Consider the following 54,283-nt stretch of genomic DNA (forward strand, 5'->3'; position numbering starts at 1 on the left):
GGTATCGACCGTGAAGGTGTTGAGCGTGGTCAGGTTTTGGCAGCGCCAAAATCAGTGAACCCACACACCAAATTCGAAGCAGAAGTTTACATTCTGACCAAAGATGAGGGTGGCCGTCACACGCCGTTCTTTGCCAACTACCGTCCACAGTTCTACTTCCGTACAACTGACGTAACGGGTACTGTTGAGCTTCCATCAGGTACAGAAATGGTGATGCCAGGCGACAACTTGAAGTTCGACGTAGAACTGATCGCGCCAATCGCCATGGAAGCAGGCCTACGCTTCGCGATCCGCGAAGGTGGCCGTACTGTTGGTTCTGGTGTGGTTTCTAAAATCCACGCGTAAGAATTAAAAATACCTTTGGGGCCTGCCAGATTTGGTGGGCCCCTTGGGGTTCGACGTAGGGTTCCGAGTGGTTCGGTTCTCTACCTATCAACTCTAACGCCTTGAAAGGCTCAAGAAATGCAAAGCCAAAATATTCGCATTCGGCTGAAAGCTTTCGACTACCGCGTGTTGGATGCGTCCACCGAGGAAATCGTTAACACAGCCAAACGGACTGGCGCCCAAGTACGCGGCCCAATCCCATTGCCAAACAAAATTGAGAAATTCACTGTTTTGCGTGGCCCACACGTAAACAAGAAATCTCGTGAACAATTCGAAATCCGCACGCACAAACGCCTGCTGGACATCGTTGACCCAACTCCACAAACAGTAGACGCGCTGATGAAGCTTGATCTTGCTGCTGGTGTGGATGTTGAGATCAAACTTTAAGGGAGTATTGAGATATGCGCTCTGGAGTAATTGCAAAAAAAATCGGCATGACTCGTTTGTTCATGGAAGACGGTAAACAGATCCCTGTAACCGTTTTGCAAATGGAAAACCTACAAGTTGTGTCACAACGCACAAACGAAACAGACGGTTACACCGCTGTTCAGTTGGGTGCGGGTGTTGCCAAAGCAAAACGCCAATCCGCAGCGATGCGCGGCCACTTTGCCAAAGCAAAAGTAGAACCAAAACGCAAAATCGCGGAATTCCGCGTTTCTGCTGACAACCTGATCGAAGTTGGTGAAGAAATCACTGCGAACCACTTCTTGGACGGTCAAAAAGTTGACGTTTCTGGTACATCAATCGGTAAAGGTTTTGCCGGTGCGATGAAACGTTGGAACTTTGGCGGTTTGCGTGCGACGCACGGTGTTTCAATTTCACACCGTTCACACGGTTCAACAGGTCAATGTCAAGAACCTGGTCGCGTTTTCAAAGGTAAGAAAATGGCCGGTCACATGGGCGCTGCACGTGTAACAACCCAAAACTTGGAAGTTGTACGTACAGACGTTGATCGTGGCTTGATCATGATCAAAGGCGCTGTTCCTGGCCACAAAGGTGGTTGGGTTACTGTGAAAGACGCTGTGAAAAAGAAAGCCCCAGAAGGTCTTCCTTTCCCAGCTGCTTTGCGCAGCCAACAAGCAGCAGCACAAGTAGAAGACGCAGCTGTTGAAACAGCCGCTGAAGGAGGCGCAGAATAATGAAAGCCGACGTAATCAAATTGGATTCAAAAGCTGCGGGTTCCATCGATCTTGACGATGCGATCTTCGGTCTTGAACCACGTGCAGACATTTTGCACCGTGTTGTGCGTTACCAATTGGCAAAACGCCAAGCGGGTACACACAAAGTAAAAACACGTTCAGAAGTGAGCTATTCAACCAAGAAGATTTATCGCCAAAAAGGTACTGGTGGCGCACGCCACGGTGCACGTTCGGCGCCGATCTTTCGCGGTGGTGGTGTTTACAAAGGTCCAAAAGTGCGCAGCCACGCGCATGATTTGACCAAAAAATTCCGCAAGCTGGGTCTGAAACACGCATTGTCTGCAAAAGCAACTGCTGGTGAATTGGTGATTGTCGATACTGTTGAATTGGCAAACGCAAAAACCAAAGATCTGGCAAAGACAGTTGCAAACTTGGGTTGGAAAAAAGCGTTGATTATCGACGGTGCAGATGTGAACGAAAACTTCGCAATGGCATCACGTAACATCGACGGTTTGAACATTTTGCCAAGCCAAGGTGCGAACGTCTATGACATTCTAAAAGCGAACACTTTGGTTTTGACCAAAGCAGGCGCCGAAGCATTGGAGGCTCGCTTAAAATGAGCACGAAAGCAGAACTATACGATGTGATCCGCAAGCCGATCATCACAGAGAAAGCAACAATGGCGTCTGAACATAACGCAGTTGTTTTCGAAGTAGCGATCGAAGCGAACAAACCACAGATCAAAGAAGCAGTGGAAACATTGTTCAACGTCAAGGTGAAGGCCGTGAACACGACCATCACCAAAGGTAAAGTGAAACGCTTCCGTGGCGCATTGGGTAAACGTAAAGACGTTAAAAAAGCCTATGTGACTTTGGAAGAAGGTAACACAATCGACGTATCAACTGGTCTGTAAACAGACCCGTTTTTGAAAAATGAAGAGCCCCTCGCAATTGCGGGGGGTTTTTTTGTTAGCGCTCATGTTAACCCTATCACGCGGTTACAAAAAATGAGGTTGCTTGCAACATCGCTCCCAGTAAACTTAACCCATATATTGATTGGGAAATCATATGCGTGCCTTGGCTTATTTTTTGATATTTTTAACAGGAGCGACAACTGAATGGTGGATTTCCCACTACGTAATGCGCCGTGTCGGGCTTCGCATAGAAGAGCAATACATTTTGGCTGAATTGCTCGGGTATAAATATCGCTAAATGCGTAACGATACATGGATTTTTTGAAACGCTCACATCCGTGAAATAAAGAGCCCCTCGCAAATGCGGGGGGCTTTTTTTATCGGATCACATGCACTGAACATTTCGCGTGGCGCACGACCTTGGCCGCGGTGGAGCCAAGGAAAATATCCGATAGCCCCAGTTGATGTGATGCCATGACAATACAATCGACGTGATTGTCATCTGCATAATTAACGATTGAACGCCCTGAATAGCCATCAATCAGCTCTGCCTTGGCACTTGGGATCGCCTTTGCAATGTCATTGAGCGAGTCGAGCGCATATTTGCGCGCCTCTGCCAATGTGGATGCGGGGATTTCAACATTCACGTAATTGGGGATGTTTTCCAACACATGCAAAATGGTATATTTAGCGGCCTTGCTGCCCAATGTTTTTGCCACTTCAAATGATTTGGCAGTGTCATGCCCATCATCAAAAATGACAGGGATAAGAATATGATCATACATCGTCGTCTCCTCTGAGATCAAAAGTGATAGGGACAGTATACACCATACGGGCAGGGCATGTGTTGATGTGGATCAAGGTTGGGGGTTATCGGCACAAGAGCGCCTGACCTTGGGGCGGCGATAGATTGCATTCAATCATCGTTGTCAGGCGCGGGACGCTTGTGCGACGTTGGATTGATCCCCTATAGTTAAACATCCCGCCAATCCCCAACAAAAACACCACCCAACCACTTGCCACCACCCCCCAACCCTGATACTCCCCACCAATCAGCCGGCTTCGGATTCGTTCCGAGGCCGTTTGGTTTTGGAATAATTGGGGTTTTCCCTGAATAACCGTGGACCTATGGCGTTATCGCATAAGGGGCCACATACACTTGCGGACCTACGGGGCCGCGCAAACTTTCGGCCCGAATTTTTCGGTGTCGAACACAAAACGGAAGACAGAAAGAATGGCACTTAAGTCGTATAAACCGACGACGCCAGGCCAACGTGGGTTGGTTCTGATTGACCGTTCCGAGCTTTGGAAAGGTCGCCCAGTTAAATCACTCGTAGAGGGTTTGACAAAAAACGGCGGTCGTAACAATACCGGACGGATCACTATGCGTCGCAAAGGCGGTGGGGCGAAACGCCTGTACCGTATCGTTGACTTTAAACGTAACAAATTTGACGTACCAGCGACAGTTGAGCGTATCGAATATGACCCTAACCGGACAGCATTCATCGCCTTGATCCGCTACGAAGATGGTCAACAATCCTACATCATCGCGCCACAACGTTTGGCAATTGGTGACAAGGTGATCTCTTCTGCTAAGGCTGACGTTAAGCCTGGCAACACAATGCCTTTTACTGGTTTGCCAATCGGTACAATCATTCACAACATCGAATTGAAACCAGGTAAGGGTGCACAGCTTGCACGTTCTGCTGGTACTTATGCTCAATTTGTTGGTCGTGATGGTTCCTATGCGCAGATCCGCCTGTCTTCTGGTGAATTGCGTTTGGTGCGCCAAGAATGCTTGGCCACTGTGGGCGCTGTATCAAACCCTGATCACAGCAACCAAAACCTTGGTAAAGCTGGCCGTAACCGCCACAAGGGCATCCGCCCGTCTGTGCGTGGTGTGGTTATGAACCCTGTCGATCACCCACATGGTGGTGGTGAGGGTCGTACATCCGGTGGTCGTCACCCAGTGACACCATGGGGTAAGCCAACCAAAGGTGCACGCACCCGTTCCAACAAGACCACGGATAAATACATTATCCGTTCGCGTCACGCCAAGAAGAAGGGTCGTTAATCGATGTCTCGTTCAGTATGGAAAGGCCCATTTGTCGATGCTTACGTGCTTAAAAAAGCCGCAGCAGTTCGCGAATCTGGCCGTAACAATGATGTAATTAAAATCTGGTCTCGTCGTTCGACGATTCTGCCACAATTTGTTGGTCTGACTTTCGGCGTTTATAACGGCCAAAAGCACATTCCGGTAAACGTATCAGAAGATATGATTGGCCAGAAATTTGGTGAATACAGCCCGACACGTACATATTACGGTCACGCGGCTGATAAAAAAGCGAAGCGGAAATAAGCCATGAGTAAGTCTAAGAACCCTCGTCGCGTAGCAGAGAACGAAGCGTATGCCGTTTCTCGTATGCTGAAAACCAGCCCGCAAAAGCTGAACTTGGTTGCGCAAATGATCCGCAACAAGCCAGTTGAAAAAGCGCTTGCTGATTTGACATTCTCGAAAAAGCGTATCGCAGAAGACGTAAAGAAAACGTTGCAATCTGCAATCGCGAATGCCGAAAATAACCATAATCTTGATGTTGACGAATTGATCGTTGCAGAAGCTTATGTTGGCAAAAACCTAACAATGAAACGTGGTCGTCCTCGGGCACGTGGTCGTTACGGTAAAATCCTGAAACCTTTCGCCCAAGTTACTATTCTTGTGCGTCAGCCATCAGAGGAGCAAGCATAATGGGTCAAAAGATCAATCCAATTGGCTTTCGTATGCAAGTCAACCGTACATGGGATAGCCGCTGGTACGCCGAAGGCGAAAACTATGGTAACCTGTTGTTGGAAGACATCAAAATCCGTGAATTCATCAAGAAAGAGTGCATGCAAGCCGGTGTTGCACGTGTGATCGTTGAACGCCCACACAAAAAATGCCGCGTGACAATCCACTCTGCACGTCCTGGTGTTATCATCGGTAAAAAAGGCGCGGATATCGAAACTTTGCGTAAAAAGGTTGCAGCCCTGACAGAGTCAGAATTGCACCTGAACATCGTCGAAGTGCGCAAACCAGAAATGGATGCGCAATTGGTTGCTGAATCAGTTGCACAACAGCTGGAACGCCGTGTGTCTTTCCGTCGTGCGATGAAACGTGCTGTGCAAAACGCAATGCGTATGGGCGCGCTTGGTATTCGTATCAACTGTGCTGGTCGTCTTGGTGGTGCTGAAATCGCGCGTACTGAATGGTACCGCGAAGGTCGTGTTCCGTTGCACACATTGCGTGCGGACATCGACTATGCACGTGCAGAAGGTCTGACAGCTTATGGTATCATCGGTATCAAAGTTTGGATATTTAAGGGTGAGATCATGGAACATGATCCAGCCGCGCGCGATCGCCGTGTAGAAGAAATGCAAAACAGCGGTGGGCCACGTCCACAAGGCGGCAATCGCCCGCCACGCCGTTAAGCGAAAGGGAGAGATATAATGCTTTCACCAAAACGTACTAAATTCCGCAAGGCGTTTAAAGGTCGTATCAAAGGCCAAGCCAAGGGCGGTTCTGATCTGAACTTTGGTTCATTCGGTTTGAAAACAATCGAGCCAGAGCGTATCACTGCACGTCAAATCGAGGCGGCTCGCCGCGCGATGACACGTCACATGAAACGTCAAGGCCGTGTTTGGATCCGTATTTTCCCAGATCTTCCTGTCACCAAAAAACCAACCGAAGTTCGGATGGGTAAAGGTAAAGGTTCTGTGGAATTTTGGGCAGCCAAAGTAAAACCAGGCCGTATCATGTTTGAAATCGACGGTGTGTCAGAGGCCGTTGCTGTTGAGGCGTTGCGCCTTGCTGCAATGAAATTGCCTGTAAAAACACGCGTCGTTCAACGCGAAGATTGGTAAGCAGCGAACTTCGTTCGTTAGCCTAATTTACGCGCAAGCGAAAATCTGGGGCTGCACACCAGTTTAAAAAATTTAAAACCCCTGACCATTTGGTTGGGGGTTTTTGCATTTTCATAATGGCGCTATCCTGTTCTAAAGGAGCCACTCATGACCCAACAAGACACTAACAAAGCCAATGCCATGGCGTTTTATGATATGATGTTTAATCAATGCAAACCCGCAGAGGCGATTGCGACATATGCGGGGGATGAATATATTCAACACAATCCCCATGTCGCCGATGGCAAACAGGCGTTTATCGATTATTTCGAACGTATGGCAGCGGAATATCCAGACAAGCATGTGATTTTTCACCGCGCCGTGGCTGAGGGCGATTTGGTCGTGCTCCATTGTGAACAAATCTGGCCCAATAGCGATAATTACGCAGGTATCGATATTTTTCGATTTGATGATGCGGGCAAGGTCGTGGAACATTGGGATGTATTGCAAACTATCATTGACGTATCGGCAAATGATAATGGGCTGTTCTAGCTGGCGTTTGGCATTTGCCTTGCGCTATGAAAGGGCATGACCCAGATCGAATCTCTCTTTGTGACCCGCCTATATCAATCCACGCTGAATGCGCATGGTGATGCCATTGATGCGGGGGAATTGGAAAACACTTGTCTGTCCATCGCCGAAGATGACGAGGCGGGGCAAGAATGGTGCGAGGAAAACGATTTTCCAGGCTACACCAGTTATGCATCGCTTGATGATTTGGCGTGGCGCTTTCCGATATTTAAGGACGTGGTTGCGGCATTGGATAAACATGTGGCCGAATTTGCCAAAGATTTGGAATTTGATCTGGATGGCAAATCGCTCACACTTGATACAATCTGGATTAATATCCTGCCAACGGGTGGGATTCATACATCCCACATTCACCCCCACAGCGTGATCAGCGGCACAACATATGTGACCATGCCAACAGATGCGAGCGCGATCAAATTCGAAGATCCGCGATCCGCAATGATGATGGCAGCACCCATTCGCAAGAAAGACGCGCGCAAGGATCAACGCAATTTTGTTTATGTTGAACCAAGCGTTGGTGATGTTCTGCTCTGGGAAAGTTGGCTGCGCCACGAGGTGCCAATGAACATGTCCGATGATGAACGGATATCGGTGAGTTTTAATTACCACCTGTCGGAGTAGGGTAAGCAGCGCCGCGGTATAGGCAAAACGAAGTTTCGACCACACCGCGTTGGGCAATGTCACCGATCAAGCCACCGTCAAACACGCGCATTTTGCCAGATGGTTGATTTTTTGTGATGTGCTGCCTTGGATCAAACTACCAATGGTGCCAAGCCCACGGCGCCCTGTGACAATCAAATCCGCACCACAGTTTTCGGCAACCTTCACAATTTCCGTTGCAGGGTCGCCGATATCGGAATGGGTGTGGGTGATGGTCTGCCCCATGGATTTTGCGATCTCTTTGCCGGAATTGATGATTTTATCAGATGCCTCTTTCACCTCTGATGGGTCTGGCATGGTGGTGACAGCATGATACCCACCAACCGCCCCCATGGCATAGGCCACGGTTTGGGGCTGGGGGGTGTGCACCAAATGCAACTCAGACCCATATTTCCCCGCCAAATCACAGGCCATTTGCAACGCGGTTTCAGACATCGCTGATCCATCAAGTCCAATAACGATTTTACGAAACATGTTTTACCCTTTCCATTTTGATTTAAGAGCATTCTAACATATTACGGTTCGGCGTCTTTGATGTGGGTCAAGGTTGTTGTTGGGGGAAAGGGGAAGCAGGTTCACCTAAGTTTTCGATTTTATTTAAAATTCTCTAAATGTTCAGTTGTTAACCTTTGATTAGTAGTGTTTCAGATTATACTTTTTAGAGCATCACCAAACTTTCTTAGAAGAAAACACATTGCCTATTTACATATTTCTCGACGAAGGCGGAGATTTGAACTTTTCCGCAACAGGTACAAAGTATTACACAATCACATGTGTGGCGATGACACGGCCGTTTGAGCTTCATACGAAGTTAGATACGTATAAATATGATTTGATCGAATATACCAAGAAACCTCGAATTGATCTTGAGTACTTTCATTGCGCTGAGGATAATAAACATGTTCGAAACCGAGTGTTAAATCTTTTGGCCGAAGGGGTGTCCGAGAAATCAGTGGATGTAGTTGTCGTTGAAAAATCTAAAACAGGGCCAGCTCTTCAAGTTCCCGAAAAATTCTATCCAAAAATGATGAGTTATGTACTGGACTACGCGATCAAAAATGCGGGTTCAAAGTTAGATGAAGTTGTGGTCATTACTGACTCATTGCCTATAAAGAAGAAAAGAAATGCGGTTGAAAAGGCAATAAAGTTATTTTTGGCAGATCGGTTAGCGCCAGGAACACCCTACAGAATTATGCACCATGCATCTAAGGCGCATTATGGTTTGCAAATAGCTGATTACTTAAACTGGGCTGTTTACCGCAAATGGGAGCGACAAGACACCACTGCATATGATATGATCAGACATCTAATTCGAAGTGAGTTCGATATATTCAGAAGTGGTTCACGACACTACTATTAAGACACTACTATTAAGAAATTGACCTCTCCAACTACCTTACGGAGAGCCCCTTGGGCTCTTATCATTGGAGAGGTACCTTTGAGTTCTACATATACACTAAATTGTTTAAATCAAGTTAACATTTTTTTGACTGCCCCCATATTCGGCAAGGAAATACAGTTTCCCGCCATAACCCCTTGCCATATTGGGGAATCCCCGCTAAAGAGCGCCTTCATCATGTACTCCACTGGAATCACGGTGACCTGCGCGTGTGCGTTGCACATGCAAATGGGGCCTACCAGTGATGTTGAAAGGAAAAGGCTATGAATGCCAACGAACTACGCGATAAGACGCCTGATCAGCTTCAAGAAGAGCTGTCTCAGTTGAAAAAAGAGCAGTTTAATCTGCGTTTCCAACAGGCCACTGGTCAGTTGGAAGGTACTGCACGTATGAAAGCTGCGCGTCGCGAAGCTGCACGTGTAAAAACTATTTTGAACCAAAAGGCTGCTGCTGCAGCTGCTGAAAAGGAAGCGTAAGATGCCAAAGCGTATACTTAACGGCACTGTGACCGGCGATCAAAACGAACAAACAATCACTGTTTCTGTTCAACGTGCGTTTCAGCACCCAGTTTTGAAAAAAACGATCCGTAAGTCCAAAACATACCGGGCCCACGATCCAAAGAACACTTTTAAGATCGGCGATAAGGTTCGCATTCAAGAATGCCGCCCTATCTCTAAAACGAAACGCTGGGAGGTTTTGCCAGAGGCGTAAGCCCGCAGCAAACCAACCGGTTTAACGAAACCGTGGGGCGTAAATTGCATCGTCCCCAAAGGTCGGAGGAAACTCAATGATTCAGATGCAAACAAATCTGGATGTAGCTGACAACAGCGGCGCTCGCCGTGTTCAGTGCATCAAGGTTTTAGGCGGCTCTAAGCGGAAGTATGCTTCTGTTGGAGACGTTATTGTCGTTTCTGTGAAAGAAGCCATTCCACGTGGTCGCGTGAAAAAAGGTGACGTTCGCAAGGCAGTGGTTGTACGTACAGCCAAAGAAGTTCGTCGTGAAGACGGCACAGCAATTCGTTTCGATCGTAATGCTGCTGTTATCTTGAACAATTCAAATGAACCAATGGGCACACGTATTTTTGGCCCAGTTGTTCGTGAATTGCGCGCGAAAAACTTCATGAAAATCATCTCACTTGCACCGGAGGTGTTGTAAGATGGCTGCGAAATTGAAAAAGGGTGACAAGGTTATTGTCCTAACTGGTAAAGACAAAGGCACAGAAGGCGTTATCGCATCTGTGAACACGTCAACAGGCAAGGCAATCGTAACTGGTGTAAACCAAGCGATCCGTCACACAAAACAATCACAAGCGTCACAGGGTGGTCGTGTTCCAACGGACATGCCAATCCAATTGTCAAACTTGGCAATCGTTGATCCAAAAGAAGGCGGCGCAACACGCGTTGGTTTCAAAATGGAAGGCGACAAGAAAGTACGCTTTGCTAAAAAATCAGGAGCGTTGATCGATGGCTGATTATACTCCACGTTTGAAAACTGTTTACACAGACACTGTGCGCGCTGCTTTGAAAGAAGAGTATGCATACAAGAACGACATGATGATCCCAAAATTGGAAAAAATCGTGTTGAACATGGGTGTTGGTGAAACTGTTAATGACACCAAAAAAATCCGTTCTGCTGTTGCTGACATGACTGCAATCGCAGGTCAGCAAGCTGTGATCACGAAAGCAAAGAAATCAATCGCTGGTTTCCGCGTTCGTGAAGACATGCCTTTGGGTTGTAAGGTAACGTTGCGCGGCGCCAAGATGTACGAATTCTTGGATCGCTTGATCACCGTTGCTATGCCTCGTATCCGCGACTTTCGCGGTGTGTCAGGCAAGAGCTTTGACGGCAATGGCAACTATGCCATGGGTTTGAAAGAGCATATCGTGTTCCCAGAAATCAACTTTGATAAAGTTGACGAAATGTGGGGCATGGACATCGCAATCTGCACGACCGCAAATTCAGATGCAGAAGCAAAGAGCCTGTTGAAGCAATTCAACATGCCTTTCACTAACTGATCGCGGAAGGAGAGACACTATGGCAAAAGCTGCAATGGTTCAACGTCAGGTAAAGCGTGAAAAATTAGTCGCACAATATGCTGCTAAACGCGCCGCGTTGAAAGAAATCATCAACAATAAAGATCTTCCAGTAGAAGAGCGTTTCAAGGCCGGCATGAAATTGGCCGAACTACCACGCAATTCTTCTGCAACTCGTCTGCACAATCGTTGTCAGATCACGGGTCGTCCGAAGGCTTATTATCGTAAACTGAAAATGTCACGTATCGCGTTGCGCCAATTGGCGTCTGACGGTCAGATTCCTGGCATGGTCAAGTCAAGCTGGTAAGGGAGAGAATTTATGAACGATCCTATCGGTGATATGTTGACACGCATCCGCAATGCTCAATTGCGCGGCAAGTCAACTGTAAAAACACCAGCGTCAAAACTGCGTGGTTGGGTGCTCGACGTTCTTGCGAACGAAGGCTATATCCGCGGTTATGAACCATCAACATCCGATGCAGGCCACCCTGAAATGGAGATTTCTTTGAAATACTTCGACGGTGAACCTGTGATCAAAGAACTGAAACGTGTTTCTACACCTGGTCGTCGTGTTTATTCCGCGTCCAAAGAGATCCCAACAGTTCGTCAAGGTCTCGGTGTTGCAATCGTTTCGACGCCAAAAGGCGTGATGTCAGATGCACAAGCACGTGCTGCCAATGTTGGCGGTGAAGTGTTGTGCACAATCTTCTAAGGGGGTTTTGATGTCTCGTATTGGTAAAAAACCAGTTTCACTACCATCAGGTGTAACAGCATCTGTTTCTGGTCAAACTGTCGAAATCAAAGGCCCAAAGGGTGTTCGCACCTTTAAAGCAACTGACGACGTAACAATCACATTGGAAGACAACGCGGTACAAGTAATGCCACGCGGTAAATCCAAACGTGCACGTCAACAGTGGGGCATGTCACGCACACAGGTTGCCAATTTGGTAACAGGTGTGACCGAAGGCTTTAAGAAAGAGCTGGAAATTAACGGTGTTGGTTATCGTGCCGCAATGGAGGGTAAAAACCTGAAATTGGCACTTGGCCTTTCACATGACGTTATTTTTGCGGTTCCAGACACAGTAACTGTGACTGCACCAAAGCCAACTGAAATCATCGTCGAAGGTATTGATCAACAAACTGTTGGTCAGGTTGCTGCGAAAATTCGCGAATACCGTAAGCCAGAGCCATACAAAGGCAAAGGTATCAAATACAAAGACGAATATATCTTCCGCAAAGAAGGTAAAACCAAGTAAGGAGCGCATAATATGGCTATTTCTCGAAGAACTCTGTTCCTCAAGCGCCGCATGCGCAACCGGAACAAAATGCGTAAGGTGGCTAATGGTCGCCCACGTTTGAGCGTACACCGTTCATCTAAAAACATCAGCGTTCAATTGATCGATGATGTGAGCGGCGTAACATTGGCATCAGCATCCAGCCTTGAAAAAGCACTGGGCGTTGTTGGCAAAAACAATGTTGAAGCATCTGCCAAAGTGGGTTCTGCAATCGCAGAACGTGCGAAAAAAGCAGGTGTTGCAGAGTGTTATTTCGACCGTGGTGGTTTCATCTTCCACGGCAAAGTAAAAGCACTTGCAGACGCAGCCCGCGAAGGCGGTCTGAAATTCTAAAATTGCAGGAGGGCGTTCTGCCCTCCTCGATGATCCGGGGGATGTTTTATCCCACTTGGATTGAAATTAACGGGCAATGCCCAATCTTAGGAGGCCGCAATGGCTAGAGAAGATAACCGTGGTGGACGTCGCGAACGCGATGAAGCACCTGAATTTGCAGATCGTCTGGTTGCAATCAACCGTGTGTCCAAAACAGTAAAAGGCGGTAAGCGCTTTGGTTTTGCGGCATTGGTTGTTGTTGGCGATCAAAAAGGCCGTGTTGGTTTCGGTAAAGGCAAAGCGAAAGAGGTTCCAGAAGCCATTCGCAAAGCGACCGAACAAGCAAAACGCCAAATGATCCGCGTTCCATTGCGTGAAGGTCGTACATTGCACCACGACGTAAATGGTCGTCACGGCGCAGGTAAAGTTGTGATGCGCACAGCACCACAAGGTACTGGTATCATCGCAGGTGGTCCAATGCGTGCCGTTTTCGAAATGCTTGGCGTACAAGACGTTGTTGCGAAATCAATTGGGTCACAAAACCCATATAACATGATCCGCGCAACGATGGACGGTCTGACCAAAGAAGCATCACCACGCAATGTTGCACAGCGTCGCGGCAAGAAGGTCTCTGACATTCTGCCTAAAGAAGCTGCGGAGGCTTAAACCATGGCAAAAACGATCGTAGTAAAACAGATTGGTTCACCAATCCGTCGCCCAGCCAAACAGCGTCAAACGCTGATCGGTCTTGGCCTGAACAAAATGCACAAAACACGCGAGCTGGAAGATACACCAGCAGTGCGCGGCATGGTGCGCAAGATTTCCCACATGGTGGAGATCATCGAAGAGAAGGGTTAGTGGTTTTTTGCCGCAAGGCAAAATACCGGACCTGTAGACTTTGTTATAGAATTAAGCGCCTCGCGGGAAACTGCGGGGCGTTTTTTGTTGGGATTACGTTCATTAAGCAAAGCCATATTTTAAATTTGATTTGAATGAAATATTCGCGCTGAGTTCAGTGTTGAATTTTGAACGATTTGGGATCAGGTTGTTATTCGTCACTGTGGCTTGGGGGTAATGATGGGTCTTATTTCATTTATCAAATCACTATTCACCGCTTCAATCAAAGAAGCGGGGGGAGAGCCGCCTGAGAGGGGTGGGATCGAAGAAGAGCTTCGATTGCTTAATCACCAATATGTCCACCATATGGTGCGCGGTGGTTATGATAGCAAAGCGGGTATCATCGCTGCGGCAAAGCACGCGTTTCGCGATGATGAAACCGTAACAGAGTCAGATGTCGAACAATTGGTTGATGATGCGATCCAAGAGTTAATTGTGGAACAAGAAAGCTGGCCCGTAGAAACGGATTTTGATCGGCTGACGCATGCGATGAACGCATTAGAGCAAAACGGTATTGTCGCAAGACAGAATTTTTCATGCTGCGGCACGTGCGGAAGCTTGGAAATAAACGATGAAATTAAGGCGTATAACCAAGAAAATAAAACGCCTGCCCGCGGATATGTATTTTTCCATCAACAAGCAACAGAAGCTGTGGTCGATGGTGCGGATATAAACTTTCATTATGGTAGCGCATTGGATGCGCGATCAGAAACAGCCGATGTTGCGATTGGTCAAGAACTCGCGGATGCCATGCGCAATGCGGGGTTTGAGGTGGATTGGAACGGCACGATACGTCAATGTGTTATGGTAGGGCTTGATTGGAAACGACGCTGGAAAATATCCTGAACCGTTTGTTCGGTACCATGTTGAGCAACCCAAATTACCCCACCGCATTCTTGCGCGTTGCCAGATAGACACCCACCGCTGCGATCACCATGCCAAGCCAGCCAATGGGCGGAAGGATTTCGCCAAGGCCGATCCACGCCATCAGGGCGGCGATGGGCGGGACGAGGAACATCAGCGAGCTTACCGCGCTGACGTCACCCGCGCGGATCATGGCGAGCAGCAATCCGATGGCAAGGATCGAATTGCCCAACACCAGATAGGCCACCGCAATGCCAAATTCCCAATTCCAATCGATATGCATTGTGTCGAGCGTCAACATGAATGGCAAAACCCCGATAAAGCCTGCGCCATATCCGATCATGTTTTGCGTGATCGGGTGATGCGAGCGCCCAAAGCGTTTTTCCCAAAGCGATGCAATGGTCATGCCAAGCAATCCCATGATCATAAAGAAATAGCCGATCAGGCCAGCGCCAGAAACCTCGGTTCGGGAATTGATCACGATTGCCGTGCCGACCAATCCGATGATCAGACCAATCCAACGGCGCATGCCAACGGGTTCACCCGTCCAGCGCGGTGCAATCAATGCAACCAACACGGGCTGAAATGACATGACAAGTGCTACGGTTCCCGCCGCCACGCCCACGCGAAACGCCAACCAGCAAAATCCGAAATATACGGTTTGGATTAAAAAGCCGACGATTGCCAGATGCATCCAATCGACACGTCGTTCGGGCAGGGGGGGGCGGATGATGAAAAACAGCGGGATCATAATGGCCAAGACACAGCCGTATCGCAGCGCAAGCAGCGTCATCGGTTCGGCAGATTCCAGCGCGATTTTCGCAACGGTATAGCCACCAGACCACAGAAGCAGAAAAATAACAGGGGCAAAGACCAACCAGCGTGGGGACATATTGAAACCTAAAATCAATTTATCGTCACGCTAGCGAAAATTGCCCCAAGGCAAAGCGGTTTATCACGGTTTTTGAAATAATAAACCAAGGCGCGGGTTTTGCGCCACGCAAAGCGCCCGCCAATGTGGGGTGCATTGGCAGGGGACAGCGATTATTGTCATCGTTATGGTAATTGGCAGGCCCGCCGTTGCGGTGTTGCCGTACAGGGGAGAAATCCTGAACCGTGTGCGCCGGGGCTTTAATCCGGTGCACAGATGATCGTATCGGTTATGGCGTATCGCACGTTTGTTAAGCGTGCAAAGGTTTACCACAGTGAGCTCGGGGATTGTTATACGCGCCATGGGTTGTGATTTAGTTAAACTTGCGTGCGCTGTTGGGTCTTGAAACCCGATGCATTGGCGCGTATACGCCCCAAGTGGTTCTGGATTACCAGAATCAATTTTGTGAAACGCCGTGTTTGCCCCTTTGTCGCTAATCGGGGGTAGTTCCGGCAAAAGGAGATAGCGACATGAAACTGAATCAGCTTTCAGATAACAAAGGTGCCAACAAAAAACGCAAGCGCATTGGCCGTGGACCAGGTTCTGGTACAGGTAAAATGGGTGGTCGTGGTATCAAAGGCCAAAAATCACGTTCAGGTGTATCATTGAACGGTTACGAAGGCGGTCAAATGCCATTGTATATGCGGCTTCCAAAGCGCGGCTTTAACAACATCAACGCCAAAACACATGCTGTTGTGAACCTTGGTCTGTTGCAGAAATTTATCGACGAGAAAAAACTGGACGCGAAAAAGCCAATTACAGAGGCTGTTTTGGTTGAATCAGGTTTGGTTCGTCGCGTGAAAGACGGCGTTCGCATCCTTGCCAAAGGCGAGTTGAAAGCGAAGCTGGACATCACAGTTTCCGGTGCTTCTAAATCAGCAATCGCTGCTGTTGAAAAAGCTGGCGGTAAACTGACAGTAACAACTGCGCCAAAAGCTCAAGCAGCGGCGGAATAACACTTGTAGGTCGCGCCATCGCGACTTACATTTCAAACAGTTTCTTGCGTCGCGGTATCTGGAAACAGGATATCGCGACGTTTGTTTTTGAAAGGTTTACTAAACATGGCTTCAGCCGCAGAACAAATGGCATCCAACCTAAGCTGGGGTGCATTTGGTAAAGCAAAAGAATTGCAACAACGCATTCTTTTCGCACTTGGTCTGTTAATCGTGTACCGCATTGGTACATTCATCCCTGTTCCGGGCATCGACGCAGAAGCGTTACGCCAATTCGTTGAGCAGGCACAAACAGGCGTTGGCGGCATTTTGAACATGTTCTCTGGCGGTGCGATTGGCCGTATGGCGATCTTTGCGCTGGGAATCATGCCTTATATTTCGGCTTCGATCATTGTTCAGTTGATGACGGCGATGGTGCCGCAATTGGAGCAGTTGAAAAAAGAAGGCGAACAAGGGCGCAAGAAAATCAACCAATACACCCGTTATGGTACGGTTTTATTGGCGTTCTTTCAGGCATATGGCCTGTCCAAAGGGATCGAGGCCAGCGATCTGGCGCATTCACCAGGTTTCCTGACATTCCAATTGCCATGTATCATCACGTTGGTGGGCGGTACGATGTTCCTGATGTGGCTGGGTGAACAAATCACCGCACGCGGCATTGGTAACGGTATTTCATTGATCATTTTCGTGGGCATCGTTGCCGAATTGCCTGCTGCCTTGGCGCAGTTTTTCGTGCAAGGGCGTTCTGGCGCATTGTCACCAGCGGTGATTATTGGCGTGATGGTTATGATCGTCGCCGTGATTGCGTTTATCGTGTTCATGGAACGCGCATTGCGCAAGATCCACATCCAATACCCCAAACGCCAAGTGGGCATGAAGGTTTATGGTGGTGAATCAAGCCATCTGCCGATCAAATTGAACCCAGCGGGCGTGATCCCACCGATCTTTGCTTCTGCATTGTTGTTGTTGCCCACAACCGTTTCGACGTTTTCTGGCACGCAAACATCACCGTTCATGAACGCTTTGTTGGCCTATATGGGGCCGGGACAACCATTGTATTTGGTGTTCTTTGTGTTGATGATCGTGTTCTTTAGCTATTTTTACACCGCCAACGTATCGTTTAAATCGGATGAGGTTGCGGATAATCTGAAAAAGCAAAATGGTTTTGTGCCAGGGATTCGCCCGGGTGTAAAAACACAGGAATATTTGGACTATGTAACCACACGTATTTTGGTTCTTGGTTCGGCTTATCTGTCTTTCGTGTGCTTGTTGCCCGAAATTTTGCGTAGTCAGCTGGCGATTCCATTCTACTTTGGTGGTACTTCGCTACTAATTGTGGTGAGTGTGACAATGGATACCATTAACCAAGTGCAGTCACATCTGCTAGCACATCAATACGAAGGCTTGATCGAGCGTTCGAAATTGACGGGCAAGAACCGTGCAAAGGCACGCCGCAGAAAGCCACGTCGCTAGTTTGGGAGGGCTCGCGCCAATGAACATTATTCTTTTAGGCCCACCGGGCGCAGGTAAAGGTACACAAGCAGAACGTTTGGTTGCCGAACGTGGCATGGTGCAATTATCCACCGGTGATATGCTACGCGCCGCGAAATCATCAGGCACCGAAATGGGCAAGATGGTTGCAGGAGTGATGGAACGCGGTGAATTGGTCACGGATGAAATCGTGATCGGTTTGATCGAAGAAAAGCTCACTGGCGGTGACGCTGGCAATGGTTTCATCTTTGACGGGTTCCCACGCACATTGGCACAGGCCGATGCATTGGGTGATTTGTTGGATCGTGTTGGGCAAAAGCTGGATACCGTTATCCAGTTGCAGGTGAATGATGATATCTTGGTTGATCGCATCGTTGGTCGCGCACAAGAAGCCGTTGCCGCAGGCAAGGAAGCACGCGCAGATGACAACGCGGATGCGTTGAAAATTCGCTTGATGGCTTATTACAAAGATACATCGCCATTGTTGGGCTATTATTACGCCAAGGGTTTGTTGCAACAGGTTGACGGGCTTGGCACCATTGATGGTGTTGCATCTGATATTGCCAAAGCAATGGATGCTGTGTCTTAAGGGGTTATTTACCCCTTGTGCCCTTGACGTTATTGGCAAATTCCCATATGGCACACACTTCTAGGCCAAAACCCATGTGGTTTTCCTGAAAACTGGCGAATCGCCAAAGTGTCAGGGTGGCTTGGAAATCTAAATCAGCCCAGCGCAAATCGCTGGGCTTCGTTGTGAAAATAGGTTCTGGAGATACGGAACCGCAACCTTGAAGGATAAACGACTTGGCACGTATTGCTGGCGTTAACTTGCCCACACACAAACGGGTTCCAATTGCCCTGACATATATCACAGGTATCGGCCACACTTCTGCGGCGGAAATTTGTGAAGGTGTAAAAATTGACATGACACGTCGTATTAACGAATTGTCAGATGCTGAAATTTTGGCCGTTCGTGAATATATCGATGCCAACTACGAAGTAGAAGGCGACCTTCGCCGCGAAGTATCCATGAACATCAAACGCTTGATGGATTTGGGTTGCTATCGTGGTCTGCGTCATCGTCGTGGTTTGCCGGTTCGCGGTCAGCGCACCCACACAAATGCACGTACACGCAAAGGCCCTGCAAAGGCCATTGCTGGTAAGAAGAAATAAGGGGAGCTGATAACATGGCACGTGAAGCACGTACGAAGCGTAAAGATCGCAAAAACATCACATCTGGTGTTGCGCATGTAAACTCTTCTTTCAACAACACAAAAATCTTGATCGCCGATGCGCAAGGCAACGCCATTTCATGGTCGTCTGCTGGCACAATGGGTTTCAAAGGTTCACGTAAATCAACACCTTATGCGGCTCAGATGGCTGCTGAAGATGCTGGTAAAAAAGCACAAGAACACGGCATGAAAACTTTGGAAGTTGAAGTTCAAGGCCCTGGTTCTGGTCGTGAATCCGCATTGCGCGCGTTGGCTGCAATTGGTTTGAACATCACATCAATTCGTGACGTTACACCAATGGCGCACAACGGTTGTCGCCCACCAAAGCGTCGTCGCGTTTAATTATTATTGGCTGGTCCCTGATCGGGGCTGGCCTTTCCGTCATTTCAACCTCGAGCGTTCACTGGTTCGGATCCATACCAGCGAACAAGAATGGAGGCCCATATGATCCATAAGAATTGGCAAGAGCTTATTCGTCCAACACAGTTGGAAATCAAGCCAGGCAATGACCCGTTGCGTCAAGCTGTTGTAACAGCAGAACCGCTGGAACGTGGTTTTGGTCTGACACTTGGTAACGCGCTGCGTCGCGTTTTGTTGTCATCTTTGCAAGGTGCGGCAATTACATCTGTGCAAATCGACAATGTTCTGCATGAATTTTCATCTGTTGCGGGCGTTCGCGAAGACGTAACAGACATCGTTTTGAACCTTAAAGGCGTTGCCATCGGCATGGAAGTCGAAGGTCCAAAGCGTTTGGCGATTTCTGCCAAAGGTCCTGGTGTTGTTACCGCAGGTGACATTTCAGAAACCGCAGGCATCGAAATTTTGAACAAAGAGCACGTGATCTGTCACCTTGACGATGGCGCGAACTTGTTCATGGAATTGACTGTTGAAACTGGCAAAGGTTATGTTGCCGCTGACAAAAACCGCCCAGAAGATGCACCAATTGGTTTGATCCCAATCGATGCGTTGTTCTCACCTGTTGTGAAGGTCTCTTATGACGTTCAGCCAACACGTGAAGGCCAAGTTTTGGATTATGACAAGCTGACCATGAAAGTGGAAACAGACGGGTCTGTATCACCAGAAGACGCAATCGCGTTTTCTGCGCGTATTTTGCAAGACCAGTTGTCTGTGTTCGTGAATTTCGACGAACCAGAAGCAGCAACACGCCAAGACGAAGAAGACGAGTTGGAATTCAACCCACTATTGTTGAAGAAAGTGGACGAATTGGAACTGTCTGTACGTTCTGCAAACTGCCTGAAAAACGACAACATCGTTTATATCGGCGATTTGATCCAAAAAACAGAGGCAGAAATGCTTCGCACGCCGAACTTTGGCCGCAAATCTTTGAACGAAATCAAAGAAGTGCTGACAGGTATGGGCTTGCACCTTGGTATGGATATCGTGGATTGGCCACCGGACAATATCGAAGAACTGGCCAAGAAATTCGAAGACCAGTTTTAATGAATTCGAGCGGGCTTTCGGGCCCGCTCAACCCATCGGGATGCAACGACATCTTGGTGTAAAATGCCCACGCATGGTGGGGAATATGACGGGATTGGCAACATGACTGTCTCGGGCAATGAAGCCCCAAGGAGTGTGAGACCCACGCAGGCTCGCCAGACAAAGTAAAACGAGACGAAAGAAGGATATATATCATGCGTCACGCAAGAGGCTATCGCCGCCTAAACCGCACACACGAACACCGTAAAGCGTTGTTCGCGAATATGGCTGGCTCTTTGATTGAACACGAGCAAATCAAAACGACTTTGCCAAAAGCAAAAGAATTGCGCCCAATCATCGAAAAAATGATCACATTGGCAAAACGCGGCGATCTGCACGCACGTCGTCAAGCAGCATCAAAATTGAAGCAAGAAGCATATGTTGCGAAATTGTTCGAAATTTTGGGCCCACGCTACAAAGACCGCAGCGGTGGTTATGTACGCGTATTGAAGGCTGGTTTCCGTTACGGCGACATGGCACCAATGGCGATTATCGAATTTGTTGACCGCGACGTTAACGCCAAAGGCGCTGGCGACAAGGCACGCGTTGCCGCGGAAGAAATCGAAGAATAAGACCGAAAACATACGTTTACGTTACGGTAACTAAAAAAAGGCTCCGAATCTCGGGGCCTTTACTTTTTGCAAATCATGACTATGTGACGCAAGAATACGACGCTACGATTTTGCTTTAGTTATTCGGTCACTATTTTCTTGCAATAAATCGTTTGCCTTCATAACTTTAGCACCTAATTCAGCAAGTAAACTCAACCGCTGGTCGATTGGATATTTCATGGCACTTAAGAATGCGATTGTGTTAATATTTGCGGCGTTCTGCATAATAAGGAACAGGCTCCTGTACGTTTCAAATAACAATTTAAGGTTGACGAGTGGAATTGCAACTTGTCTAAAAAGACATGTCTAGAATAATAGGTTTAGATAACGAGTTACATCGACTGGAGGCGCTTTCGCCTTCTGGTTATTTTTTGGGAATGCATATTCGATTCACGTCGCCGCTGATTACGCTGCGCACGTATTCACAAGAATGGCAGGATCATTACACCGCGAATGTGTACGTGGTGCGTGATCCGTTGATCGCTTGGGCGTTCTCTAAGAAAGGAGTAAATCGCTGGAGCGAAATTAAGATTCCTGATCCATTCAACATTATGGGTCAGGCTGCAGAGTATGGTATGAAGTATGGTGTTGCTGTGTCGTGTGGCCCGTTAGGCTCGCGTTCCATTGGGACCGCTTCGCGTAATGATCGTGAGTACAACGATGAAGAGATGGCCGAAGTTAGACGGTTGGTTGAATATCTTCATGAAAAAACAGAACCCCCCGAGAGCCTGACACAGGCTCAACAGGAGGCTTTGGGACTAATAGCAGCGGGACCGCCATGCGGAAGCGGCGGCACGACTAGGGATTTCAGAAAGTGCATTAAAGGTCAGGTTAACATCGGCTAGGAACCGATTGTTGGCACGAACGACTGCCGAAGCAATACAAAGGGCAAAGGACTATCGTCTTTTGTAGGATAATGGACCGCCAGCTCAATTAAATACTGGGACAAGCTGGAGGCTTACAATGCAAACGACTACATTATCTTTCGACAATATTCACCGTCATGGTGAATTGTTTTCAAACTTACTGCGCGCGCGACGCAACTGTTTTATCGTGGAAAAAGAATGGGATCTGCCGGAAGCGGATGGGATGGAATACGATCAGTATGACAACCCTTCAAGCCGTTGGATCGCCGTTCATGAGAACAGCCAAATCTTGGCGGGTGTACGTATGACACCAACCAATGCACGCTGCGGGATCTATTCATATATGATCCGTGATGCGCAACGTGGGTTGTTGGATTCAATCCCTTCAAACCTGATGGATACAGAGGCACCGGTTGCGGCAAATATCTGGGAAGGATCGCGCGTATTTGTATCAAGCCACGTTCCCGCAGAAAAGCGCATGAAGGTGCAATTGAACCTGATGAGCGAGCTGATCAAAGCGTCACGCGAAAAGGGTGCGACACAACTGTTTGGTTTGGTGCCTGCATTGTGGCCACGTTGGGTGCGCCGATTGGGTATCGAGGCAAATTCCGCAGGCCCTGTTTTGAAAATTGATGGCGTGCCACACCAGGTCGCGCAAATGCATTTGGGAACACATTTACACTAATAATATTATCTCCAGCTGGCGGGTTTCTGTTGCTCTGCAGAAACTCGTCATAGGAATTTTTTGTTGAAAGTATTATCATCTGCGGATGGCAGATTTATTCGATCACACCAGTACAGAAAATCAAACGCAAAACGCGCAACGCCCTTTGGCGGATCGCATTCGCCCGCGTGCGCTTGACGATGTGATTGGCCAGCAACAGGTTGTTGGCCAAGGCGGCCCCTTGCGCACCATGCTGGATGCGGGAAGCCTGTCATCGTTGATATTTTGGGGCCCGCCAGGGGTTGGGAAAACAACCCTAGCGCGATTACTGGCAGATGAAGTGGATTTACACTTCGTCCAAATCAGCGCGATTTTTTCGGGTGTGGCAGATTTAAAGAAAGTGTTCGAATCGGCGCGACTGCGCGCGCAAAACGGGCGTGGCACGTTATTATTTGTGGACGAGATCCACCGATTCAACAAAGCGCAACAAGACGGATTTTTGCCATTCATGGAGGATGGCACGATTATTCTGGTCGGCGCGACCACAGAAAACCCATCGTTTGAATTAAACGCGGCGTTAATGTCGCGTGCTCAGGTCATGGTTTTGGAACGCCTGTCATTGGCGGAACTGGAATTGATGTTGCAACGCGCAGAAAAGGAATTGAAAAAATCCTTGCCGCTCACAGGGCAGGCGCGTGAAACATTGTTGGAAATGGCCGATGGCGATGGGCGCAGCCTGTTAAATTTGGCGGAACAGTGTTTTGGCTGGTCTGATGCAAAAAAGGTTGATGTGGATGAATTGGCCAAACGCCTGTCCAAGCGTGCGCCAAAATACGATAAATCGGGTGAAGAACATTACAATCTGATTTCCGCATTGCACAAATCCGTGCGTGGTTCCGACCCTGATGCCGCACTTTATTGGTTTGCACGGATGCTCAAGGGTGGCGAAGACCCGCGATATTTGGCACGGCGCATCACGCGCATGGCGGTGGAAGACATCGGTTTGGCCGATCCGCAAGCACAGCATTTATGTTTGCAAGCATGGCAAACATACGAACGCCTTGGCAGCCCAGAGGGCGAATTAGCATTGGGGCAAGCGGTGGTTTATCTCGCACTCGCGCCCAAATCCAACGCATCCTATGTGGCGTATAAGGCCGCGATGAAAGCGGCGGAAAAAACAGGGAGCAAACCACCCCCCAAACATATCTTGAATGCGCCAACGGCGATGATGAAAGATATTGGTTACGGTGATGGCTATGATTATGATCACGACGCCGAAGATGGGTTTTCTGGCCAAAATTATTTCCCCGACGATATGGCGCGTGGGATATATTATCTGCCTGTTGATCGCGGGGCAGAGCGGGAAATGAAAAAACGTATTGATTATTTCGCAAAGCTGCGTGCAAAGCGTGGCAAAGGTTGACAATGGTCGCGTTCCAAGTGACAGACACGCCATGACTTTATTACATGTTGCAATCGGCGGCGCCTTGGGTGCGATGCTACGTTATCTGGTTGGGCTAAGCGTGGCATTCCCGTTTGGGACCTTGACGGTGAATATCCTTGGATCATTCATCATGGGGCTGGTTTTGGTGCTGTTTGTTGACAAAGGTTTGGATCGCTGGGTGCCATTGGTGATGGTGGGGTTGCTGGGTGGGTTTACCACGTTTAGCGCCTTTTCACTTGATGTGTTACGATTGATCGAAACCGATCGCGCGGCATCTGCGTTTGGCTATGTTCTCGCGTCGGTCGTATTGTCATTGGCTGCGATTTTCGTTGCTGTTTTTATCGCAAGGAGCTTTGCGCAATGAGTGGTGTTCAATTATTAGAAGTCGCCGAAGATCATGACGGGCAGCGCCTGGATCGCTGGATGCGCAAGATTTTTCCACATCTGAGCCAAGTGCGCATCGAAAAGATGTGCCGCAAAGGTGAAATCCGCGTGGATGGCGGACGGGTCAAGGCGTCAACTCGTGTTGAAGCAGGGCAATCCGTGCGCGTCCCCCCGATCAGCGATGCCGAAGAAAAACCACGCGGCGAGCGCCCGATGAATATCACCAAGGCAGATGCGGAAATGATCCAAGCCTGTGTGATTTATAAAGACGACGACATTATCGCAATCAACAAACCCGCAGGGTTGGCGGTGCAAGGTGGATCGAAACAGACCAAACATCTGGATGGGTTGTCCGAGGCATTGAAATTTGGATATGACGCGAAACCAAAACTGGTGCATCGCTTGGACAAAGACACATCGGGTGTGATGTTGCTTGCGCGAAATGGCAAGGCGGCGGCGGGGTTGGCCAAGGCATTTCAATCACGCGAAACGCGCAAGATTTATTGGGCCGCCGTGGCGGGGTGCCCCACGCCAAATCTGGGCACAATCAAATTTGGTTTGGTCAAAGCCGCAGGGCATGGCCCAAATCAAGCAGGCGAAAAAATGATCTGCATTCATCCGCGCGAAGTGGAACATCACAAGGGCGCGAAACACGCCACCACCGATTACATGGTGTTAGAAGATGTGGGCAAACGCGCATCATGGTTGGCGATGGTTCCGATCACGGGGCGCACCCATCAATTGCGTGCACATATTGCCGAACTGGGCAGCCCGATTGTGGGTGATGGGAAATACGGCACCAACGCACAAACCAATGATGGCGATGGCTGGGGCGCACAATTGGGTGGCGACATAAGCCGCAAATTGCATCTGCATGCGCGGTCTTTGACGCTGACCCATCCGATCACAAAGAACAAATTGCACCTGACGGCGGAATTGCCCGATCACATGCAAAAAACATGGGACATGTTTCATTGGCAAACCAAATACGCACCTGTTGACCCGTTTGAGGATATGAAGTGACGCCATCGTTAAAGAAGCGGTTTTGGAAAGATGTGACAATCACGCAAAACGATGCGGGGTTTGGCATTCAGTTGGATCAACACCAGTTACGCACCCCCGAAAAGGCCGCGTTTATTGTGCCAACGCGCGCATTGGCCGAAATGGTGCGCGATGAATGGGATGCACCAAAGGACAAGGTTGATTTATCGGTGATGCACGCCACGCGCATTACAAATGCGACCATTGATACGATCATGGTGAACACCGACACTGTTGTTGATGGCATCGCGGAATATGGTGGCACGGATTTGCTGTGTTACCGCGCCGACAGCCCGGCCGAATTGATCGCACGCCAAGCGGATGTTTGGGACCCAGTGTTGACATGGGCGGCGGCAGAATTAAACGCGCCATTGAACGTCACCACGGGTGTTATGTATGTCGCACAACCTGAACAATCTGTGGCGCATTTGAAATCGAAGTTGCTGGCGATGACCCCGTTTCAAATCGCGGCGATGCATGATTTGGTGGCGATATCTGGATCGCTGGTTTTGGCGCTGGCTTTGGTTTCGAATCACCTGACATTTGAGCAGGCATTTGCAGCGTCGCGCGTTGATGAGCACTGGCAAAAAGAGCAGTGGGGCGTGGATGACGACGCAGAAATCAAAGAAGCGGCGAAAGCAAAAGAGTTTGAATTCGCGTTAAAGTTTTATCGCGCCTCCTAAAATTTAGGCAGCGGTCAAAAAACGAGCAATTTGCGATTATTATGTCAGCTTGACTGACTTAATGCGCTGGCGGCATAGCGGGTATGCGCGATCTTCGTTGTCAGCACGAGCAAATTTTCACCATTGGGTAAGTTTTAGTGACCTAATTTTATGCATAAAATATTGTTACCAATAGACCCATAATCAACTCTTGACCCATACGCCTTATTCGCCCCACAATAACTGCCAGCGCTAAGGGGGAGTCTCTTGGCCTGTAAATCCAGTCGCAAGATTGGAATATCAGCCCGAATTCTAGGGCTACATCAGGATGAGGTAAAAATGAAAAAATCTACATTTATCGGCACAGTCGCCGCTGCCACGCTTGCAGCAGGTTTCGCTGCAGCTGGTACATTGGACGAAGTTAAAGCAAAAGGTTTCTTGCAATGTGGTGTTTCCACTGGTCTTGCAGGCTTTTCGAATGCTGACGCAAATGGCGAATGGAACGGCTTTGACGTTGCTTTCTGTCGTGCGGTTGCAGCGGCGGTTTTGGGTGATTCAACAGCGGTTAAATTCACACCGACAACAGGTAAAACACGTTTTACCGCGTTGGCATCTGGTGAAATCGACATTTTGGCACGTAACACAACATGGACATTCAGCCGTGACGTTGACCTGAAATTCTCTTTCGTTGGTGTAAACTACTATGATGGTCAAGGTTTCATGGTTCCAAAAGCATTGGGCGTAAGCTCTGCGAAAGATTTGGACACTGCAACTGTTTGTATCCAAACTGGTACAACAACCGAATTGAACTTGGCTGACTTCTTCCGTTCAAACAACATTTCGTATGAGCCTGTGCCAATCGAAACAAACGCAGAAGCACAAGCACAATACTTGGCTGGTGCATGTGACGTTTACACAACGGACGCATCTGGTTTGGCTGCGACACGTGCAACATTTGAAAACCCTGGCGATCACATTGTTCTGCCAGAGATCATTTCAAAAGAGCCTTTGGGCCCACTTGTACGCCACGGCGACGACCAATGGGCGGATATCGCACGTTGGACATTGAACGCGTTGATCACAGCAGAAGAGCTGGGCATCACATCAGCGAACATCAAAGATGCTGCGATGTCTGCGGGTGATAACCCAGAAATCAACCGTCTGTTGGGTACAGAAGGCAACCTTGGCGAAATGCTTGGTCTGTCAGCTGACTGGGCTGCGAATGCGGTTGCTGCCGGTGGTAACTACGGCGAAATCTTTGAACGTCACATTGGTGAGAAAACTGCGATCGGTATCGCGCGCGGTTTGAACGCACAGTGGACAAACGGTGGTCTACTATATTCACCACCTTTCCGTTAATCGGAATTTGAAAGGGCGCGGCAATGACCGCGCCCTTTTGCCAAAACAACAATAATAATAAAATGCAGGAAATTTCAACCAACGCCGCAACCGCGACGATGCGAAATTTCTGTACCAAAAACAGGGGGACATTATGTCAGTTATTACGGACCCGCCCCAACAAGGGTTTCGAATAAGCCAGCTTTTGTACGACACACGATATCGTTCAATGACAATTCAAATAATTGCATTGATTGGTTTCTTGGTGGCGTTTGGTTGGTTGATAAACAACACATTGGCCAATTTGGCTGCACTTGGTAAACCGCTTGGCTTTGGGTTTCTGTGGGAACCTGCGGGTTATGACATTAACCAGCGCTTGATCGAATATAATTCACAAATGTCGAACGCCCGTGCGGCGTTGGTCGGCGTTTTGAATACATTGCTGGTAGCCGTTCTTGGCTGTATTGCCGCGACCATATTGGGCGTGTTGATCGGTGTTTTACGGTTGTCGAAAAACTGGTTGGTGTCACGGTTGATGACAGTCTACATCGAAGGTTTCCGCAATGTTCCCGTGTTGCTTTGGATTCTTATGGCCATGGCGATTTTCATCGAAATTTTCCCACAACCACGGGATTTTCGCGGTGAAGATCCTGTTGCAACAATGAAGATATTTGAAACCGTTGCGGTTACAAACCGTGGTGTTTATTTGCCAGGCCCCATCATGAATGCGGGTTCCGGTGTTGTGGTTGCCGCGTTCATCGCATCACTTGTTGCGATCTTTTTCTTTGGTAAATGGGCCAAGGCGCGCCAAGAGCAAACAGGGCAAATTTTGCCAACGTTTTGGATCAAGCTGGGGATTTTGATTATCCCATCGATGCTAATCTTTTTCATCATGGGCAAACCAATTGGCATGGAAGTTCCCGCAATCAAAGGCTTTAACTTTGCTGGTGGTATTTACATGCGCAACTCGTTGATCGCGCTATGGCTGGCATTGTCATTATATACTGCGGCGTTTATCGCCGAAACGGTACGTTCTGGCATTATGGCCGTGTCCAAAGGCCAAACAGAGGCCGCCGCCGCATTGGGGCTACGCCCCGCACGCACCATGAACTTGGTTGTGTTGCCACAAGCGTTGCGTGTGATTATCCCACCAATGATTTCCCAATATCTGAACCTGACCAAAAACTCGTCATTGGCGATTGCGGTTGGTTACATGGATGTAACGGGCACATTGGGCGGTATCACGTTGAACCAAACAGGGCGCGAGATGGAATGTTTGATCATTCTGATGGCGATCTATCTGACGATTTCATTGATTATTTCCGGTGTTATGAACTGGTACAATGAACGCGTAAAGTTGCAGGAGCGCTGATATGTCAAATATTTCTTATGTCCGCACAGAGATGCTGCAAGAAAAGGCGCCACCTGTTACACAAACGGGGATCGTTAAATGGGTGCGCGAAAACTTGTTTTCATCCGTGAGCAACAGCGTTCTAACGCTACTTGCACTTTGGCTGTTATACACATTGTTGAGCCACGTTTTGCCATGGGTGTTTCAATCATCATGGAGCGCAAATAGCCTAACCGAATGTCGTTCTGCCATTGCAGCCGCATATGGCGAAGGCACGCATGGCGCGTGTTGGGCGGTTATTCGTGAACGGTTCTTCCAGCTAATTTATGGGTTCTATCCACCGGAATTATACTGGCGTCCAAACTTGGCGTTTATCCTGATGTTGGTCGCCTTGGCGCCTGTGTTGTTTGATAAATTGCCGCGCAAAATGTTGTGGTTTTCGGCAGTCTATCCCTTCCTTTGCTTTTGGCTGTTGTGGGGTGGTTCAATCTGGCTCCCGCTGAGCATTGTTGCTGGTTTTGTTTTGGGTGGTTTTGCATTCAAACTGATCGGGGCACAATTCGGCAATTTGTTCGCCACGATTGGTGCGTTCCTTGTGCCAATTTTGTGGTGGATGTTTGCCGCAAGCCCTGTGGCGAGCGGAATACACAGCGCCATTCCACTTGGGTTAGAAGCAGTTGAATCTGCCAAATTTGGCGGCTTTTTGCTGTCGATTTTGATCGGGATTACAGGGATCGTGTTATCCTTGCCGATCGGGATTTTGCTGGCCTTGGGGCGTCAATCTGATCTGTTGATCGTCAAAGCAATCTGTGTGGGGTTCATCGAATTTATTCGTGGTGTACCGTTGATTACACTGTTGTTTGTGGCATCGGTTTTGTTGAACTACTTCTTGCCACCTGGCACCAATTTCGATTTGATTTTGCGTGTTGTGATCATGGTCACATTGTTTGCATCCGCCTATATGGCCGAGGTTATTCGCGGTGGTTTGGCCGCGTTGCCAAAGGGCCAATATGAAGGTGCGGACAGTTTGGGTTTGGATTTCTGGCAATCAACACGCCTGATTATCATGCCACAAGCGTTGAAGATTTCGATCCCATCGATCGTTTCAACCTTTATCGGTTTGTTCAAGGATACAACATTGGTGTCGATCATTGGTCTGTTTGATCCAATTGGTCTGTCCACCAACATTCGCGCGGATTCAGCGTGGAACGGGATTATTTGGGAACTGTATGGTTTTATCGCCATTGTGTTCTTTATCTTCTGTTTCTCTATGTCGCGTTATTCGATGTATTTGGAAAACAAATTGAAAACTGGCCACTAATGATTGCGCCTTGCGAAATGCAGGGCGCAACACCGAAACAATCGTGACCCTTGCAAACAAGCGCGTCACAAATACAACGCTAAAGGGAGACCCTTAATGGCAAACGCAAAGAAAATGGACGTATCCGACGAAGTTGCGATCCAGATTGAAAAAATGAACAAATGGTACGGTTCGTTCCATGTTCTCAAAGACATCGACCTGACGGTTAATCGCGGCGAACGTATCGTGATCTGTGGCCCGTCTGGTTCGGGTAAATCCACGTTGATCCGTTGCATCAACGCATTAGAAGAACACCAACAAGGCAAGATCATTGTTGATGGTACGCATCTGTCGTCTGATTTGAAAAACATCGACACGATCCGTTCAGAGGTGGGGATGTGTTTCCAACACTTTAACCTGTTCCCGCATCTGTCGATTTTGGAAAACTGTACGTTGGCACCGATCTGGGTACGCAAAATTCCGAAAAAAGAAGCCGAAGAAACGGCGATGCATTTCTTGGAAAAAGTGAAAATTCCAGAGCAGGCCGATAAATACCCTGGTCAGTTGTCTGGTGGTCAGCAACAGCGTGTGGCGATTGCGCGTTCTTTGTGCATGCAGCCGCGCATCATGTTGTTTGATGAACCAACATCCGCACTTGATCCTGAAATGATCAAAGAGGTTTTGGATACTATGATCGAGCTGGCCGAAGAAGGCATGACAATGTTGTGTGTGACACACGAAATGGGTTTCGCTCGCCAAGTTGCCAACCGCGTTATTTTCATGGATGCGGGTCAGATCGTTGAACAAAACGAGCCAGAAGAATTCTTTAACAACCCACAATCCGAACGGACACAATTGTTCCTAAGCCAGATTTTGGGCCACTAAGAATTTAACGAATTTATGATCAGGGCGATGGTGGAAACACCGTCGCCCTTTTTATTTTCGCAAATCGCGCGGGGTGACAAAATCAACCGCTGTGCCCCGACCAAACCCAATGGATTGCCAATCGGGTGTATCAAAATCAATTACGGTGATCGCCGCCGTTGGGTAATACATAAATTTAGGATGGTTGGGTGCAAGCTTTACCAAACGCGCGGCAAAATCGGAAATGCCAGGGTTATGGGCGAGCATCATTACTGTATCTGTCGTACCCTTTTGCAATTGCCCCATCAGACGTTCTGCCGTTGCGTGATACAGCGATTTTTCATATCGCACGGGCGGATCAAACTGCGCCGCGATACCAACGGATTCCCATGTTTCCATGCAGCGCGTTGCGGTGGAACAAATCACCTCGGACGGGGTGTAACCCTTATCCACAAGCCACGCCGCCATCATGGGGCAATCATCGCGCCCGCGTTGGTTCAACGTGCGATCATGATCCGTCAGGCGCAGATTATCCCAGCTTGATTTCGCGTGGCGCATTAATATTAGTCGCTTCATTCATTCCCCCTAAACACCCGCATATAATGCGCAGATTGCGCGGCGTCGCGTTTTGCGCCTGCGCTGATCGGGCAGGCACGGCGCACCGCACAGCCCTTGGTCATGCAATCGCTTTTGGGGTTGGAACGCAAGTATTCTTTGCATTTCGGCACGTCATATCCCGCGGGTGTCAGCGCATTTACTGGGCAAGCGGTGGCGCAGGGTTTGGGGATGCATGTTTCACATGGTGATTGGTGCGTTGTTGGTGGCAGATCAATGCGTTCGTCAAATGCGAGTGCACCGCGATAGGATATCATTAATCCAAATTGATCGTGGACTAACATCCCAACATGGCTGTTCCATGCGCGACCCGATTGTTTCGCGTAATCCAAAAACGGTGCATAGGGTGGCCCAACAAATGGCAGAATGGCGCGCGCATTGAATTTTGTAGCGAGTGTTTCAAATACCCGCGCTGACCAATGATCAACAGGATCGGCGGCGTGGTATTCGGGGGCATTTTTTAGAACTTGCCAAAAATCAGGTGCAGGTGCGAACAGGACCAGCGTGCCAATATCGGGATCATCAGGATGAAACGCGCCGACCAGCGCCAGCCCCATATCATTTGACGCGCCTTCAATACGTGCCAAATTCATTTGCGAAAGGGCAAAAGTAATGACCAGCCAAGCTTTGCCGGGCGATCATCCTGCCATTGTAGCCCGATCAACATATCATCATGCCCTGCTTTTGGTTGCGCGATATAGGTGCGAAACATCTGATCCCAAATGGATAGGGAAAAGCCATAGTTGCTGTCGTGTTCATCGCAGTGCACCGAATGATGCACACGGTGCATATCGGGGGTGACGATGATACGGCGCAAAATGGCATCCATGCGCGGTGACAGGCGGATATTGGCATGATTAAACATTGCCATACCGTTTAACATCACCTCGAATATTACCACGGCAATGGCCGCGACCCCCAACAGATAAACCATGCCAATTTTTAAAACCATCGACAGGGCGATTTCGATAGGGTGAAACCGAATGGCGGTGGTGACATCGACATCGCGATCTGCGTGATGCACGCGGTGCAATTGCCATAACAGGGGTATTTTGTGGCTGACTAAATGTTGCGCCCAAATGATGAAATCCAAGATCAGAACCGCAAGTGTAATTTCCAACCACGCGGGCAGGGACAGCCAATTGAACAACCCCCAACCGGCAGCATGTGCATCCACCGCCGCGCCAACGGCGAGCAATGGTACAACAACCGCCATCAATTTAAGTGTCAGCGTATTGGCGATGGTGATGCCAAAATTGGTGAACCAACGGCGTTGGCGTGATTGTGTACGCGATTTTCGCGGCAGCGCGAATTCCGCGCCGATCAACAGCGCAAGCAGCCCCAAAAATATAAATAGTCTGATTTCCATTTCCCGCCCCTATGCGCGGATCATCGAACCCGCACCGTAATCTGTGAACAATTCCAACAAACATGCATTGGCCATGCGCCCATCCATAATCACAACTGCGCGAACGCCATCATTAATGGCATCCAGTGCGGTTTGGGTTTTTGGGATCATGCCACCAGAGATCACGCCCTTGTCCGTTAGGTCGCTAACCTGTTCCGCGCTCAGGTTCGTGAGAACATCACCATCTGCGTCTTTCACACCCGATACGTCGGTCAATAACAGCAAGCGGTTTGCCTTAAGCCCACCAGCGATTGCGCCCGCCGCCGTATCGCCATTGACGTTGAATGTCTCGCCATTCTTACCCGTGCCAAGGGGTGCGATCACGGGGATAAAGCCCGATTCAATCAGGGAAAACACGACCTTTGCGTTTACCGCAACAGGATCACCCACCATGCCCAGATCGCCCGCCGCTTGTTCGCAAACCAACAGGTTGGCATCCTTGCCCGACAGGCCAACCGCCCGCCCGCCTTGGCCGTTGATGGCGGATACGATGGATTTGTTGACTTTACCCGACAAAACCATTTCGACAACATCGACGGTTTCGGGGGTGCTGATCCGTTTGCCGTTTACAAATTCTGTTGGGATTTCCAACTTTTCCAACATCGCGTTTATCATTGGACCACCGCCATGCACGATCACTGGCTTGATATTACATTGGCGCAGCATGACCATGTCGCGGGCAAATGATTTCATTGCCTCTGGGCTGCTCATGGCGTGACCACCCAGTTTGATCACAATAATCGCACCGTCGTGACGCTGGATATTTGGCAATGCCTCGCTTAACAAACGGGCGGTTGCGATGCTGTCACGTTTCATGGCTTTGGACTTCTCCATCTTGGGATCCTTATCTTGATTTTAGACTGCATAACGTATTTTCATACCCTGCGCCAAGGGGCTTGCATATCTGATGAAACCTGCGCCTATACTACGGTTAAATACCTGAGTCGAAAAGTTGGGAATTATGGCGGATACGGAACAAAAAACGATGTTGCTGACAGGGGCGAGCCGCGGGATTGGCCATGCCACTGTGAAACGGTTTGCCGCCGAAGGTTGGCGCGTGATCAGTTGTTCACGCCATGCATTTTCCGATAAATGCCCGTGGCCGGGGGGCGAGGAAAACCATTTGCAGGTTGACCTGTCCGATCCAAATTCGACAATTGATGCAATCGCGCGGGTGAAAAAACGCCTGAATGGGGGTAAGCTGCACGCGTTGGTGAATAACGCTGGCGTTTCGCCCAAAGGCGAAGATGGCGCAAGGCTCAGCACGCTTGATACCGATTTGCGCACTTGGGGACAGGTGTTTCATGTGAACTTTTTCGCATCCGTGGTGTTGGCGCGTGGATTGCGCGATGAATTGGCCGCCGCACAAGGTTCGGTGGTGAATGTTACATCAATTGCGGGGGTGCGTGTGCATCCGTTCGCAGGTGCAGCTTATGCCACATCAAAGGCCGCATTGGCGGCGTTGACACGTGAAATGGCACATGATTTTGGCCCGCTGGGGGTGCGTGTGAATGCGATTGCACCGGGTGAGGTGGAAACAAGCATCCTGTCACCTGGCACGGATAAGATCGTGGAGAAATTACCGCTTCGCCGATTAGGGCAAACCCACGAAGTGGCCGATGTGATTTATTATCTGTGTTCAGATCAAAGCAGTTACGTATCAGGCACCGAAATCGAGGTGAACGGCGGTCAACACGTGTAAGGATTACACCAGCGTTGCGATGATATGGCGAAGCGTTGGAATGCCTTCGCCCTTTTCCGAGGACGTCAAAACCAGTTCTGGGTATGATGCAGGATATTTTTTGATCACGGATTTGGTTTTTTCCAAAACCTTGTCTAATTCACCCTTTTTCAATTTATCGACCTTGGTCATGACGATTTGAAACGTCACAGCGGATTTGGACAGCAATTGCATGATTTCTTCGTCAGCGGTCTTTGGACCGTGACGTGAATCAATCAACAAAAACACGCGGCGTAATGATGGGCGGCCTGATAAATACGCCTTGAGCAAGCGTTGCCATTTTTCAACGACGGGCAGGGGTGCATTTGCAAAACCGTAGCCTGGAACATCGACCAGATAATGTTCTTCGGCCAATGTGAAAAAGTTGATTTCCTGTGTCCGCCCAGGGGTGTTTGATGTACGTGCCAATGCTTTGCGCCCTGTCAGCGCATTGATCAGGCTGGATTTCCCGACGTTAGAACGCCCAGCAAAACACACCTCTAGCCGATCTGCGGGGGGCATGCCATCCATTGCAACCACACCTTTGAGGAAATCAGTTTCGCCCGCGAATAGAACGCGCGCAGATTCGATTTCTTGGGCGGTTGGTTCTTCGGCAATGTTAAATTGGATATCCATCAAAGAATCTCGATTTTGCTGTTGGCGCAAATTGTGCCAGATTTTGTGACCACACCAAAGACGCCAAAATTGATATGCCCCCAGTTAGATTTCAACGTACCAAGGGTATCAACATCGCTGATCCCTGTGGCGGGGTTTACGGTGGTGGCAAGGCATCGTTCAACGGGTTTGGTAATTTCGAATTCAGCGTCACCGATGCGGATGGTTTTGCCTAGCCAATTGAATTCTTCCCACGCATCAAATCTATCGACCCAAACATTCGCACGAAAACGGCGTTGGTGTAATTCTTCGCCGCATTTTTCAGATAATGCCGCCAATGATGCATTGGATAAGATAGAGAGGCTCGCCGTGCCAGAATCGGTCATGCCGCGTCCTGCGACGCTGACCACTTGTTTTGGCAAGGATCGGTTGGGATTGCTGATCTTGCGCACCCATTCCACCAACGCGGCGGCGTCGGTTGCATTATCAGGATCGGCCAATAGATCATCCAGATCGGGGTGCGAAAAGCGGTGTTTGCCAGATATTTCATCAAACTGCGAGGTCACAGCCATTAACGAATGGCCACGTGCACCGCGTGCAAAATTCATGCACCGCGCCCATTCGGGGGCGTCGAAATTGAATTTGCTGTCTTCGTGGGCAATCGCCCAATGGCGATCAAGTGGCATGGTTTTGCCAGCGGCAAGTGCAACAGATTGCAATTCTTCGCCGCCGACACCTTTGACAGGGTGGCGCCACAGGTTTGTGACGTTCCCCATTTTATGCGGTATCTTTTTTCTTACGCAAGAAGCCAAACATGTTGCCCCAGATATCTGGTTTCACGCCTTGGCTGCGCATAATCGTGTATTGCTGGATAAACGTGATGGTGTTGTTGGCCACCCAGTAAATCACCAAACCCGCCGCGAATTGACCCAGCATGAACATAAATACCCATGGCATCCACGCAAAGATTTGCGCCTGTGTTTTATCTGTCGGGGCGGGGTTCAATTTTTGTTGCAACCACATGGTGACGCCCATCAAAATTGGGAACACACCGATGGAGAAAATCGCAAAGAATGATGTCGCATCAGGTGTTGACCACGGCAGCAATCCAAACAGGTTCAAGAACGATGTTGGATCGGGCGCAGACAGGTCATGAATCCAGCCAAAGAACGGCGCATGATACATTTCAATCGTTACAAAAATCACCTTGTAGAGCGAAAAGAAAATCGGGATTTGTAGCAAGATCGGCAAACAACCAGCGGCGGGGTTTACCTTTTTGTCCTTATACAATTTCATCATGCCCTGTTGCAGTGCCTGACGATCATCGCCGTGCTTTTCTTTCAATGCTTCCATTTCTGGCTGCAATTCTTTCATGCGTGCCATGGAAACGTATGATTTATATGCAAGCGGGAACAAGATCGCCTTGATGATCAATGTCAAACCAATGATCGCCCAACCCATGTTGCCAATCAGGTTGTTCAAGAAATGCATGACCTTGAAAATTGGTTTGGTGAGGAAGAAAAACCAACCCCAGTCGATTGAATCAACGAATTTGGCGATACCGCCATCCTCGTAGGATTTGATCACATCGTATTCTTTTGCACCTGTGAACAATGATGTGGTTATCGATTGTGTGGCACCAGCGGCCACCGCCATTGTTGGCAGGCGCATATCAGTTTGATATGTGTCATTGCTGGCGGAATATTTGGATACGGAATTGAATGCTTGGCCCGATTGTGGTGCAAGCGCTGTCATCCAGTATTTCGAAGTAAAGCCGATCCAGCCCTCTGATTCCACGCCAATGGCATCGATATTTGCGTTTTCGCGTGGGTCCAGATCTTGGTCTGGCATATCGTCGTAATCGATTTCTTGGATTTCACCGTCGGAATTTCGCACCACACCTTCGTGCAGGATATAAAAACCGATGGTTTCTGGTTCGCCCTTGCGTGCGATAATGCCATATGGGGCGAGGCGGACTTCGCCATCTGTGGTGTTTTCAACGCTTTGTGTGATGTCGAATTTATATTCGGCGTCAACGCTGATTGTGCGGCGGAATGTCAGACCCGTGCCATTGTCCCACTTCAGGGTCACAGGCGTTGTTTCGGTCAATGTTGTACCGTCTTCGATTTGCCAAACGGTGCTTGCGGTTGGCACGTTGTCATATGTCAGGCCACTGGCAGGGGCCCAGCCATACATTGTGTAATATGCATTGGGTCCACCCGCAGGTGACAGCAATGTGATTTTTTCAGATGGATCATTCAGACGCACGTTGTAATCTGTCAGTTGCAGATCATCAATGCGCCCCCCCGTGAGGGACAATGAACCAGACAAGCGCGGTGTTTTGATTTCAATGCGTTCTGATTTCGCCAACGCAGTATCGCGCGATTGTGCAGGTGTTGCCGCAATTGCAGGGATCGCACCATCAGCGGCGGGTGTCGTTGCAACGCCATCGCTGGTTTGTGTCACGGCCGTTGTTTCAGGTTCCGCGGGTGGTTCTGGTGGGAACAGGAAGAACCATACCAATACCACAAGTGCGCTGAGCACCATCGCGAGGATCATATTTTTGTTGTTATCTTCTTCCATTTGCCTGTCCTAAAACCGATCTGATGAGTCCGCTTGGTTCAATACAAAAGGTTGCCAAAGGTCAAGGTTCTTGGCCGTCTTATTGTTCAAACCTGCGCAAAAAACGCAGGCCATTGTGCGGATGTTTTTATTTTGTCCATTTGGGTGGGTTTTTTGCCACTATTCCTTGGGGTTTGGGCGCATCAACCCTGCGAAATCAAATAATTGCGAATCCAGCAGGTGGCTTGGGCGTGCGTTCATCAGGCTGCGAAACATCACTTGGCGACGACCAGGGGAATTTTTTTCCCAAGTGTCCAAGATTTGTTTGACCTGTTGGCGTTGTAACCCGTCTTGGCTGCCACACAGATCGCATGGGATGATAGGGTAATTCATTTGATTGGCGAATTTTTCACAATCGGCCTCGGCCACGAATGCAAGCGGGCGATAAACGAATAAATCGCCCTCATCATTCACCAATTTTGGTGGCATGGTTGCCAAACGCCCACCATGAAACAGGTTCATAAAAAACGTTTCCAACATATCATCGCGATGATGGCCAAGCACAACAGCGCTACAGCCTTCTTCGCGAGCGATCCGATAAAGGTTGCCACGGCGTAGGCGGCTACACATCGCACAATATGTGCGCCCTGCTGGAACCTTTTCCTTTACGATGGAATAGGTGTCTTCGTATTCGATCCGATGGGGCACGCCCATGCGTTCCAAAAATTCGGGCAATACGGTTGCGGGGAAATTTGGTTGCCCCTGATCCAAATTACACGCCAACAATTCCACAGGCAGCAATCCGCGCCATTTCAATTCATGCAACACGGCCAGCAAAGTATAGCTGTCTTTGCCACCAGACAAACAGACCAACCATTTGGCATCACGTTCGATCATGCCAAATTGCTCAATCGCTTCGCGCGTTTGGCGCACGATACGTTTGCGTAGCTTCTTGTATTCGGTTGTCGATGGCGCGCCCTCGAACAGGGCGTGAATTTCGGTTTTATCGTCCAACATGGGGCAGGCTCCTTGGCGTTGATGCTCTATAACCTGCCCTGTTGATAATGCCTAGGGGGCAACGATGTTGTGTTGGGGGCCATATGGGAACCCAGTGATGTTTTCGCTGTTGTCTTTGCCAACCACCAAAATGTCATGTTCGCGGTACCCGCCCGCGGCGTTGTCACCGTCGGGCAATGTGAGCATCGGCTCCATGGAAACCACCATGTTTTCGGTTAAAACCGTGTCGATATCTTCGCGCAGTTCCAATCCCGCCTCGCGACCATAATAATGGGACAGAACGCCAAATGAATGACCATATCCAAATGATCGATATTGCAACAGGTTTTGATCGGCAAAAAATGCGTTGATCTCTGCACAGATATCGCTGCATTTCACACCAGGTTTAATCAGGGATATGCCCAGTTCATGCGCATCAACATTGGCCTGCCAAACGCGCAATTCATCGCCATTGGGTTCGCCAACAAATAATGTGCGTTCCAGCGCGGTGTAATATCCGTTGATCATCGGGAATGTGTTGAGCGACAGGATATCGCCGGCCTGTAATTTTCGCGTGGTCACCGAGTTATGCGCCCCATCGGTATTCAGCCCCGATTGAAACCAAACCCATGTATCGCGAAGCTCGCTATCGGGAAATGCCCGTGCGATTTCCAGTTCCATCGCATCGCGTCCCGCCATGGCCACATCGATTTCACGTGTGCCAATTTTGATCGCATCGCGAATGGCCGCACCACCAATATCGGCAATCCGCGCACCTTCGCGGATTAATGCGATTTCGCCCGCTGATTTGATCATACGTTGTTGCATGGATGCAGGTGCGACATCAAAAACCAATTTGGGTTGCAGATGTTCCAACATGGCACCACGCGCCATAACTGTCAGGTGATCAGCCTCGTACCCGACTGATTTCCCCGTTCCGATCAGCGATTTTACCGTTTGCCAATAATTGTCGCGCTGCCAGTCTGTATAAACGATGTTTTCAGTGGCGGATCGTCGTGCAGGTTGCCCCGCATCAATTCCAGCGGAAACGGTTGTGGCAGTGTCATGTGTAATGACACAGGCATATGGGCGCCCGAATGAGCAATATAAAAAACCAGAATAATAGGCGATGCCATGCATGGATGTCAGGATCACCGCATCCAACCCGTTTGCATTCATAATCTCGCGCATGCCTGCGATACGCGCATCATATTCAGATTGAGCAAACGGCAATGGCGCGCGTTCACCATTGGCAAAGCGAAAATTTCGGACACGTGTGTTAAGGTTATGTTCCATCAAGGTCTCCTGTAAATCAGGGGCAAACCAAACACCCCCAAAGGAATGTCCGGGCGTGCAGGACCATAAGATGAAGCGCATGTCGCGCAGGTGACGCCATCACCTGTTGCAAATATACGCGAAATTTTGCGCCTGTCTTGTGAAAAATATAGGTGGATTAATCGGGGACGTTATCCACGCCAGACCCACCCCACGGATGACAACGCCCAATGCGTTTGGCCGCGAGCCATGATCCCTTGATCCCACCATGTTTTTCTAATGCTTCAAGGGCATAAGCGCTACATGTCGGTTGATATCGGCATCCATGCCCGACCCACGGGCTAAAGATCAGGCGATAGGCACGTACAGGAATTGCACATATTTTTGCAAGCGGGGTCATTCATGCACCTTTTTTAGGGCATAACGCATGTCTTTGATTAAGTCGTTGAAATCACGATTGGCGGTGACTTGGGATTTGCCGATCAGGACGTAATCCCAACCCGCGCGGCCCTTTTCAGACAAAACAATTCGTGCCACTTCGCGTAATCGGCGTTTGGCGCGGTTGCGGGCAACGGCATTGCCGACCTTTTTGGAACAAGTGAAACCAACACGCGTGGATGTGTCATCATCTTTGCGATCGCGTGCTTGCAGTACCAAGCCCGTGGTGCCGCGCCAATTTGCACGAGAACAGGCCAAAAAATCGGCGCGTTTTTTAATTGTTTGTAGGCAAACGGAAACCGCCGGTGGCGTTCCACCAGCGCCCTGTGGGGTGCTGATTGTTGCCTCCGGCGGTTTCATAATTCAGATACCCGTATGGGTGCGTCTTATGCAGATAGGCTCTTGCGGCCCTGTGCACGACGACGGTTCAAAATTTTACGACCGTTTTTCGTTGCCATACGCGAACGAAAACCGTGACGGCGTTTGCGAACAAGGTTGCTCGGCTGGTATGTACGTTTCATGTCGATCTCCTGATCGTATTGCGGCCAAACCTACAAGAGATTCGAAGCCGGTGGTGTTCAAGTGCCGCTGTTTAGGCCGATGAATTGTGTAAGTCAATTCGCAATCCCACAGTTTTATTGCAAGAATGTCAGTTCTTTTCATCCAAATGTTACGGTTTTGTCGGTTTTACCCTGAAAACCCCATAAATACTGAAATATTGATACACGCCCGATCAACCCGCTGTGAGCCTACTAGCGTAACCGCCGCGATTCATCCAATTAAGATGTAACAAACGCAAGGGGTGCGAACAATGAGCGATACAACAACGGCAAAGGGGTTTTCGATAAGGCGAATGATTCCACTGATTACAATCTTGGTTGTAGCGGTTGCGGGGTTCATTTTTTTGAAAGACTATCTGAATTTTGAAACATTGCGCGACAATCGCGAAAGCTTGATCGCATGGCGCGATGGGAATTATTTTATCGCAGCACTGACATTTATCGCAATTTACGTGGTTGTCGTTGCATTTTCATTGCCAGGTGCGGCGGTGATGACGTTAACAGGTGGGTTCCTGTTTGGCATATTCCCAGGTGCATTGTTCAATATCCTTGGCGCAACCATTGGTGCGGTGGCGATATTTTTGGCGGCGAAGACAGGGCTTGGCGATCTGTTGCAGCAAAAGCTGCAAAATGATGGCAAAGAATCCGTGCTGGATAAAATGGGGCGCGAGATAAACAAAAACGAGATCAGTTATCTGTTTTTGATGCGCCTTGTGCCCGCAATTCCGTTTTTTATCGCCAATCTGGCACCTGCGTTTTTGGGTGTTAAGCTGAAAAATTTTGTGGTCACCACGTTTTTCGGCATCATGCCCGGATCGGTTGTTTATACATCTGTTGGCGCTGGGCTGGGCGATGTGTTTGCCGCGGGTGAAACGCCCAACCTCGGCATTATTTTTGAGCCCCATATTTTGGGCCCGATATTAGGGCTTTGTGCCTTGGCGGCGATGCCGATTGTCATTTCAAAATTCAAAAAGGTTTAAGGTCATGGAACGTATTAAAACAGATTTGTGTATTATTGGTGCTGGCTCTGGCGGTCTATCCGTGGCGGCAGGGGCTGTTCAAATGGGTGCATCCGTGGTTTTGCTCGAAGGGCATAAAATGGGTGGTGATTGCCTGAATTACGGCTGTGTCCCATCCAAGGCATTGATTGCGGCAGGCAAACATGCCCATGCGATGACCACGGGCGCACCGTTTGGCATTAAACCTGTGAAACCTACAGTGGATTACGCGGCGGCCAAGGATCATGTTTCAAACGTGATCAAGGGCATCGAACCTCATGATAGTGTGGAACGGTTCCAAGGGTTGGGTGTGAATGTGATTACCGAATTTGGTACATTCATTTCCCCAACAGAGGTGCAAGCAGGCGATAAAATCATCACCGCGCGCCGTTTTGTGATTGCAACGGGGTCATCCCCGTTCGTACCACCCATTGATGGGCTGGATGGTGTGCCCCATTTCACCAACGAAAATATATTTGATTTAAGAGAACAGCCCGATCATTTGATCGTGATTGGTGGCGGTCCAATCGGAATGGAGCTGGCGCAAGCGCATGTGCGCCTTGGCAGCAAGGTCACAGTGCTGGAAGGCATGAAAGCATTGGGCAAGGATGATCCAGAATTGGCGGCTATCGCATTGGAGCGTTTGCGCAGTGAAGGCATTGAAATTGTTGAGGGCGCATTGGCCGAAAAAATCACTGGAGGTGCGGGTGATATCAATGTGCACACCAAGGATGGCAAGACATATAGCGGCACACACTTGTTGATGGCCGTTGGGCGCAAACCCAATGTTGATAAGCTGGATTTGGAACAGGCAGGCATTAAACCCACACGCGGGGGCATCAAAGTTGATGCATCCCTGAAAACCACAAACAAGCGCGTTTATGCGATTGGTGATGTGGCGGCGGGGCTGCAATTTACCCATGTGGCGGGATATCATGCGGGCGTGATTATTAAATCCGCATTGTTTGGTTTGCCATCGAAAGCGAAAACAGATCACATTCCGTGGGCCACGTATATCGACCCAGAAATGGCGCAGGTCGGTTTGACCGAAGAACAAGCACGCGAAAAACACGGCGATAAATTGGAAGTGGTACGGTTTGAATACGCCGAAAATGATCGGGCGCGCGCAGAACTGGCAACAACGGGGTTGATCAAGGTTATGGTGATCAAGGGTCGCCCTGTTGGCGCATCCATTGTTGGTGCGCAAGCGGGTGAATTGATTCAAATTTGGGCACTGGCATTGGCGAATAATCTGAAAATGTCAGCAATTGCCAATATGGTTGCACCTTATCCCACATTGGGCGAAGTGAACAAACGCGCGGCGGGTGCATATTTCGGCCCGCGACTGTTTGACAGCACGATGGTGAAACGCATTGTAGGTTTGGTCCAGAGGTTCTAATATCGCAACAGTTTAACTGTGCAGGCATATGATGTTCTTTAACTCGCTTTCTGGCCGTTTCTTGTTGTTGACGGTTGTGTTTATTATGCTGGCAGAGATTTTAATCTTTGTCCCTTCCGTGGCGCGTTTTCGTTACGAATATTTGCACGAGCGTTTGGAACGATCACAAATTGCATCCCTTGCATTGCTGGCTGCACCCGACGATATGGTGAACCCAGAATTAGAGGCAGAGTTGTTGGACAATGCCAATGTGTTGAACGTTGTGTTGCGCCGCGATGATTTGCGCGAATTGGTTCTGTCATCGGAAATGCCAGCATTGGTCGCGCAAACATATGATTTGCGCAACAACAGTGCGTGGACATTGATCAAAGACGGGTTCGCGACCCTGCTAAATCGCGAGGACCGTGTGATCCGTGTGATGGGCTATCCGGTCAAGGACGCGGGACAGTTGATCGAGATATCGATGAATGAACGCCCGCTGCACGATGCACTGCTTGATTATGGGTACAACATTTTATGGCTATCGCTGGTGATTTCATCCATCACTAGCCTACTTTTGTTTTTTGCTGTGCGACGATTGATTGTTCAACCAACCAATCGTGTGATCCGCCAGATGAGGAATTTTGAATCCGCACCCGAAGATCGCAATAATATCATCCAACCCAAGCGCGGGATTAAAGAGTTGTATGAAGCCGAAGTTGCATTGCAATCCATGGAAAAACAAATCCATAAATCGTTACGCCAAAAGGAACGCTTGGCGGCACTGGGCGGTGCGGTGTCAAAGATTAGCCATGACTTGCGCAATATTTTGACCACGACGCAATTGTTGGCGGATCGCATGGAAATGAGCGACGATCCACGGGTGCAAAAGACCGCGCCAAAATTGGTAAGTTCGTTATCGCGCGCGGTGAATCTGTGTGAACGCACGTTAATGTATGGAAAGGCCGAAGAGGCAGAGCCAGATATCAAAGAATTGTCGCTTTATAAATTGATCGAAGATGTGGCGGAAAATGAACGATTGCCGCTGGATGGTTCAGATGTGAGCATCGAGGTTGATATCAATAAATCACTGCGCGTTGCCGCTGACGAAGAACAACTACACCGTGTGATATCAAATCTTGTTCGTAACGCGGGGCAGGTGCTGGCCGCACGTAAGGCTAACGGTGTGATCAACTTAACCGCATCAGATACGCCAGACACTTGGGATATTTTGATCCGCGACAACGGGCCAGGATTGCCGGCAAAAGCATTGGATAACCTGTTCACCGCATTTGAAGGTGGCGCACGCGCTGGTGGATCTGGGCTTGGGCTTGCGATTTCAGCAGAGCTGGTCAAAGGGCATGGCGGGAAACTGGAACTGGTTGAAACAGGCGAAAATGGCACGTTGTTTCGTGTAAGCTTGCCAAAAAATCATGATGAGATTAACACAAAATAGGCGCGCTGAATCACCCCAGCGCGCCCAATAATTTAATCGTCGATTAGATTAGCGCGATAATACCATACCCATGATTTCCATGGCTTCATTAACGATGGGCTCGGCGATGTTGGCGGCGCGATCGGCACCTTTGCCCAAAATCGCATCAATTTGGGATGTGTCATTCATCAAGCGTGCGATTTCATCGCTGATCGGACCAATTTTTGCCACGGCCAAATCTGCAAGCGCTGGTTTGAATTGGCCAAATTGCTGACCGCCAAATTCGCGTAACACATCATCCGAGCTGGTTTCAGAAAGTGCAGCATAGATATTCACCAGATTGCGCGCCTCTGGGCGTTCTTTCAAACCTTCCGTTTCGCTTGGCAATGGTTCGGGATCTGTCTTTGCCTTGCGAATTTTTTTGGCGATTGTGTCTGCATCATCTTTGAGATTGATACGGCTCATGTCTGATGGATCGGACTTTGACATTTTCTTGGTGCCATCGCGCAATGACATCACGCGTGTTGCCACGCCCTCGATTACAGGTTCGGGCATTGGGAAAAAATCAACACCGTAATCATGATTGAACTTGGCCGCGATATCGCGGGTTAATTCCACATGCTGTTTTTGATCTTCGCCAACGGGAACATGTGTGGCTTTGTAAACCAAAATGTCCGCCGCCATCAGGGCCGGATAGGCATAAAGCCCAAGCGACATTTTTTCAGCGTTCTTGCCCGCCTTATCCTTGAACTGTGTCATGCGGTTCATCCAGCCAACGCGCGCCACACAGTTAAACAACCATGCCAATTGCGCATGTGCGGGCACTTGGCTTTGGTTAAACAAAATGGATTTTTCGGGATCAAGGCCACAAGCCAAATAGGCCGCCGCCAGTTCACGCGTTTGACGGCGCAGATCATCAGGATTTTGCCAGACAGAAATCGCGTGCATATCGACCATACAGTAAATGGTTTCAATGCCGCTATCTTGCATTGTCACAAAACGGTTCAACGCGCCAAGGTAATTCCCAAGCGTGAGGTTCCCAGATGGTTGAATGCCAGAAAAGATGCGCTGTGCGTTCGCGGTTTCTGTCATGGTATTTGATCCTTGATTAGATTACTAAACGTGCACGCCTTATCGCCCCGTGCGCCCCACGCGTCAACCAGTCAAAGAATGCCGTTATGTATGATCCTGATCACAATGTATCACCGATACACGCTTTGCCGCCCGTTGTGGTTTTATTGACGGGTTTGATCGCGGCGATTGAATTGCTGTTTCAGGCAGGCGCACATGGATTTATTGGTGGGCCAGAGGCCATTGGCTGGCGCATTAGTGCGGCGCGACAATTTGGATTTTTTGATCAAATTTCCGATTGGATGTTTCAAAATCAGAGCGCGCCATTGGAACACGTCATTCGCCTATTCACATATGGTTTTATCCATCGCAGTTTCCCAGAGGCATTGATTGTATGTGTTTACGTCTTGGCGCTGGGCAATTTTGTTGCCAAGGAATTGCATTGGTTCGGTGTTTTGTCGGTTTTTTTCACAAGCCAAGCATTTGGAGCAATCGGCTATGCACTGATCTTGAATGAACACACATTGTTAATTGGTGGGTATCCTGCGGCCTTTGGTTTGATCGGGGCGTTTACGTGGATTGTTTTTGCTGGGCGAACACAAGCGGGCAAAAACGGATTCCCCGCATTTCGTCTTATCGCGATGTTCATGGCGTTTCAGGCGGTTTGGAAAATCGCATTTGGTGGCAATAATCAATGGCTGGTGGAAATCATCGCCTTTGGCGTTGGTTTCAGTCTGTGCATAATATTGTTCACTGGTAAAGAAGCGGTGTTGGAAAAAATCCGCCAACGTTGAAATCACATTGAGATTAAGCAATAAGACGCAATGATTTACAAGAAAGCCTCGTGATGAAAACCCTGTTATCATTTGTTCAATTTGCCCCGATTTGGGTGATTTTAAAGCTGTTTAAAATTATCCCCATCGAACCGCGAAGCCGTATATTGGGGCGCTTGACGGGTGGTGTGATCAAGGTTTTACCAAGCATTCGCAAACGCGCGGATGATAATTTGGCACTGATTTTCCCTGATATGGCGATCGGAGAGCGTTTGACCATACGCAACACGATGGCCCGCCACGTTGGGCAAACATTGGGCGAGATTTTATTTAACGAAGATTACGCAGCGCAAACCAAACGATTTCATGCATCGGGTGTCGGGCTTGATGTTTTAGAACAATGTAAGACCGATGGGCGCGGTGCGATTATTGTATCTGGCCATTTTGGCCAATGGGAGGCGATCCGCCATTATTTAATGGCGCATGGCATGGAAACAGGGGCGCTGTATCGCCCAACGAACAATCCATTTTACGAAAAATATTTCCTGCGTGGCATTAAACGTGCAGGCGAACCAATTGTGCCGCGTGGTACAGGTGGTGTGCGCACCATGATAAAAACGCTGCGCAGTGGCGGGTTTATGGCCATTTTGATTGATCAGCGTCAAAACGACGGGCGCGATCTACCGTTTTTGGGACATAATGCAAAAACAGGGGTGGCAGCGGCGGAAATGGCGCTGAAACTCAAGGTGCCATTGGTACCTGTATTTGCAACCCGTGCTGCAAACGGACAGGATATTCATATTGATTTCCAGGAACCGATTGAACCAACCGATGCGATTGAAATGACGCTTCGGGCAAATGAACGGTTAGAGTCTAAAATCCGCAATCATCCCGAACAATGGTTTTGGGTGCACAAACGTTGGTTGATAAAATAAGTGCAATAAAAAAGGCAGCGTCGAAACGCTGCCTTTTAATAACAGATCGAAATCTGTTGAAATATTAGCTGTCGTCTGATGCGATCAGAGCAGCAACTACTGCAAGACCAAGCAATGGCAACAAGATGCCGCCTGAACCAGCAGATGAACCTGTTTCTTCTTCAACAACTTCGATCATTGGTTCTACTTCTGGCTCTGCCAAAGAACCGGCGAAAGATGCTGTTGCAAGTGATACTGCTGCGAAAGTTGATGCAGCGATTTTCATGATAGACATTTGAGAGCTCCCAAAAATGTTAGTACTAATAGACCCCTATTGGGCCAGTGAGTATTATCTAAGATTGCGCGTGAATGATGTCAATGGAACACCGCGTTTTGCCGCGAATGGCAAATACTGTGACACTTTCGCCGCTATTTTTGCAAATTTGGGGCAAAAAGAGAAAAAGGCAGCGCTTTTGCGCTGCCTTTTAAGATTTTGGAAGCTTTGGTTATTAGCTGTCGTCTGATGCGATCAACGCTGCAACTACTGCAAGACCCAACAATGGCAACAAAATGCCACCTGAACCAGCAGATGAGCCTGGCTCTTCTTCAACAACTTCGATCATTGGTTCGATTTCAGGTTCTGCCATAGAACCAGCCATAGATGCTGTTGCAAATGATACAGCTGCGATAGATGCGGCAGCGATTTTCATGATATTCATATTTAATCTCCGAAATATTAGTACTAACGGACTCTCAAGGAATCTCACCCTATGGTATTGGTTGGGTGGTTGTTCTGTCAACTTGGCAGTGTGAAATCTGTGTTTTTGTGTTGAATTGGTGGTTTTTAACGCAGTTTTCCCGTCTTTTTTGACAAATATACCAATTTTCGCAGAATAATTGCTCGGCGGTCTATCGCCGAACAACGCGGCGCAGTTCGGAAAATTTCAAGGCTCCGGTGAAATGTGCGGCGGAAAAATAGACGATAATTCCAATCAGCAATAAAATTACAAACGCAAGGTAGCGCGCACCCGTCCCAAACAGCCAGTTTTCCAGTGTATTTTGTGCCAAAAACAGGATCACCCCCATGATCAGTGACGATATAATAATACGCGGGACACGTTGTTTGATCTGAGAATCAAATTGCGAGGCAGCCCCCATGGTGCGCGTTCCATTCCACAACAATACCACCATCGCCCAAGCGGCGATTGTGGTACCCGCCGCCGCGGCCAAAAAGCCGTATTTATAGGCCAGCCCAATCGCAACAGCGGCATTGATAAGCATTGATACCAAAGCAAAATAAAACGGCGTTTTGGTATCTTCGCGTGCGAAATACAACGGTTGTAGCACCTTTTGCAAAACAAAGGCGGGTAATCCCAACCCATAGATCGCCAATGCCTGTGCCGTTGCCAGCGAATCGCTGTGTAAAAACGCGCCCCGCTCAAACAGAACCGATACGAGCGGGAGGGCGATCACAACCAAGGCCACTGCAGATGGCAGCGTGAGAAACAGTGAAAATTCAGTGGCGCGATTAAAGGCATCTTGCCCTGCTTTGTCATCACCAGCTTGCAGTTGACTGGAGAGAGCGGGCAACAAGACCACACCAATTGCGATGCCAACAACGCCAAGTGGTAATTGGTACAAGCGATCCGCAACCGCCAGCCATTGAATGGCACCGTCGTAGTAGCTGGCCACTTGACGACCAACCAACAGATTGATTTGCACAACCCCGCCCGCCATGGCCGCAGGTGCCGCAATAATCGCAAGCTTTTTCAGCTCTGGTGTCCATTTGGGCAAGCGTGGTCGAATTTTCAGGCCAAGCTTTTCAGCCGCATACCAAACGATGCCCAGTTGAACGATACCAGCAACAGGGACACCCCATACAAGCGCAGTGCCGGCGTCTGTGCCCGCCCATAAGGCATAGAGCATCGCCCCCGTGAGGATGAAATTCAAAAACACGGGTGCAGCGGCGGCGGCGGCGAATTTGCCCGATGCATTCAATACGCCGCTGAACAGTGCCGCGAGTGATATGAACAGGATATAGGGAAAACAAACGCGGCCAAACATGACTGCCAGATCCATGCGTTCATCGCCTTGAAACCCGCTGGCCATTGCATAAACCAACCAAGGCATCGCAAAAATCGCGATCACGGAGAGCGCGATTAATATCGCTGCCAGCGCATTAAGCGCATCATTGGCAAATTCCTCTGCATTTTCGCCCGCGCGTAGTTTTTTCGAAAACATCGGGATAAACGCCATGTTGAATGCGCCTTCGGCAAAGAATCTGCGAAACATGTTGGGCAGGGCGAATGCGACCTGAAATGCCTCGGCGGTGGCGGATGATCCAAACAGGTTGGCAAACAGAATTTCGCGGGCAAATCCTGCGATGCGGCTGATCAATGTCCAGCCACCCACGGTGACGAATGACGCCATCAACCGAATGGGGTTGGTCATGACAATGCCTCTTGGGTGCCTTGTTCAATGGCACGGGTCAAACGTTCTGTGATTGTTTTTTGTTTATCGAGTGAGTGGATTTTCATGCCAAACATGTCTTTGACGTAAAACACATCCACCGCCTGTGCGCCGTATGTCGCGATCACGGCGCTGGCGATATAGATATTTGCGTTGGACAATGTGCGCGTTAAGTCGTGCAACAGGGCAGGGCGATCGCGTGTATCGACCTCGATAATTGAATAAAGTTCGGAACCCTCGTTATCGAATGTGATTTCGGTGGGTACGCGAAAATCGCGCTCGCGTTTTTTGAATTTATCACGATCGCCCAACTCTTTTTTCGCAAGCACTTCACCCAACAGCGTTTTTTGAATCATATCGCGCAATCGTTTGATACGTGTGGTTTGATACGGTTTTTCATCCGCATCTTGAATCCAGAAAATTGCCGTGGCGAACCCATCGGTTGATGTGTAGGTGCGCGCATCCACAACATTAGCCCCAACCAGCGCAAGTGCGCCCGCGATACGCGAAAAAATACCAGGGTGGTCTTGCATCACGAAACACGCGCGTGTCGCATCGCGATCAACATCGGGGACGATTTCACTGGCAAGTTTTTCATCACCGATATCGCGCAGCATATTGGCAAATGTAATATGTGATTGATGATCCAACCCTTGCCAATATGGATCGTAATGACGTTCCATTTCGATTTCCAGATCGTCATCTGACCAATCGGCAAGCTTGGCTTGCAATTGTTCCTTTGCCTCGTCAACGCGGTTGTAAACGCCAATTTTGTCAACGCCTGCTTTGATGCTGGAACGCGTCGCACGGTAAAGATCGCGCAAAAGCTGTGCTTTCCAATTGTTCCAAGTGTTCGGGCCAACCCCGCGAATATCGCAAACCGTGAGCGCGGTTAGCAGGTTCAGGCGCGATGTGGTTTTGACATCTTTGGCAAAATTTATCACCGTTCGCGGATCCGATAAATCGCGTTTTTGGGCAACGTCTGACATCAACAAATGGTTCAACACCAGCCAAACAACGGTTTCAGTTTCTTTTTCGCTTAACCCAAGGCGCGGGCATATTTGTTCGGCGATTTTTGCACCCGCGATTGAATGATCTTCGGGCAAACCTTTGCCGATATCATGAAGCAGTAGTGCCACATACAAAACCTTGCGATCGATGGTGCCTTTGAACACTTCTGTCAGAATTGGCAAATCTTCCTTTAGGTCGCCAAGTTCCAATTTGGATAGTCCGGATATGCATTGAATCGTGTGTTCATCCACCGTGTAATGATGGTAATTGTTAAACTGCATTAATGCGATAATGCGTTGAAACTCTGGGATAAACGCCCCCAACACACCCAGTTCATTCATACGGCGCAACGCGCGTTCTGGATTGCCGTAATCCAACAGTAATTCCAGAAATATGCGCTGCGCTTCTGGTGAATTGCGCACATTGTCGTCAATCAAATCCAGATTGTCCGCCATAAGGCGCATCGCATCGGGGTGAATTAAAATGTCAGAGCTAAGTGCAACTTGAAACAAGCGCATGATGTTCAGCGGATCGGCCAAGAATTTATCATCATCGGCAATGGCCAAACGGTTATTTACAAAATTATACCCATCTGGCGTTTCGTCTTCATCGTCGCTGCTTCGGTTCCACGGCATCGCATCCAACAAGCGTTTGCCGATTGATGGAATGTCTTTCACATGCTGTGCCTCTAACATGGATAAAAACACGCGTGTCAGATCGCCAACATGGGTGGCTTCGCGAAAATAATCCTGCATGAAACTTTCAACGCCGCGTAATCCATCCGTGTCGCGATATCCCAGACGTTTGGAAATATCGACCTGTGCATCAAAGGTAAGCTGTTCTGTCGAGCGTTTGTTATACAGATGCAGATGACAGCGTACCGTCCACAAAAACGCATGCGCTTCTTCAAAGCGTTCCAATTCACTGGTAGTGAAATAGCCCTGATCGACCATCGCTTGGGTGGTTTGGGCGTGGCTGACATGTTTGGTGATCCAATACATGGTTTGCAAATCACGTAACCCGCCTTTGCCCTCTTTCACATTGGGTTCCAGCATATAACGCTGACCACCCTGACGAATATGGCGGTTTTCGCGTTCAATCAGTTTTTCTTCGACATAATTTTTAGCTGTACCACTAAACAGTTTTGCCCATAGTTTACGATCAAGTTGATTTGCCAATCGTTCATCGCCCACTAAATAGCGGCTTTCGAGGAGGGCGGTTTTAATGGTTTGATCTTCGCCGCCCAATTTGATGCATTCATCAATCGTGCGCGTGGCATGGCCAATTTTCAATCGCATATCCCACAGGATATAAAGCATGGATTCAACCACGCTTTCCGACCATGCGGATAATTTATATGGCGATAGGAACAAAAGATCGACATCGGAAAACGGTGCCATTTCCGCCCGCCCGTAACCGCCAACACCCATCACGCACAGATGTTCGTTTTTGGTGGGTGTTGGGTTGGGGTGTAAAATATCGGTTGCAGCCATAAAGGCAAATTCAATGATACGATCGGTGAGCAAACAATAAGAATTGATTGCCTCCATCCCGGACCACGGTGCGTCGCTTAATGCGGTTTCAATCGCCGCACGACCAGCGGCGTTTTGGGCGCTTAACAATTCGGAAATCTCGCTACGCACTTGTTTGCCCGCTTGTTTCTTGGCAGTGATTTGCGTGTAGCGTTTTTGCACAAATTTTGTGTCAAAAATAGCGTCGGGCGCACAGATCAGTGCGCCCGTTACCGGCCCGTAGGCTTGGTTTTGTGTGTCCTTAACTACCAGCGCCACTGAACGAAGTCGGTGCGCCAGAAATAATGCGGAACGTTTTTCCGTTGCCTTCGGCGATGGCTAGGGCGCGTTCATTCGTGCCGTCTTTGTTGAAACGAAACACACCTGTTGTTCCACGAAACCCGCCGCGACGTGTTAATGCGGATTTTGTTAATGCTTTGCTGCTACCTGTTTGCAACAGCTTTGCAACCGCAGAAACCCCGTCATAGGCAAGACCAGCCAACGGATGTGGCGCCCCGCCATATGCTTGGGTAAAGCGCGCGTTAAACTGTTGCGCGGATACGATATCGGGGGTTGTGAACCAACCGCCAACCAAACCAGGTGCGGCAAGGTTCGTGCTTGGGATATCCCAACGTGTGATGCCCAGATATTTCACGCTCGCAGGAGACACACCCGCCGCTGGCAACATACGCCCAACAAATGGCAGACCAGTATCGGAATCGGCCGTCAAAACAATCGCCGTTGTCCCTGATGATTTCACGTTGCTCGCGATGGCTGGTGCGGCTGCGGATAATCCAGCGGGGGACATTTCATAACTGTAATTACCAGTATAGGTTACATTGGCCTTTGCCGCTGCGGATTTCACCGCACTTGCAGAAATTTCCCCAACTGTATTTTGCGCGGAAACTGTTGCAATTCGGCGATAACCTTTGGAGGCAGCGTATTTCACAACACGGTTTGCTTTGTTTTCGAATGTGTCGCCCATGACGAACACATTACCACCCGCAATTGCGGTGTTATTGGAAAAGCTAAGAACATTTACGTTCTGGGATGCAACAGCATTGCCCGTGGCGTTAACCGATTCTGCAAACAGCGGCCCAACGATGATTTTTGCACCATTCGCGACGGCAGTCTTTGCAACGCCAGCTGCTTGGCCCGAATTTCCGCCTGTGCTGTAAACCGTTAGATCAATTTTAACATCGGAATAATCTTGTGTAGCAAGACGTGCCGCTTGGACAAAGTTATTCGCCAATTTTTCAAGATTTCCATCACCTGAACCCGCAGGCACCAATAGTGCCACCTTTACCGTTTCATTGGCATTGATTGTTTGCCCTGTGTCCTCCGTGTCGCTCCCGATGCTTGGAGTTATTGGTACTTCGCAAGCTGAAAGCAAAATACCAATTGCTGCGAAACCGATTGATTGGCGAATTTTAGAGACCGTCCCAAATCCCTGATGCATGATGTTACCCCGTTTAAGCTAGAAAATAGTGACTCGTTTGTGCGAAAAGGTACGAAATGCCCATGCAGAGTGCAACAGT

The 54,283-nt window shown here is 49.0% G+C and carries 68 protein-coding genes and 1 pseudogene; 48 read left to right on the top strand and 21 right to left on the bottom strand.

The annotated features are described in order from the left end of the window. The 5 genes from IE094_RS06695 to IE094_RS06715 all read left to right on the top strand — a co-directional run. A partial coding sequence (locus tag IE094_RS06695; protein ID WP_505851491.1) for an EF-Tu C-terminal domain-related protein occupies window positions 1–345 on the top strand: 345 nt, incomplete at its 5' end. A 117-nt stretch (window positions 346–462) separates the two neighbouring features. Next, complete coding sequence (rpsJ, locus tag IE094_RS06700) at window positions 463–771, top strand: 30S ribosomal protein S10 (RefSeq protein ID WP_099592118.1); 309 nt, start codon at window positions 463–465, stop codon at window positions 769–771. Window positions 772–785: 14 nt separating this feature from the next. Continuing rightward, window positions 786–1,523, top strand: coding sequence for a 50S ribosomal protein L3 (rplC, locus tag IE094_RS06705; protein ID WP_099592117.1), 738 nt, complete (start codon window positions 786–788; stop codon window positions 1,521–1,523). After that, window positions 1,523–2,143 carry a 50S ribosomal protein L4 gene (gene rplD / locus IE094_RS06710; RefSeq protein WP_189639825.1) on the top strand — a complete coding sequence of 207 codons (621 nt, stop codon included), beginning with the start codon at window positions 1,523–1,525 and terminating at the stop codon, window positions 2,141–2,143. The genes rplC and rplD overlap by 1 nt, the downstream gene beginning before the upstream one ends. Further along, window positions 2,140–2,436, top strand: coding sequence for a 50S ribosomal protein L23 (locus IE094_RS06715; protein WP_099592115.1), 297 nt, complete (start codon window positions 2,140–2,142; stop codon window positions 2,434–2,436). Before rplD ends, IE094_RS06715 begins: the two co-directional genes overlap by 4 nt. Window positions 2,437–2,813: 377 nt before the next feature. Here IE094_RS06715 and IE094_RS06720 read toward each other — a convergent pair whose 3' ends face one another. After that, window positions 2,814–3,221, bottom strand: coding sequence for a universal stress protein (locus tag IE094_RS06720; RefSeq protein ID WP_189639826.1), 408 nt, complete (start codon window positions 3,219–3,221; stop codon window positions 2,814–2,816). Between the two features lie 449 nt (window positions 3,222–3,670). Between IE094_RS06720 and rplB the strand changes: the two genes are divergently transcribed. The 7 genes from rplB to IE094_RS06755 all read left to right on the top strand — a co-directional run bounded on the left by rplB (window position 3,671) and on the right by IE094_RS06755 (window position 7,524). After that, window positions 3,671–4,510, top strand: coding sequence for a 50S ribosomal protein L2 (rplB, locus tag IE094_RS06725; RefSeq protein ID WP_099592166.1), 840 nt, complete (start codon window positions 3,671–3,673; stop codon window positions 4,508–4,510). Between the two features lie 3 nt (window positions 4,511–4,513). Then, on the top strand, window positions 4,514–4,795 hold the full coding sequence (rpsS, locus tag IE094_RS06730) for a 30S ribosomal protein S19 (RefSeq protein ID WP_099592167.1): 282 nt from the start codon (window positions 4,514–4,516) through the stop codon (window positions 4,793–4,795). 3 nt (window positions 4,796–4,798) lie between these two features. After that, window positions 4,799–5,182, top strand: a complete 384-nt coding sequence (rplV, locus tag IE094_RS06735) for a 50S ribosomal protein L22 (RefSeq protein WP_189639827.1) — start codon at window positions 4,799–4,801, stop codon at window positions 5,180–5,182. Continuing rightward, window positions 5,182–5,901, top strand: coding sequence for a 30S ribosomal protein S3 (gene rpsC, locus IE094_RS06740; RefSeq protein ID WP_099592169.1), 720 nt, complete (start codon window positions 5,182–5,184; stop codon window positions 5,899–5,901). The genes rplV and rpsC overlap by 1 nt, the downstream gene beginning before the upstream one ends. Window positions 5,902–5,919: 18 nt before the next feature. After that, window positions 5,920–6,333: a 50S ribosomal protein L16 gene (gene rplP, locus IE094_RS06745; RefSeq protein ID WP_099592170.1), complete on the top strand. Its 414-nt coding sequence runs from the start codon at window positions 5,920–5,922 to the stop codon at window positions 6,331–6,333. A gap of 147 nt (window positions 6,334–6,480) precedes the next feature. Next, entirely contained in the window at window positions 6,481–6,864 is a 384-nt protein-coding gene (locus tag IE094_RS06750; protein WP_189639828.1) for a nuclear transport factor 2 family protein, read from the top strand. 36 nt (window positions 6,865–6,900) lie between these two features. Beyond that, on the top strand, window positions 6,901–7,524 hold the full coding sequence (locus IE094_RS06755) for a 2OG-Fe(II) oxygenase family protein (protein ID WP_189639829.1): 624 nt from the start codon (window positions 6,901–6,903) through the stop codon (window positions 7,522–7,524). A gap of 66 nt (window positions 7,525–7,590) precedes the next feature. On the opposite strand, the gene IE094_RS06760 is transcribed toward IE094_RS06755, so the two are convergent. After that, complete coding sequence (locus tag IE094_RS06760; RefSeq protein ID WP_189639830.1) at window positions 7,591–8,037, bottom strand: universal stress protein; 447 nt, start codon at window positions 8,035–8,037, stop codon at window positions 7,591–7,593. A gap of 220 nt (window positions 8,038–8,257) precedes the next feature. Here IE094_RS06760 and IE094_RS06765 point away from each other — a divergent pair, with 220 nt between their 5' ends. From IE094_RS06765 to IE094_RS06825, 13 genes are all read left to right on the top strand, one after another. After that, window positions 8,258–8,923 (top strand): DUF3800 domain-containing protein, encoded by a 666-nt coding sequence (locus IE094_RS06765; RefSeq protein WP_268247217.1) that lies wholly within the window; start codon window positions 8,258–8,260, stop codon window positions 8,921–8,923. Window positions 8,924–9,225: 302 nt separating this feature from the next. Further along, window positions 9,226–9,438, top strand: a complete 213-nt coding sequence (gene rpmC / locus IE094_RS06770; protein WP_189639831.1) for a 50S ribosomal protein L29 — start codon at window positions 9,226–9,228, stop codon at window positions 9,436–9,438. 1 nt (window position 9,439) lies between these two features. Then, a complete protein-coding gene (gene rpsQ, locus IE094_RS06775; RefSeq protein ID WP_189639832.1) occupies window positions 9,440–9,673 on the top strand; it encodes a 30S ribosomal protein S17 in 234 nt (77 codons plus the stop codon). 76 nt (window positions 9,674–9,749) lie between these two features. Further along, the gene (gene rplN, locus IE094_RS06780) at window positions 9,750–10,118 is read left to right on the top strand and encodes a 50S ribosomal protein L14 (RefSeq protein ID WP_099592176.1); all 369 of its coding nucleotides are present in this window, start codon (window positions 9,750–9,752) and stop codon (window positions 10,116–10,118) included. Window position 10,119: 1 nt separating this feature from the next. Continuing rightward, a complete protein-coding gene (gene rplX, locus IE094_RS06785) occupies window positions 10,120–10,434 on the top strand; it encodes a 50S ribosomal protein L24 (protein WP_189639833.1) in 315 nt (104 codons plus the stop codon). Then, on the top strand, window positions 10,427–10,978 hold the full coding sequence (gene rplE / locus IE094_RS06790) for a 50S ribosomal protein L5 (protein ID WP_189639834.1): 552 nt from the start codon (window positions 10,427–10,429) through the stop codon (window positions 10,976–10,978). Before rplX ends, rplE begins: the two co-directional genes overlap by 8 nt. Window positions 10,979–10,997: 19 nt before the next feature. Beyond that, window positions 10,998–11,303 (top strand): 30S ribosomal protein S14, encoded by a 306-nt coding sequence (gene rpsN, locus IE094_RS06795; protein WP_189639835.1) that lies wholly within the window; start codon window positions 10,998–11,000, stop codon window positions 11,301–11,303. Between the two features lie 12 nt (window positions 11,304–11,315). Continuing rightward, window positions 11,316–11,708: a 30S ribosomal protein S8 gene (gene rpsH / locus IE094_RS06800; RefSeq protein ID WP_189639836.1), complete on the top strand. Its 393-nt coding sequence runs from the start codon at window positions 11,316–11,318 to the stop codon at window positions 11,706–11,708. Between the two features lie 10 nt (window positions 11,709–11,718). Beyond that, on the top strand, window positions 11,719–12,252 hold the full coding sequence (rplF, locus tag IE094_RS06805) for a 50S ribosomal protein L6 (RefSeq protein WP_189639837.1): 534 nt from the start codon (window positions 11,719–11,721) through the stop codon (window positions 12,250–12,252). 12 nt (window positions 12,253–12,264) lie between these two features. After that, window positions 12,265–12,624, top strand: coding sequence for a 50S ribosomal protein L18 (gene rplR / locus IE094_RS06810; RefSeq protein WP_189639838.1), 360 nt, complete (start codon window positions 12,265–12,267; stop codon window positions 12,622–12,624). Window positions 12,625–12,723: 99 nt separating this feature from the next. Then, window positions 12,724–13,269, top strand: coding sequence for a 30S ribosomal protein S5 (gene rpsE, locus IE094_RS06815; RefSeq protein ID WP_099592183.1), 546 nt, complete (start codon window positions 12,724–12,726; stop codon window positions 13,267–13,269). Between the two features lie 3 nt (window positions 13,270–13,272). Then, window positions 13,273–13,461 carry a 50S ribosomal protein L30 gene (gene rpmD, locus IE094_RS06820; RefSeq protein ID WP_189639839.1) on the top strand — a complete coding sequence of 63 codons (189 nt, stop codon included), beginning with the start codon at window positions 13,273–13,275 and terminating at the stop codon, window positions 13,459–13,461. 216 nt (window positions 13,462–13,677) lie between these two features. Then, entirely contained in the window at window positions 13,678–14,346 is a 669-nt protein-coding gene (locus IE094_RS06825; RefSeq protein WP_189639840.1) for a DUF6891 domain-containing protein, read from the top strand. A gap of 34 nt (window positions 14,347–14,380) precedes the next feature. On the opposite strand, the gene IE094_RS06830 is transcribed toward IE094_RS06825, so the two are convergent. Then, on the bottom strand, window positions 14,381–15,256 hold the full coding sequence (locus IE094_RS06830; RefSeq protein WP_189639841.1) for a DMT family transporter: 876 nt from the start codon (window positions 15,254–15,256) through the stop codon (window positions 14,381–14,383). Window positions 15,257–15,765: 509 nt separating this feature from the next. Here IE094_RS06830 and rplO point away from each other — a divergent pair. From rplO to IE094_RS06915, 17 genes and pseudogenes are all read left to right on the top strand, one after another. Continuing rightward, on the top strand, window positions 15,766–16,251 hold the full coding sequence (rplO, locus tag IE094_RS06835; protein ID WP_189639842.1) for a 50S ribosomal protein L15: 486 nt from the start codon (window positions 15,766–15,768) through the stop codon (window positions 16,249–16,251). 105 nt (window positions 16,252–16,356) lie between these two features. Next, on the top strand, window positions 16,357–17,721 hold the full coding sequence (secY, locus tag IE094_RS06840) for a preprotein translocase subunit SecY (RefSeq protein ID WP_189639843.1): 1,365 nt from the start codon (window positions 16,357–16,359) through the stop codon (window positions 17,719–17,721). 19 nt (window positions 17,722–17,740) lie between these two features. Then, the gene (locus tag IE094_RS06845; protein ID WP_189639844.1) at window positions 17,741–18,328 is read left to right on the top strand and encodes an adenylate kinase; all 588 of its coding nucleotides are present in this window, start codon (window positions 17,741–17,743) and stop codon (window positions 18,326–18,328) included. 215 nt (window positions 18,329–18,543) lie between these two features. Continuing rightward, window positions 18,544–18,912, top strand: coding sequence for a 30S ribosomal protein S13 (rpsM, locus tag IE094_RS06850; protein ID WP_189639845.1), 369 nt, complete (start codon window positions 18,544–18,546; stop codon window positions 18,910–18,912). A 14-nt stretch (window positions 18,913–18,926) separates the two neighbouring features. Further along, the gene (gene rpsK / locus IE094_RS06855; RefSeq protein ID WP_189639846.1) at window positions 18,927–19,313 is read left to right on the top strand and encodes a 30S ribosomal protein S11; all 387 of its coding nucleotides are present in this window, start codon (window positions 18,927–18,929) and stop codon (window positions 19,311–19,313) included. A gap of 102 nt (window positions 19,314–19,415) precedes the next feature. Then, window positions 19,416–20,432 carry a DNA-directed RNA polymerase subunit alpha gene (locus tag IE094_RS06860; RefSeq protein WP_099592191.1) on the top strand — a complete coding sequence of 339 codons (1,017 nt, stop codon included), beginning with the start codon at window positions 19,416–19,418 and terminating at the stop codon, window positions 20,430–20,432. A gap of 194 nt (window positions 20,433–20,626) precedes the next feature. After that, the gene (gene rplQ / locus IE094_RS06865) at window positions 20,627–21,043 is read left to right on the top strand and encodes a 50S ribosomal protein L17 (protein ID WP_189639847.1); all 417 of its coding nucleotides are present in this window, start codon (window positions 20,627–20,629) and stop codon (window positions 21,041–21,043) included. A 341-nt stretch (window positions 21,044–21,384) separates the two neighbouring features. Next, window positions 21,385–21,994 (top strand): annotated as a pseudogene (locus IE094_RS06870) (autoinducer binding domain-containing protein). Window positions 21,995–22,045: 51 nt separating this feature from the next. Further along, window positions 22,046–22,633, top strand: a complete 588-nt coding sequence (locus tag IE094_RS06875; RefSeq protein ID WP_189639848.1) for an acyl-homoserine-lactone synthase — start codon at window positions 22,046–22,048, stop codon at window positions 22,631–22,633. 85 nt (window positions 22,634–22,718) lie between these two features. Continuing rightward, on the top strand, window positions 22,719–24,035 hold the full coding sequence (locus IE094_RS06880) for a replication-associated recombination protein A (protein WP_189639849.1): 1,317 nt from the start codon (window positions 22,719–22,721) through the stop codon (window positions 24,033–24,035). 31 nt (window positions 24,036–24,066) lie between these two features. After that, window positions 24,067–24,420, top strand: a complete 354-nt coding sequence (gene crcB, locus IE094_RS06885; RefSeq protein ID WP_189639850.1) for a fluoride efflux transporter CrcB — start codon at window positions 24,067–24,069, stop codon at window positions 24,418–24,420. Further along, window positions 24,417–25,463: an RluA family pseudouridine synthase gene (locus IE094_RS06890; RefSeq protein WP_189639851.1), complete on the top strand. Its 1,047-nt coding sequence runs from the start codon at window positions 24,417–24,419 to the stop codon at window positions 25,461–25,463. The genes crcB and IE094_RS06890 overlap by 4 nt, the downstream gene beginning before the upstream one ends. After that, complete coding sequence (locus IE094_RS06895) at window positions 25,460–26,164, top strand: ATP12 family chaperone protein (RefSeq protein WP_189639852.1); 705 nt, start codon at window positions 25,460–25,462, stop codon at window positions 26,162–26,164. The genes IE094_RS06890 and IE094_RS06895 overlap by 4 nt, the downstream gene beginning before the upstream one ends. A 318-nt stretch (window positions 26,165–26,482) precedes the next feature. Next, on the top strand, window positions 26,483–27,502 hold the full coding sequence (locus IE094_RS06900; protein ID WP_189639853.1) for an amino acid ABC transporter substrate-binding protein: 1,020 nt from the start codon (window positions 26,483–26,485) through the stop codon (window positions 27,500–27,502). Between the two features lie 133 nt (window positions 27,503–27,635). After that, window positions 27,636–28,853 (top strand): amino acid ABC transporter permease, encoded by a 1,218-nt coding sequence (locus IE094_RS06905; RefSeq protein ID WP_189639854.1) that lies wholly within the window; start codon window positions 27,636–27,638, stop codon window positions 28,851–28,853. A 1-nt stretch (window position 28,854) separates the two neighbouring features. Then, complete coding sequence (locus IE094_RS06910) at window positions 28,855–30,153, top strand: amino acid ABC transporter permease (RefSeq protein WP_189639855.1); 1,299 nt, start codon at window positions 28,855–28,857, stop codon at window positions 30,151–30,153. 96 nt (window positions 30,154–30,249) lie between these two features. Next, window positions 30,250–31,017, top strand: a complete 768-nt coding sequence (locus tag IE094_RS06915) for an amino acid ABC transporter ATP-binding protein (protein WP_189639856.1) — start codon at window positions 30,250–30,252, stop codon at window positions 31,015–31,017. Between the two features lie 51 nt (window positions 31,018–31,068). Here IE094_RS06915 and IE094_RS06920 read toward each other — a convergent pair whose 3' ends face one another. The 4 genes from IE094_RS06920 to argB are packed head-to-tail and all read right to left on the bottom strand — an operon-like array spanning window position 31,069 to window position 33,853. After that, window positions 31,069–31,572: a SixA phosphatase family protein gene (locus IE094_RS06920; RefSeq protein ID WP_189639857.1), complete on the bottom strand. Its 504-nt coding sequence runs from the start codon at window positions 31,570–31,572 to the stop codon at window positions 31,069–31,071. Beyond that, window positions 31,569–32,204: a ferredoxin gene (locus IE094_RS06925; protein ID WP_189639858.1), complete on the bottom strand. Its 636-nt coding sequence runs from the start codon at window positions 32,202–32,204 to the stop codon at window positions 31,569–31,571. The genes IE094_RS06920 and IE094_RS06925 overlap by 4 nt, the downstream gene beginning before the upstream one ends. Beyond that, the gene (locus IE094_RS06930) at window positions 32,201–32,980 is read right to left on the bottom strand and encodes a sterol desaturase family protein (protein WP_189639859.1); all 780 of its coding nucleotides are present in this window, start codon (window positions 32,978–32,980) and stop codon (window positions 32,201–32,203) included. Before IE094_RS06930 ends, IE094_RS06925 begins: the two co-directional genes overlap by 4 nt. Before the next feature lie 9 nt (window positions 32,981–32,989). Then, window positions 32,990–33,853: an acetylglutamate kinase gene (gene argB / locus IE094_RS06935; protein WP_189639860.1), complete on the bottom strand. Its 864-nt coding sequence runs from the start codon at window positions 33,851–33,853 to the stop codon at window positions 32,990–32,992. Between the two features lie 127 nt (window positions 33,854–33,980). Between argB and IE094_RS06940 the strand changes: the two genes are divergently transcribed. Beyond that, on the top strand, window positions 33,981–34,721 hold the full coding sequence (locus tag IE094_RS06940) for an SDR family NAD(P)-dependent oxidoreductase (RefSeq protein ID WP_189639861.1): 741 nt from the start codon (window positions 33,981–33,983) through the stop codon (window positions 34,719–34,721). Window positions 34,722–34,724: 3 nt separating this feature from the next. Here the strand turns inward: IE094_RS06940 and yihA are convergent, their stop codons facing one another. From yihA to rpmH, 8 genes are all read right to left on the bottom strand, one after another. After that, window positions 34,725–35,375: a ribosome biogenesis GTP-binding protein YihA/YsxC gene (yihA, locus tag IE094_RS06945; RefSeq protein ID WP_189639862.1), complete on the bottom strand. Its 651-nt coding sequence runs from the start codon at window positions 35,373–35,375 to the stop codon at window positions 34,725–34,727. After that, window positions 35,375–36,130, bottom strand: coding sequence for an MOSC domain-containing protein (locus IE094_RS06950; RefSeq protein WP_189639863.1), 756 nt, complete (start codon window positions 36,128–36,130; stop codon window positions 35,375–35,377). Before IE094_RS06950 ends, yihA begins: the two co-directional genes overlap by 1 nt. Before the next feature lies 1 nt (window position 36,131). Next, on the bottom strand, window positions 36,132–37,937 hold the full coding sequence (gene yidC, locus IE094_RS06955) for a membrane protein insertase YidC (RefSeq protein ID WP_189639864.1): 1,806 nt from the start codon (window positions 37,935–37,937) through the stop codon (window positions 36,132–36,134). Between the two features lie 159 nt (window positions 37,938–38,096). Then, entirely contained in the window at window positions 38,097–38,933 is an 837-nt protein-coding gene (gene ttcA, locus IE094_RS06960; protein ID WP_189639865.1) for a tRNA 2-thiocytidine(32) synthetase TtcA, read from the bottom strand. Window positions 38,934–38,984: 51 nt separating this feature from the next. Further along, on the bottom strand, window positions 38,985–40,208 hold the full coding sequence (locus tag IE094_RS06965) for an aminopeptidase P family protein (protein WP_189639866.1): 1,224 nt from the start codon (window positions 40,206–40,208) through the stop codon (window positions 38,985–38,987). A gap of 157 nt (window positions 40,209–40,365) precedes the next feature. Continuing rightward, the gene (yidD, locus tag IE094_RS06970) at window positions 40,366–40,587 is read right to left on the bottom strand and encodes a membrane protein insertion efficiency factor YidD (RefSeq protein ID WP_189639867.1); all 222 of its coding nucleotides are present in this window, start codon (window positions 40,585–40,587) and stop codon (window positions 40,366–40,368) included. Further along, entirely contained in the window at window positions 40,584–40,985 is a 402-nt protein-coding gene (rnpA, locus tag IE094_RS06975; protein WP_189639868.1) for a ribonuclease P protein component, read from the bottom strand. Before rnpA ends, yidD begins: the two co-directional genes overlap by 4 nt. 26 nt (window positions 40,986–41,011) lie before the next feature. Beyond that, the gene (gene rpmH, locus IE094_RS06980; protein WP_099592213.1) at window positions 41,012–41,146 is read right to left on the bottom strand and encodes a 50S ribosomal protein L34; all 135 of its coding nucleotides are present in this window, start codon (window positions 41,144–41,146) and stop codon (window positions 41,012–41,014) included. A 290-nt stretch (window positions 41,147–41,436) separates the two neighbouring features. Here rpmH and IE094_RS06985 point away from each other — a divergent pair, with 290 nt between their 5' ends. Genes IE094_RS06985 through IE094_RS06995 form a run of 3 tightly spaced genes read left to right on the top strand, consistent with a single transcriptional unit; the run spans window position 41,437 to window position 45,017 of the window. Then, the gene (locus IE094_RS06985; RefSeq protein WP_189639869.1) at window positions 41,437–42,165 is read left to right on the top strand and encodes a TVP38/TMEM64 family protein; all 729 of its coding nucleotides are present in this window, start codon (window positions 41,437–41,439) and stop codon (window positions 42,163–42,165) included. A 4-nt stretch (window positions 42,166–42,169) separates the two neighbouring features. Further along, window positions 42,170–43,582: a dihydrolipoyl dehydrogenase family protein gene (locus IE094_RS06990; protein WP_189639870.1), complete on the top strand. Its 1,413-nt coding sequence runs from the start codon at window positions 42,170–42,172 to the stop codon at window positions 43,580–43,582. A gap of 28 nt (window positions 43,583–43,610) precedes the next feature. Continuing rightward, complete coding sequence (locus IE094_RS06995) at window positions 43,611–45,017, top strand: sensor histidine kinase (protein ID WP_229802132.1); 1,407 nt, start codon at window positions 43,611–43,613, stop codon at window positions 45,015–45,017. 48 nt (window positions 45,018–45,065) lie between these two features. Here IE094_RS06995 and trpS read toward each other — a convergent pair whose 3' ends face one another. Beyond that, window positions 45,066–46,088 (bottom strand): tryptophan--tRNA ligase, encoded by a 1,023-nt coding sequence (gene trpS, locus IE094_RS07000; protein ID WP_189639871.1) that lies wholly within the window; start codon window positions 46,086–46,088, stop codon window positions 45,066–45,068. Between the two features lie 86 nt (window positions 46,089–46,174). Between trpS and IE094_RS07005 the strand changes: the two genes are divergently transcribed. Together IE094_RS07005 and IE094_RS07010 are read left to right on the top strand one after the other, a co-directional pair. Next, window positions 46,175–46,861, top strand: a complete 687-nt coding sequence (locus IE094_RS07005; protein WP_189639872.1) for a rhomboid family intramembrane serine protease — start codon at window positions 46,175–46,177, stop codon at window positions 46,859–46,861. A 53-nt stretch (window positions 46,862–46,914) separates the two neighbouring features. Further along, window positions 46,915–47,775 (top strand): lysophospholipid acyltransferase family protein, encoded by an 861-nt coding sequence (locus IE094_RS07010; protein ID WP_189639873.1) that lies wholly within the window; start codon window positions 46,915–46,917, stop codon window positions 47,773–47,775. A gap of 64 nt (window positions 47,776–47,839) precedes the next feature. Here the strand turns inward: IE094_RS07010 and IE094_RS07015 are convergent, their stop codons facing one another. The 5 genes from IE094_RS07015 to IE094_RS07035 all read right to left on the bottom strand — a co-directional run bounded on the left by IE094_RS07015 (window position 47,840) and on the right by IE094_RS07035 (window position 54,204). After that, window positions 47,840–48,049, bottom strand: a complete 210-nt coding sequence (locus IE094_RS07015; RefSeq protein WP_189639874.1) for a hypothetical protein — start codon at window positions 48,047–48,049, stop codon at window positions 47,840–47,842. Between the two features lie 214 nt (window positions 48,050–48,263). Further along, complete coding sequence (locus IE094_RS07020; protein WP_189639875.1) at window positions 48,264–48,473, bottom strand: hypothetical protein; 210 nt, start codon at window positions 48,471–48,473, stop codon at window positions 48,264–48,266. A 190-nt stretch (window positions 48,474–48,663) separates the two neighbouring features. Beyond that, a complete protein-coding gene (gene murJ, locus IE094_RS07025; protein WP_189639876.1) occupies window positions 48,664–50,205 on the bottom strand; it encodes a murein biosynthesis integral membrane protein MurJ in 1,542 nt (513 codons plus the stop codon). Further along, the gene (locus tag IE094_RS07030; protein ID WP_229802134.1) at window positions 50,202–53,024 is read right to left on the bottom strand and encodes a [protein-PII] uridylyltransferase; all 2,823 of its coding nucleotides are present in this window, start codon (window positions 53,022–53,024) and stop codon (window positions 50,202–50,204) included. The genes murJ and IE094_RS07030 overlap by 4 nt, the downstream gene beginning before the upstream one ends. Continuing rightward, window positions 53,008–54,204: a penicillin-binding protein activator gene (locus IE094_RS07035; protein WP_189639877.1), complete on the bottom strand. Its 1,197-nt coding sequence runs from the start codon at window positions 54,202–54,204 to the stop codon at window positions 53,008–53,010. Before IE094_RS07035 ends, IE094_RS07030 begins: the two co-directional genes overlap by 17 nt. Between the last annotated feature and the right edge of the window lie 79 nt (window positions 54,205–54,283).

This window comes from Paramylibacter ulvae, assembly GCF_014652655.1.
Lineage (GTDB): Bacteria > Pseudomonadota > Alphaproteobacteria > Rhodobacterales > Rhodobacteraceae > Amylibacter > Amylibacter ulvae.

Excerpts from the sequence above, each read along its gene's own strand:
- rpsJ (WP_099592118.1), top strand. The coding sequence starts at position 463 with ATGCAAAGCCAAAATATTCGCATTCGGCTGAAAGCTTTCGACTACCGC.
- rplC (WP_099592117.1), top strand. The coding sequence starts at position 786 with ATGCGCTCTGGAGTAATTGCAAAAAAAATCGGCATGACTCGTTTGTTC.
- rplD (WP_189639825.1), top strand. The coding sequence starts at position 1,523 with ATGAAAGCCGACGTAATCAAATTGGATTCAAAAGCTGCGGGTTCCATC.
- IE094_RS06715 (WP_099592115.1), top strand. The coding sequence starts at position 2,140 with ATGAGCACGAAAGCAGAACTATACGATGTGATCCGCAAGCCGATCATC.
- IE094_RS06720 (WP_189639826.1), bottom strand. The coding sequence starts at position 3,221 with ATGTATGATCATATTCTTATCCCTGTCATTTTTGATGATGGGCATGAC.
- rplB (WP_099592166.1), top strand. The coding sequence starts at position 3,671 with ATGGCACTTAAGTCGTATAAACCGACGACGCCAGGCCAACGTGGGTTG.
- rpsS (WP_099592167.1), top strand. The coding sequence starts at position 4,514 with ATGTCTCGTTCAGTATGGAAAGGCCCATTTGTCGATGCTTACGTGCTT.
- rplV (WP_189639827.1), top strand. The coding sequence starts at position 4,799 with ATGAGTAAGTCTAAGAACCCTCGTCGCGTAGCAGAGAACGAAGCGTAT.
- rpsC (WP_099592169.1), top strand. The coding sequence starts at position 5,182 with ATGGGTCAAAAGATCAATCCAATTGGCTTTCGTATGCAAGTCAACCGT.
- rplP (WP_099592170.1), top strand. The coding sequence starts at position 5,920 with ATGCTTTCACCAAAACGTACTAAATTCCGCAAGGCGTTTAAAGGTCGT.
- IE094_RS06750 (WP_189639828.1), top strand. The coding sequence starts at position 6,481 with ATGACCCAACAAGACACTAACAAAGCCAATGCCATGGCGTTTTATGAT.
- IE094_RS06755 (WP_189639829.1), top strand. The coding sequence starts at position 6,901 with ATGACCCAGATCGAATCTCTCTTTGTGACCCGCCTATATCAATCCACG.
- IE094_RS06760 (WP_189639830.1), bottom strand. The coding sequence starts at position 8,037 with ATGTTTCGTAAAATCGTTATTGGACTTGATGGATCAGCGATGTCTGAA.
- rpmC (WP_189639831.1), top strand. The coding sequence starts at position 9,226 with ATGAATGCCAACGAACTACGCGATAAGACGCCTGATCAGCTTCAAGAA.
- rpsQ (WP_189639832.1), top strand. The coding sequence starts at position 9,440 with ATGCCAAAGCGTATACTTAACGGCACTGTGACCGGCGATCAAAACGAA.
- rplN (WP_099592176.1), top strand. The coding sequence starts at position 9,750 with ATGATTCAGATGCAAACAAATCTGGATGTAGCTGACAACAGCGGCGCT.
- rplX (WP_189639833.1), top strand. The coding sequence starts at position 10,120 with ATGGCTGCGAAATTGAAAAAGGGTGACAAGGTTATTGTCCTAACTGGT.
- rplE (WP_189639834.1), top strand. The coding sequence starts at position 10,427 with ATGGCTGATTATACTCCACGTTTGAAAACTGTTTACACAGACACTGTG.
- rpsN (WP_189639835.1), top strand. The coding sequence starts at position 10,998 with ATGGCAAAAGCTGCAATGGTTCAACGTCAGGTAAAGCGTGAAAAATTA.
- rpsH (WP_189639836.1), top strand. The coding sequence starts at position 11,316 with ATGAACGATCCTATCGGTGATATGTTGACACGCATCCGCAATGCTCAA.
- rplF (WP_189639837.1), top strand. The coding sequence starts at position 11,719 with ATGTCTCGTATTGGTAAAAAACCAGTTTCACTACCATCAGGTGTAACA.
- rplR (WP_189639838.1), top strand. The coding sequence starts at position 12,265 with ATGGCTATTTCTCGAAGAACTCTGTTCCTCAAGCGCCGCATGCGCAAC.
- rpsE (WP_099592183.1), top strand. The coding sequence starts at position 12,724 with ATGGCTAGAGAAGATAACCGTGGTGGACGTCGCGAACGCGATGAAGCA.
- rpmD (WP_189639839.1), top strand. The coding sequence starts at position 13,273 with ATGGCAAAAACGATCGTAGTAAAACAGATTGGTTCACCAATCCGTCGC.
- IE094_RS06825 (WP_189639840.1), top strand. The coding sequence starts at position 13,678 with ATGATGGGTCTTATTTCATTTATCAAATCACTATTCACCGCTTCAATC.
- IE094_RS06830 (WP_189639841.1), bottom strand. The coding sequence starts at position 15,256 with ATGTCCCCACGCTGGTTGGTCTTTGCCCCTGTTATTTTTCTGCTTCTG.
- rplO (WP_189639842.1), top strand. The coding sequence starts at position 15,766 with ATGAAACTGAATCAGCTTTCAGATAACAAAGGTGCCAACAAAAAACGC.
- secY (WP_189639843.1), top strand. The coding sequence starts at position 16,357 with ATGGCTTCAGCCGCAGAACAAATGGCATCCAACCTAAGCTGGGGTGCA.
- IE094_RS06845 (WP_189639844.1), top strand. The coding sequence starts at position 17,741 with ATGAACATTATTCTTTTAGGCCCACCGGGCGCAGGTAAAGGTACACAA.
- rpsK (WP_189639846.1), top strand. The coding sequence starts at position 18,927 with ATGGCACGTGAAGCACGTACGAAGCGTAAAGATCGCAAAAACATCACA.
- IE094_RS06860 (WP_099592191.1), top strand. The coding sequence starts at position 19,416 with ATGATCCATAAGAATTGGCAAGAGCTTATTCGTCCAACACAGTTGGAA.
- rplQ (WP_189639847.1), top strand. The coding sequence starts at position 20,627 with ATGCGTCACGCAAGAGGCTATCGCCGCCTAAACCGCACACACGAACAC.
- IE094_RS06875 (WP_189639848.1), top strand. The coding sequence starts at position 22,046 with ATGCAAACGACTACATTATCTTTCGACAATATTCACCGTCATGGTGAA.
- IE094_RS06880 (WP_189639849.1), top strand. The coding sequence starts at position 22,719 with ATGGCAGATTTATTCGATCACACCAGTACAGAAAATCAAACGCAAAAC.
- crcB (WP_189639850.1), top strand. The coding sequence starts at position 24,067 with ATGACTTTATTACATGTTGCAATCGGCGGCGCCTTGGGTGCGATGCTA.
- IE094_RS06890 (WP_189639851.1), top strand. The coding sequence starts at position 24,417 with ATGAGTGGTGTTCAATTATTAGAAGTCGCCGAAGATCATGACGGGCAG.
- IE094_RS06900 (WP_189639853.1), top strand. The coding sequence starts at position 26,483 with ATGAAAAAATCTACATTTATCGGCACAGTCGCCGCTGCCACGCTTGCA.
- IE094_RS06905 (WP_189639854.1), top strand. The coding sequence starts at position 27,636 with ATGTCAGTTATTACGGACCCGCCCCAACAAGGGTTTCGAATAAGCCAG.
- IE094_RS06910 (WP_189639855.1), top strand. The coding sequence starts at position 28,855 with ATGTCAAATATTTCTTATGTCCGCACAGAGATGCTGCAAGAAAAGGCG.
- IE094_RS06915 (WP_189639856.1), top strand. The coding sequence starts at position 30,250 with ATGGCAAACGCAAAGAAAATGGACGTATCCGACGAAGTTGCGATCCAG.
- IE094_RS06920 (WP_189639857.1), bottom strand. The coding sequence starts at position 31,572 with ATGAAGCGACTAATATTAATGCGCCACGCGAAATCAAGCTGGGATAAT.
- IE094_RS06925 (WP_189639858.1), bottom strand. The coding sequence starts at position 32,204 with ATGAATTTGGCACGTATTGAAGGCGCGTCAAATGATATGGGGCTGGCG.
- IE094_RS06930 (WP_189639859.1), bottom strand. The coding sequence starts at position 32,980 with ATGGAAATCAGACTATTTATATTTTTGGGGCTGCTTGCGCTGTTGATC.
- argB (WP_189639860.1), bottom strand. The coding sequence starts at position 33,853 with ATGGAGAAGTCCAAAGCCATGAAACGTGACAGCATCGCAACCGCCCGT.
- IE094_RS06940 (WP_189639861.1), top strand. The coding sequence starts at position 33,981 with ATGGCGGATACGGAACAAAAAACGATGTTGCTGACAGGGGCGAGCCGC.
- yihA (WP_189639862.1), bottom strand. The coding sequence starts at position 35,375 with ATGGATATCCAATTTAACATTGCCGAAGAACCAACCGCCCAAGAAATC.
- IE094_RS06950 (WP_189639863.1), bottom strand. The coding sequence starts at position 36,130 with ATGGGGAACGTCACAAACCTGTGGCGCCACCCTGTCAAAGGTGTCGGC.
- yidC (WP_189639864.1), bottom strand. The coding sequence starts at position 37,937 with ATGGAAGAAGATAACAACAAAAATATGATCCTCGCGATGGTGCTCAGC.
- ttcA (WP_189639865.1), bottom strand. The coding sequence starts at position 38,933 with ATGTTGGACGATAAAACCGAAATTCACGCCCTGTTCGAGGGCGCGCCA.
- IE094_RS06965 (WP_189639866.1), bottom strand. The coding sequence starts at position 40,208 with ATGGAACATAACCTTAACACACGTGTCCGAAATTTTCGCTTTGCCAAT.
- yidD (WP_189639867.1), bottom strand. The coding sequence starts at position 40,587 with ATGACCCCGCTTGCAAAAATATGTGCAATTCCTGTACGTGCCTATCGC.
- rnpA (WP_189639868.1), bottom strand. The coding sequence starts at position 40,985 with ATGAAACCGCCGGAGGCAACAATCAGCACCCCACAGGGCGCTGGTGGA.
- rpmH (WP_099592213.1), bottom strand. The coding sequence starts at position 41,146 with ATGAAACGTACATACCAGCCGAGCAACCTTGTTCGCAAACGCCGTCAC.
- IE094_RS06985 (WP_189639869.1), top strand. The coding sequence starts at position 41,437 with ATGAGCGATACAACAACGGCAAAGGGGTTTTCGATAAGGCGAATGATT.
- IE094_RS06990 (WP_189639870.1), top strand. The coding sequence starts at position 42,170 with ATGGAACGTATTAAAACAGATTTGTGTATTATTGGTGCTGGCTCTGGC.
- IE094_RS06995 (WP_229802132.1), top strand. The coding sequence starts at position 43,611 with ATGATGTTCTTTAACTCGCTTTCTGGCCGTTTCTTGTTGTTGACGGTT.
- trpS (WP_189639871.1), bottom strand. The coding sequence starts at position 46,088 with ATGACAGAAACCGCGAACGCACAGCGCATCTTTTCTGGCATTCAACCA.
- IE094_RS07005 (WP_189639872.1), top strand. The coding sequence starts at position 46,175 with ATGTATGATCCTGATCACAATGTATCACCGATACACGCTTTGCCGCCC.
- IE094_RS07010 (WP_189639873.1), top strand. The coding sequence starts at position 46,915 with ATGAAAACCCTGTTATCATTTGTTCAATTTGCCCCGATTTGGGTGATT.
- IE094_RS07015 (WP_189639874.1), bottom strand. The coding sequence starts at position 48,049 with ATGTCTATCATGAAAATCGCTGCATCAACTTTCGCAGCAGTATCACTT.
- IE094_RS07020 (WP_189639875.1), bottom strand. The coding sequence starts at position 48,473 with ATGAATATCATGAAAATCGCTGCCGCATCTATCGCAGCTGTATCATTT.
- murJ (WP_189639876.1), bottom strand. The coding sequence starts at position 50,205 with ATGACCAACCCCATTCGGTTGATGGCGTCATTCGTCACCGTGGGTGGC.
- IE094_RS07035 (WP_189639877.1), bottom strand. The coding sequence starts at position 54,204 with ATGCATCAGGGATTTGGGACGGTCTCTAAAATTCGCCAATCAATCGGT.